Source organism: Gordonia alkaliphila (assembly GCF_023017165.1).
In the GTDB taxonomy this organism is placed as follows: Bacteria; Actinomycetota; Actinomycetes; order Mycobacteriales; family Mycobacteriaceae; genus Gordonia; species Gordonia alkaliphila.
On record NZ_JALKBW010000002.1, the window covers coordinates 1 to 50,309 of the forward strand.

At 64.9% G+C, this 50,309-nt stretch carries 78 protein-coding genes and 2 pseudogenes (1 of these 80 running past the window's edge); 16 read left to right on the forward strand and 64 right to left on the reverse strand.

Annotated elements, in window-relative coordinates; all coding sequences use genetic code 11:
• Positions 1–234, reverse strand: a 234-nt coding sequence (locus MUG78_RS16695; RefSeq protein WP_246997203.1) for a hypothetical protein, incomplete at its 3' end; no start/stop codon positions are given.
• A gap of 244 nt (positions 235–478) precedes the next feature.
• On the opposite strand from MUG78_RS16695, the gene MUG78_RS16700 reads away from it, so the two are divergent.
• The 3 genes from MUG78_RS16700 to MUG78_RS16710 all read left to right on the forward strand — a co-directional run bounded on the left by MUG78_RS16700 (position 479) and on the right by MUG78_RS16710 (position 2,846).
• On the forward strand, positions 479–1,432 hold the full coding sequence (locus MUG78_RS16700; protein ID WP_246997205.1) for a nucleotidyl transferase AbiEii/AbiGii toxin family protein: 954 nt from the start codon (positions 479–481) through the stop codon (positions 1,430–1,432).
• Between the two features lie 757 nt (positions 1,433–2,189).
• Positions 2,190–2,387, forward strand: coding sequence for a hypothetical protein (locus MUG78_RS16705; RefSeq protein ID WP_246997207.1), 198 nt, complete (start codon positions 2,190–2,192; stop codon positions 2,385–2,387).
• Between the two features lie 39 nt (positions 2,388–2,426).
• Positions 2,427–2,846, forward strand: a complete 420-nt coding sequence (locus MUG78_RS16710; protein WP_246997209.1) for a hypothetical protein — start codon at positions 2,427–2,429, stop codon at positions 2,844–2,846.
• 307 nt (positions 2,847–3,153) lie between these two features.
• Here the strand turns inward: MUG78_RS16710 and MUG78_RS16715 are convergent.
• Positions 3,154–3,378 (reverse strand): annotated as a pseudogene (locus MUG78_RS16715) (transposase); the annotation flags it as partial.
• Between the two features lie 371 nt (positions 3,379–3,749).
• Here MUG78_RS16715 and MUG78_RS16725 point away from each other — a divergent pair.
• Entirely contained in the window at positions 3,750–3,992 is a 243-nt protein-coding gene (locus tag MUG78_RS16725; RefSeq protein WP_246997212.1) for a hypothetical protein, read from the forward strand.
• Positions 3,993–4,630: 638 nt separating this feature from the next.
• Here the strand turns inward: MUG78_RS16725 and MUG78_RS16730 are convergent.
• From MUG78_RS16730 to MUG78_RS16745, 4 genes are all read right to left on the reverse strand, one after another.
• Entirely contained in the window at positions 4,631–4,915 is a 285-nt protein-coding gene (locus MUG78_RS16730) for a hypothetical protein (protein WP_246997214.1), read from the reverse strand.
• 78 nt (positions 4,916–4,993) lie between these two features.
• Positions 4,994–5,257: a hypothetical protein gene (locus MUG78_RS16735; protein WP_246997216.1), complete on the reverse strand. Its 264-nt coding sequence runs from the start codon at positions 5,255–5,257 to the stop codon at positions 4,994–4,996.
• 90 nt (positions 5,258–5,347) lie between these two features.
• Positions 5,348–5,695, reverse strand: a complete 348-nt coding sequence (locus MUG78_RS16740; protein WP_246997218.1) for a hypothetical protein — start codon at positions 5,693–5,695, stop codon at positions 5,348–5,350.
• 66 nt (positions 5,696–5,761) lie between these two features.
• Positions 5,762–6,079 (reverse strand): hypothetical protein, encoded by a 318-nt coding sequence (locus tag MUG78_RS16745; protein WP_246997220.1) that lies wholly within the window; start codon positions 6,077–6,079, stop codon positions 5,762–5,764.
• A 252-nt stretch (positions 6,080–6,331) separates the two neighbouring features.
• Between MUG78_RS16745 and MUG78_RS16750 the strand changes: the two genes are divergently transcribed.
• Positions 6,332–6,646 carry a hypothetical protein gene (locus tag MUG78_RS16750; protein WP_246997222.1) on the forward strand — a complete coding sequence of 105 codons (315 nt, stop codon included), beginning with the start codon at positions 6,332–6,334 and terminating at the stop codon, positions 6,644–6,646.
• Positions 6,647–6,729: 83 nt separating this feature from the next.
• On the opposite strand, the gene MUG78_RS16755 is transcribed toward MUG78_RS16750, so the two are convergent.
• The 5 genes and pseudogenes from MUG78_RS16755 to MUG78_RS16775 all read right to left on the reverse strand — a co-directional run bounded on the left by MUG78_RS16755 (position 6,730) and on the right by MUG78_RS16775 (position 8,910).
• Positions 6,730–6,990: a hypothetical protein gene (locus MUG78_RS16755; RefSeq protein WP_246997224.1), complete on the reverse strand. Its 261-nt coding sequence runs from the start codon at positions 6,988–6,990 to the stop codon at positions 6,730–6,732.
• A 37-nt stretch (positions 6,991–7,027) separates the two neighbouring features.
• A pseudogene (locus MUG78_RS16760) lies at positions 7,028–8,085 on the reverse strand (IS630 family transposase).
• Between the two features lie 50 nt (positions 8,086–8,135).
• A complete protein-coding gene (locus MUG78_RS16765) occupies positions 8,136–8,477 on the reverse strand; it encodes a hypothetical protein (RefSeq protein WP_246997226.1) in 342 nt (113 codons plus the stop codon).
• Positions 8,478–8,541: 64 nt separating this feature from the next.
• Complete coding sequence (locus MUG78_RS16770) at positions 8,542–8,718, reverse strand: hypothetical protein (protein ID WP_246997228.1); 177 nt, start codon at positions 8,716–8,718, stop codon at positions 8,542–8,544.
• 51 nt (positions 8,719–8,769) lie between these two features.
• On the reverse strand, positions 8,770–8,910 hold the full coding sequence (locus MUG78_RS16775) for a hypothetical protein (RefSeq protein ID WP_246997230.1): 141 nt from the start codon (positions 8,908–8,910) through the stop codon (positions 8,770–8,772).
• A gap of 199 nt (positions 8,911–9,109) precedes the next feature.
• On the opposite strand from MUG78_RS16775, the gene MUG78_RS16780 reads away from it, so the two are divergent.
• On the forward strand, positions 9,110–10,030 hold the full coding sequence (locus MUG78_RS16780) for a helix-turn-helix domain-containing protein (RefSeq protein ID WP_246997232.1): 921 nt from the start codon (positions 9,110–9,112) through the stop codon (positions 10,028–10,030).
• 94 nt (positions 10,031–10,124) lie between these two features.
• Entirely contained in the window at positions 10,125–10,295 is a 171-nt protein-coding gene (locus MUG78_RS16785) for a hypothetical protein (RefSeq protein ID WP_246997234.1), read from the forward strand.
• 191 nt (positions 10,296–10,486) lie between these two features.
• Here MUG78_RS16785 and MUG78_RS16790 read toward each other — a convergent pair whose 3' ends face one another.
• Positions 10,487–11,146, reverse strand: a complete 660-nt coding sequence (locus MUG78_RS16790) for a hypothetical protein (RefSeq protein ID WP_246997236.1) — start codon at positions 11,144–11,146, stop codon at positions 10,487–10,489.
• Positions 11,147–11,501: 355 nt separating this feature from the next.
• Between MUG78_RS16790 and MUG78_RS16795 the strand changes: the two genes are divergently transcribed.
• Positions 11,502–11,741: a hypothetical protein gene (locus tag MUG78_RS16795; protein WP_246997238.1), complete on the forward strand. Its 240-nt coding sequence runs from the start codon at positions 11,502–11,504 to the stop codon at positions 11,739–11,741.
• Between the two features lie 136 nt (positions 11,742–11,877).
• On the opposite strand, the gene MUG78_RS16800 is transcribed toward MUG78_RS16795, so the two are convergent.
• The 10 genes from MUG78_RS16800 to MUG78_RS16845 form a co-directional block, all read right to left on the reverse strand.
• A complete protein-coding gene (locus MUG78_RS16800) occupies positions 11,878–12,231 on the reverse strand; it encodes a hypothetical protein (protein ID WP_246997240.1) in 354 nt (117 codons plus the stop codon).
• A 67-nt stretch (positions 12,232–12,298) separates the two neighbouring features.
• Positions 12,299–12,550 carry a hypothetical protein gene (locus MUG78_RS16805; RefSeq protein WP_246997242.1) on the reverse strand — a complete coding sequence of 84 codons (252 nt, stop codon included), beginning with the start codon at positions 12,548–12,550 and terminating at the stop codon, positions 12,299–12,301.
• Between the two features lie 44 nt (positions 12,551–12,594).
• A complete protein-coding gene (locus MUG78_RS16810; protein WP_246997244.1) occupies positions 12,595–12,843 on the reverse strand; it encodes a hypothetical protein in 249 nt (82 codons plus the stop codon).
• 24 nt (positions 12,844–12,867) lie between these two features.
• Positions 12,868–13,296: a hypothetical protein gene (locus tag MUG78_RS16815; protein ID WP_246997245.1), complete on the reverse strand. Its 429-nt coding sequence runs from the start codon at positions 13,294–13,296 to the stop codon at positions 12,868–12,870.
• Positions 13,297–13,517: 221 nt separating this feature from the next.
• Positions 13,518–13,781 carry a hypothetical protein gene (locus MUG78_RS16820; RefSeq protein ID WP_246997248.1) on the reverse strand — a complete coding sequence of 88 codons (264 nt, stop codon included), beginning with the start codon at positions 13,779–13,781 and terminating at the stop codon, positions 13,518–13,520.
• Positions 13,782–14,017: 236 nt separating this feature from the next.
• On the reverse strand, positions 14,018–14,410 hold the full coding sequence (locus tag MUG78_RS16825; RefSeq protein ID WP_246997250.1) for a hypothetical protein: 393 nt from the start codon (positions 14,408–14,410) through the stop codon (positions 14,018–14,020).
• A gap of 53 nt (positions 14,411–14,463) precedes the next feature.
• Positions 14,464–14,751 carry a hypothetical protein gene (locus MUG78_RS16830; protein WP_246997252.1) on the reverse strand — a complete coding sequence of 96 codons (288 nt, stop codon included), beginning with the start codon at positions 14,749–14,751 and terminating at the stop codon, positions 14,464–14,466.
• 140 nt (positions 14,752–14,891) lie between these two features.
• Positions 14,892–15,188, reverse strand: a complete 297-nt coding sequence (locus MUG78_RS16835; protein ID WP_246997254.1) for a hypothetical protein — start codon at positions 15,186–15,188, stop codon at positions 14,892–14,894.
• 105 nt (positions 15,189–15,293) lie between these two features.
• Entirely contained in the window at positions 15,294–15,665 is a 372-nt protein-coding gene (locus MUG78_RS16840; RefSeq protein ID WP_246997256.1) for a hypothetical protein, read from the reverse strand.
• A 187-nt stretch (positions 15,666–15,852) separates the two neighbouring features.
• Positions 15,853–16,380, reverse strand: a complete 528-nt coding sequence (locus MUG78_RS16845; RefSeq protein ID WP_246997258.1) for a DUF6036 family nucleotidyltransferase — start codon at positions 16,378–16,380, stop codon at positions 15,853–15,855.
• A 182-nt stretch (positions 16,381–16,562) separates the two neighbouring features.
• Here MUG78_RS16845 and MUG78_RS16850 point away from each other — a divergent pair, with 182 nt between their 5' ends.
• Positions 16,563–16,799 carry a hypothetical protein gene (locus tag MUG78_RS16850; RefSeq protein WP_246997260.1) on the forward strand — a complete coding sequence of 79 codons (237 nt, stop codon included), beginning with the start codon at positions 16,563–16,565 and terminating at the stop codon, positions 16,797–16,799.
• Positions 16,800–17,016: 217 nt separating this feature from the next.
• Here MUG78_RS16850 and MUG78_RS16855 read toward each other — a convergent pair whose 3' ends face one another.
• The 7 genes from MUG78_RS16855 to MUG78_RS16880 form a co-directional block, all read right to left on the reverse strand.
• Positions 17,017–17,313 (reverse strand): hypothetical protein, encoded by a 297-nt coding sequence (locus tag MUG78_RS16855; protein WP_246997262.1) that lies wholly within the window; start codon positions 17,311–17,313, stop codon positions 17,017–17,019.
• 64 nt (positions 17,314–17,377) lie between these two features.
• A complete protein-coding gene (locus MUG78_RS16860) occupies positions 17,378–17,764 on the reverse strand; it encodes a hypothetical protein (protein ID WP_246997264.1) in 387 nt (128 codons plus the stop codon).
• An 87-nt stretch (positions 17,765–17,851) separates the two neighbouring features.
• Positions 17,852–17,980 (reverse strand): hypothetical protein, encoded by a 129-nt coding sequence (locus tag MUG78_RS18180; RefSeq protein ID WP_281500421.1) that lies wholly within the window; start codon positions 17,978–17,980, stop codon positions 17,852–17,854.
• 37 nt (positions 17,981–18,017) lie between these two features.
• Positions 18,018–18,293: a hypothetical protein gene (locus MUG78_RS16865; protein ID WP_246997266.1), complete on the reverse strand. Its 276-nt coding sequence runs from the start codon at positions 18,291–18,293 to the stop codon at positions 18,018–18,020.
• 59 nt (positions 18,294–18,352) lie between these two features.
• On the reverse strand, positions 18,353–18,652 hold the full coding sequence (locus MUG78_RS16870) for a hypothetical protein (protein WP_246997267.1): 300 nt from the start codon (positions 18,650–18,652) through the stop codon (positions 18,353–18,355).
• Positions 18,653–18,735: 83 nt separating this feature from the next.
• Positions 18,736–19,086 (reverse strand): hypothetical protein, encoded by a 351-nt coding sequence (locus tag MUG78_RS16875; RefSeq protein WP_246997270.1) that lies wholly within the window; start codon positions 19,084–19,086, stop codon positions 18,736–18,738.
• A gap of 99 nt (positions 19,087–19,185) precedes the next feature.
• On the reverse strand, positions 19,186–20,079 hold the full coding sequence (locus MUG78_RS16880; protein ID WP_246997272.1) for a putative endonuclease domain-containing protein: 894 nt from the start codon (positions 20,077–20,079) through the stop codon (positions 19,186–19,188).
• A gap of 656 nt (positions 20,080–20,735) precedes the next feature.
• On the opposite strand from MUG78_RS16880, the gene MUG78_RS16885 reads away from it, so the two are divergent.
• Positions 20,736–21,557, forward strand: a complete 822-nt coding sequence (locus tag MUG78_RS16885; RefSeq protein WP_246997274.1) for a helix-turn-helix domain-containing protein — start codon at positions 20,736–20,738, stop codon at positions 21,555–21,557.
• Positions 21,558–21,777: 220 nt separating this feature from the next.
• Here the strand turns inward: MUG78_RS16885 and MUG78_RS16890 are convergent, their stop codons facing one another.
• The 10 genes from MUG78_RS16890 to MUG78_RS16930 form a co-directional block, all read right to left on the reverse strand.
• A complete protein-coding gene (locus MUG78_RS16890; protein WP_246997276.1) occupies positions 21,778–22,080 on the reverse strand; it encodes a hypothetical protein in 303 nt (100 codons plus the stop codon).
• 158 nt (positions 22,081–22,238) lie between these two features.
• The gene (locus MUG78_RS16895; RefSeq protein ID WP_246997278.1) at positions 22,239–22,427 is read right to left on the reverse strand and encodes a hypothetical protein; all 189 of its coding nucleotides are present in this window, start codon (positions 22,425–22,427) and stop codon (positions 22,239–22,241) included.
• Positions 22,428–22,460: 33 nt separating this feature from the next.
• Entirely contained in the window at positions 22,461–22,709 is a 249-nt protein-coding gene (locus MUG78_RS16900) for a hypothetical protein (RefSeq protein ID WP_246997280.1), read from the reverse strand.
• Positions 22,710–22,736: 27 nt separating this feature from the next.
• Complete coding sequence (locus MUG78_RS16905) at positions 22,737–22,982, reverse strand: hypothetical protein (protein ID WP_246997282.1); 246 nt, start codon at positions 22,980–22,982, stop codon at positions 22,737–22,739.
• A gap of 1 nt (position 22,983) precedes the next feature.
• Positions 22,984–23,592 (reverse strand): GNAT family N-acetyltransferase, encoded by a 609-nt coding sequence (locus MUG78_RS16910; protein ID WP_246997283.1) that lies wholly within the window; start codon positions 23,590–23,592, stop codon positions 22,984–22,986.
• The gene (locus tag MUG78_RS16915; RefSeq protein WP_246997285.1) at positions 23,589–23,978 is read right to left on the reverse strand and encodes a hypothetical protein; all 390 of its coding nucleotides are present in this window, start codon (positions 23,976–23,978) and stop codon (positions 23,589–23,591) included. The genes MUG78_RS16910 and MUG78_RS16915 overlap by 4 nt, the downstream gene beginning before the upstream one ends.
• A 45-nt stretch (positions 23,979–24,023) precedes the next feature.
• Entirely contained in the window at positions 24,024–24,872 is an 849-nt protein-coding gene (locus MUG78_RS16920; RefSeq protein WP_246997288.1) for an alpha/beta fold hydrolase, read from the reverse strand.
• A 124-nt stretch (positions 24,873–24,996) separates the two neighbouring features.
• The gene (locus tag MUG78_RS18500; RefSeq protein WP_443669989.1) at positions 24,997–25,200 is read right to left on the reverse strand and encodes a hypothetical protein; all 204 of its coding nucleotides are present in this window, start codon (positions 25,198–25,200) and stop codon (positions 24,997–24,999) included.
• 47 nt (positions 25,201–25,247) lie between these two features.
• Positions 25,248–25,487: a hypothetical protein gene (locus MUG78_RS16925; protein WP_246997290.1), complete on the reverse strand. Its 240-nt coding sequence runs from the start codon at positions 25,485–25,487 to the stop codon at positions 25,248–25,250.
• A 17-nt stretch (positions 25,488–25,504) separates the two neighbouring features.
• Complete coding sequence (locus MUG78_RS16930) at positions 25,505–25,888, reverse strand: hypothetical protein (protein ID WP_246997292.1); 384 nt, start codon at positions 25,886–25,888, stop codon at positions 25,505–25,507.
• A gap of 216 nt (positions 25,889–26,104) precedes the next feature.
• Here MUG78_RS16930 and MUG78_RS16935 point away from each other — a divergent pair, with 216 nt between their 5' ends.
• A complete protein-coding gene (locus MUG78_RS16935; RefSeq protein WP_246997294.1) occupies positions 26,105–26,383 on the forward strand; it encodes a hypothetical protein in 279 nt (92 codons plus the stop codon).
• Positions 26,384–26,727: 344 nt separating this feature from the next.
• On the opposite strand, the gene MUG78_RS16940 is transcribed toward MUG78_RS16935, so the two are convergent.
• From MUG78_RS16940 to MUG78_RS16960, 5 genes are all read right to left on the reverse strand, one after another.
• Positions 26,728–26,934: a hypothetical protein gene (locus MUG78_RS16940; RefSeq protein WP_246997296.1), complete on the reverse strand. Its 207-nt coding sequence runs from the start codon at positions 26,932–26,934 to the stop codon at positions 26,728–26,730.
• Positions 26,924–27,301 (reverse strand): hypothetical protein, encoded by a 378-nt coding sequence (locus tag MUG78_RS16945; protein ID WP_246997298.1) that lies wholly within the window; start codon positions 27,299–27,301, stop codon positions 26,924–26,926. The genes MUG78_RS16940 and MUG78_RS16945 overlap by 11 nt, the downstream gene beginning before the upstream one ends.
• Before the next feature lie 131 nt (positions 27,302–27,432).
• A complete protein-coding gene (locus MUG78_RS16950; RefSeq protein ID WP_246997300.1) occupies positions 27,433–27,717 on the reverse strand; it encodes a hypothetical protein in 285 nt (94 codons plus the stop codon).
• Positions 27,718–28,304: 587 nt separating this feature from the next.
• Entirely contained in the window at positions 28,305–28,553 is a 249-nt protein-coding gene (locus MUG78_RS16955; protein WP_246997302.1) for a hypothetical protein, read from the reverse strand.
• Positions 28,554–28,664: 111 nt separating this feature from the next.
• Complete coding sequence (locus MUG78_RS16960; protein WP_246997304.1) at positions 28,665–29,048, reverse strand: hypothetical protein; 384 nt, start codon at positions 29,046–29,048, stop codon at positions 28,665–28,667.
• Between the two features lie 270 nt (positions 29,049–29,318).
• Between MUG78_RS16960 and MUG78_RS16965 the strand changes: the two genes are divergently transcribed.
• Entirely contained in the window at positions 29,319–29,660 is a 342-nt protein-coding gene (locus MUG78_RS16965; RefSeq protein WP_246997306.1) for a hypothetical protein, read from the forward strand.
• Positions 29,661–29,710: 50 nt separating this feature from the next.
• Here MUG78_RS16965 and MUG78_RS16970 read toward each other — a convergent pair whose 3' ends face one another.
• Both MUG78_RS16970 and MUG78_RS18390 read right to left on the reverse strand, forming a co-directional pair.
• Complete coding sequence (locus tag MUG78_RS16970; protein WP_246997308.1) at positions 29,711–30,034, reverse strand: hypothetical protein; 324 nt, start codon at positions 30,032–30,034, stop codon at positions 29,711–29,713.
• Positions 30,035–30,083: 49 nt separating this feature from the next.
• Positions 30,084–31,235, reverse strand: a complete 1,152-nt coding sequence (locus MUG78_RS18390; protein WP_246997310.1) for a basic secretory protein-like protein — start codon at positions 31,233–31,235, stop codon at positions 30,084–30,086.
• 168 nt (positions 31,236–31,403) lie between these two features.
• On the opposite strand from MUG78_RS18390, the gene MUG78_RS16980 reads away from it, so the two are divergent.
• Positions 31,404–31,769 carry a hypothetical protein gene (locus MUG78_RS16980; protein ID WP_246997312.1) on the forward strand — a complete coding sequence of 122 codons (366 nt, stop codon included), beginning with the start codon at positions 31,404–31,406 and terminating at the stop codon, positions 31,767–31,769.
• On the opposite strand, the gene MUG78_RS16985 is transcribed toward MUG78_RS16980, so the two are convergent.
• The 5 genes from MUG78_RS16985 to MUG78_RS17005 all read right to left on the reverse strand — a co-directional run bounded on the left by MUG78_RS16985 (position 31,766) and on the right by MUG78_RS17005 (position 35,522).
• Entirely contained in the window at positions 31,766–32,170 is a 405-nt protein-coding gene (locus MUG78_RS16985) for a hypothetical protein (protein WP_246997314.1), read from the reverse strand. The two genes, MUG78_RS16980 and MUG78_RS16985, sit on opposite strands and share 4 nt — an antisense overlap.
• A 256-nt stretch (positions 32,171–32,426) precedes the next feature.
• The gene (locus tag MUG78_RS16990; RefSeq protein ID WP_246997316.1) at positions 32,427–32,627 is read right to left on the reverse strand and encodes a hypothetical protein; all 201 of its coding nucleotides are present in this window, start codon (positions 32,625–32,627) and stop codon (positions 32,427–32,429) included.
• Between the two features lie 22 nt (positions 32,628–32,649).
• Entirely contained in the window at positions 32,650–33,456 is an 807-nt protein-coding gene (locus MUG78_RS16995) for a hypothetical protein (protein ID WP_246997318.1), read from the reverse strand.
• Between the two features lie 195 nt (positions 33,457–33,651).
• Positions 33,652–34,140 (reverse strand): WhiB family transcriptional regulator, encoded by a 489-nt coding sequence (locus tag MUG78_RS18470; RefSeq protein WP_372493297.1) that lies wholly within the window; start codon positions 34,138–34,140, stop codon positions 33,652–33,654.
• Between the two features lie 152 nt (positions 34,141–34,292).
• A complete protein-coding gene (locus MUG78_RS17005; protein ID WP_246997320.1) occupies positions 34,293–35,522 on the reverse strand; it encodes a helix-turn-helix domain-containing protein in 1,230 nt (409 codons plus the stop codon).
• A 173-nt stretch (positions 35,523–35,695) separates the two neighbouring features.
• Here MUG78_RS17005 and MUG78_RS17010 point away from each other — a divergent pair, with 173 nt between their 5' ends.
• Entirely contained in the window at positions 35,696–36,208 is a 513-nt protein-coding gene (locus MUG78_RS17010) for a hypothetical protein (protein WP_246997322.1), read from the forward strand.
• Between the two features lie 51 nt (positions 36,209–36,259).
• On the opposite strand, the gene MUG78_RS17015 is transcribed toward MUG78_RS17010, so the two are convergent.
• From MUG78_RS17015 to MUG78_RS17060, 10 genes are all read right to left on the reverse strand, one after another.
• Positions 36,260–36,580, reverse strand: a complete 321-nt coding sequence (locus MUG78_RS17015; RefSeq protein ID WP_246997324.1) for a hypothetical protein — start codon at positions 36,578–36,580, stop codon at positions 36,260–36,262.
• A 68-nt stretch (positions 36,581–36,648) separates the two neighbouring features.
• On the reverse strand, positions 36,649–37,221 hold the full coding sequence (locus MUG78_RS17020) for a hypothetical protein (RefSeq protein WP_246997325.1): 573 nt from the start codon (positions 37,219–37,221) through the stop codon (positions 36,649–36,651).
• Between the two features lie 34 nt (positions 37,222–37,255).
• Positions 37,256–39,907 (reverse strand): hypothetical protein, encoded by a 2,652-nt coding sequence (locus MUG78_RS17025; protein ID WP_246997327.1) that lies wholly within the window; start codon positions 39,905–39,907, stop codon positions 37,256–37,258.
• Positions 39,908–39,917: 10 nt separating this feature from the next.
• On the reverse strand, positions 39,918–40,073 hold the full coding sequence (locus MUG78_RS17030; protein WP_246997329.1) for a hypothetical protein: 156 nt from the start codon (positions 40,071–40,073) through the stop codon (positions 39,918–39,920).
• 92 nt (positions 40,074–40,165) lie between these two features.
• The gene (locus tag MUG78_RS17035; RefSeq protein ID WP_246997331.1) at positions 40,166–41,191 is read right to left on the reverse strand and encodes a transglycosylase SLT domain-containing protein; all 1,026 of its coding nucleotides are present in this window, start codon (positions 41,189–41,191) and stop codon (positions 40,166–40,168) included.
• 195 nt (positions 41,192–41,386) lie between these two features.
• Positions 41,387–42,085, reverse strand: coding sequence for a chymotrypsin family serine protease (locus tag MUG78_RS17040; protein ID WP_246997333.1), 699 nt, complete (start codon positions 42,083–42,085; stop codon positions 41,387–41,389).
• Positions 42,086–42,191: 106 nt separating this feature from the next.
• Complete coding sequence (locus tag MUG78_RS17045) at positions 42,192–45,374, reverse strand: hypothetical protein (RefSeq protein WP_246997335.1); 3,183 nt, start codon at positions 45,372–45,374, stop codon at positions 42,192–42,194.
• Positions 45,375–45,377: 3 nt separating this feature from the next.
• A complete protein-coding gene (locus tag MUG78_RS17050) occupies positions 45,378–47,120 on the reverse strand; it encodes a hypothetical protein (RefSeq protein ID WP_246997337.1) in 1,743 nt (580 codons plus the stop codon).
• 110 nt (positions 47,121–47,230) lie between these two features.
• On the reverse strand, positions 47,231–47,545 hold the full coding sequence (locus MUG78_RS17055; protein WP_246997339.1) for a hypothetical protein: 315 nt from the start codon (positions 47,543–47,545) through the stop codon (positions 47,231–47,233).
• 102 nt (positions 47,546–47,647) lie between these two features.
• Positions 47,648–47,899 carry a hypothetical protein gene (locus MUG78_RS17060; protein WP_246997341.1) on the reverse strand — a complete coding sequence of 84 codons (252 nt, stop codon included), beginning with the start codon at positions 47,897–47,899 and terminating at the stop codon, positions 47,648–47,650.
• 54 nt (positions 47,900–47,953) lie between these two features.
• On the opposite strand from MUG78_RS17060, the gene MUG78_RS17065 reads away from it, so the two are divergent.
• On the forward strand, positions 47,954–48,445 hold the full coding sequence (locus tag MUG78_RS17065; RefSeq protein WP_246997343.1) for a hypothetical protein: 492 nt from the start codon (positions 47,954–47,956) through the stop codon (positions 48,443–48,445).
• 119 nt (positions 48,446–48,564) lie between these two features.
• Positions 48,565–48,909, forward strand: coding sequence for a hypothetical protein (locus MUG78_RS17070; protein WP_246997345.1), 345 nt, complete (start codon positions 48,565–48,567; stop codon positions 48,907–48,909).
• A gap of 314 nt (positions 48,910–49,223) precedes the next feature.
• Here the strand turns inward: MUG78_RS17070 and MUG78_RS17075 are convergent, their stop codons facing one another.
• The 3 genes from MUG78_RS17075 to MUG78_RS17085 all read right to left on the reverse strand — a co-directional run.
• Positions 49,224–49,439, reverse strand: a complete 216-nt coding sequence (locus MUG78_RS17075) for a hypothetical protein (protein ID WP_246997347.1) — start codon at positions 49,437–49,439, stop codon at positions 49,224–49,226.
• Positions 49,440–49,444: 5 nt separating this feature from the next.
• Positions 49,445–49,696 (reverse strand): glutaredoxin-like protein NrdH, encoded by a 252-nt coding sequence (gene nrdH, locus MUG78_RS17080; protein ID WP_246997349.1) that lies wholly within the window; start codon positions 49,694–49,696, stop codon positions 49,445–49,447.
• A 106-nt stretch (positions 49,697–49,802) separates the two neighbouring features.
• A protein-coding gene (locus tag MUG78_RS17085) for a hypothetical protein (protein ID WP_246997352.1) crosses the window boundary here: on the reverse strand, positions 49,803–50,309 show its 3' portion. Its footprint extends 171 nt past the window's final position; only the last 507 of its 678 coding nucleotides appear in the window; the start codon falls outside the window, past its right edge; its stop codon occupies positions 49,803–49,805.

A 50,309-nucleotide genomic window follows, 5' to 3' on the forward strand; every position in this document is an offset into this window, starting at 1 on the left:
AAGCGCCTCCGTGGTGGTTGGGTTGAGCGGCCCGCTGAACATCGCCCTGCGGGCGATTCTGGCCCGAAAACACCACCCCCATTCCGGGTTCACTAACCAGCCCTGCCGGACTCCTGTTATCGGCACCGCAAGCGGCCCCAATAACACCAAACAGCCCGGCGCAAGCGCCGGCAATAAGACCCGAATAATTCGCACACAATGCGGTAACACGCACGCCGAATAGGGGTTATTCATGCCTCTAATAATACCCCATGAAAGGACCCATAAGAACTCTAAAAAGCCCGATTGGGATGCCAATGCCCTAGCCCATTCCCCCTGCCGGCACCCGTCGCCCCCGAGTGCTTCACCAGTTTTCCGCGGAAAACGCCATCCATCAACCCGCCCTCGCCTACGCTGCGCCCGCCCGCCCGTCCGTTCCCGCAGGAGACGTGCGTGGCGACCACACCAATCCACTCGGCCAGCCGGTAAACTCGCAGCCATGGAAGCGGGCGGCGTGTATCGACTACGCCCATCGTGGCGGCCCCGTTTCGCACCAGACACCTTCGTACCCGCCGACCTCCAAACCCTCACCGGCCCCACCACGGGCCACTTCGATCCACCCGTTGAGCTGCATTGGCAACCCGGCCTACTCGATTTCGCCGACCCCGCCGACATACGCCGCTTCTACAGCGGCGCACTGACCAAGGCCACCCGGATCGACGAGTTCACCACCTGGATCAATCACCACGACCTCACCCGCCAATGGCCCGCGCTTGCCCTGCCCCACCGAGTCCGCGCAGCATGGGAAACGCTGCACCCCCATCTGCGAGGAGACCGCCGACCCGTGAACGCCCGCACTCTGATCCAAGACGCCGTACTCACCGCTATCGCCGACCTCGGGTTCGCATTGGCTGGCGGATCTGCACTCATCGACTACGACGTAGTTGACCGCGACACCGAAGACATCGACGCCTTCTACAACCATCTCGACGCCGCCGCTTTCACCGCGGCCGCAGCCGCAGTGACAGCCGCCTGCCACACCCACGGATGGACTGCCGAACTCGTCCACGACCAGGACCTCGACAAACAAATGCGGGTTACCGTCCCCAGCGGCGATACCGTTGTCGTCCAGATGGTGTATCACCAACGATCCACACCACCAGAAGCGCGCCCCGGCGGTGGACTCCGACTGATCTTCGATGACGTCGTAGCCGGCAAGGCGGTCGCTCTCGCAGACTCTGCGCGTGGCCGCGACTTCCATGACCTGGCGATGATCCTCGATACCGCCGGATGGACCCTGGCCCGCGTCGAAGACTCCATGCGGGGCCTCGGTTACCCGGACATGATCGGGGCACTCCACGAACGCCTCCACCAGTTTCGAACCGGGGCATTCGACACCGAAATCACCGCGGCAGGCCTCGATCCAGAGTTCTGCCACCGCATAATCGGCTAACCACACTTTCCCCTGAACAGCCAAGCGCACTGGCCGGAATTATCCGGCCCACCCACCGACTACTTTTGGGACGTTTGATGGCCCGCAATTTCGCCGAAAGCCCGAATAGGAATGCGGTGCCTGCCAACCGGCGACAGCTCACGTTAGAAGATCCTGAATCGGAATCTCTAGGTACCGCGCTGCGCCGACAGCTCCCTGCGCATTTCGTGCTCCCCTTCTCCTGAGACCTGGGATCCAGGCATGATTGAGCACCACCCCACTTGTGATCAGCTCCCCGCCAGGGGCGGCGAACCCCTTTTACCCGCCCCGTCGGACTATCTCCACGATCTGGTTCGACCAAGCGTGCTGTCGACCACGGTATGCACCTTCATACGTGCCGCCCGGTGTATACGTGGAAGCGTAGGGAATTCTCCCCTGCACCCCCGTCTCATCGATCATGTCGACTTCGATAAGGCCCGAATACTTCCCCATTCTGACCCGCACCACATCACCGACTTTGATGGTGTCCATCTACTCTCTTTCCCCGAGCGGTTTGCGCCCGCAGCCTGTCCACGCGCACTCGTCAGAGGTTGGCATACCCGGCGAAGGTATCTCAGCACGCCGACACCGCTCTGAGCGCGCCACAGTCCTGCGCGGTCACCACTGTCGGGGTCCATGTACATACTGGTTGCGTCCGAGCTGATACTGCCCCGCCGCGGACCAACCGGTCCTCGACTCGCCCGCGGACCACTCCGCAGACCAGAAGGAGTTTCCCTCCATGCCCGCAATGACCGTCACCTGGACGATGGACTTCGACGCTGACACCCCCCTCGCAGCGGCTCACGACGCACTGCGAACCCTCCACGACACCTACGCCGGCAACCTTGAATCACCCAACACATTCGAGGTCACGACACCCGAGGGGAAGACGTACACCGTCGACCTCGGATACAACGACGTCACCCCCAACTTCTAGCTGTACACCGACACCACAACAATCCGAACGGAGATACCCATGAATCTTCCCGCCACTTCTCACGAATCGCTCCATAGCGCGATTCGTGAGGCTCAACTCGCGCTGGATCCCAGCAGCAACTACTGCCTGCTCGATCTGCTCCCCGAGCCGCTGCGACGCGCCCACTTCCGGTCTGTTTTCATCAGCGCCGATTGGTCAGCTGGCGTGGAGGAGTACGACGGCGGACTCCAAACCGCCTACCGCCGCGAAGGCACCAACCAGATCGAGGATGATATCCTCACGCACTTGGCGCTCACACTGCCGGCACTCCTGGAAATCGATCCCGACTACTTCACACCGCGCCCCACGCGCGAGTACTTCGAGACCACGTTCTTCACCCACCCCGACGGACACACCCGCCGGCTGATCATCTTCGACAGGTCCGGCACAACCGTGCGTTCGATCGGACTGCCGCAGTAACGGGCACCGCCTTGGGAGACCGGCCAGGGACCAGTAGGAACGTGGTTGGCTCCCAGGTGGGGTTCCCGGTGCCCAAACAGACACGCCGCTGGTGGTCTATTCGGCGGTCCTGGCCGTTCTCGGTACCGGAGCCACCATCGCGCGCGCCGTCGATGGTCGTGGCGGTGCCCATCATGGGCCAGGACGGTTCTGGACTTCCGTAACTTCTCCGAACCCCACAACCGTTGTCGCCTTCAGTTCGTAGTCCCACACGGCCACCCCCGACCGGCTCCGGGGCCCGTCAAAGGGATTAGGGGCTCTTCGTATTTCAGAGTGCGTTGACCCTTTCGGCGAGCTGACCGGAGTGCAGTAGGGACCGCAAGATGTAGTGGTCGAGGTTGCGGAAGCCTTGGGCGATTCCGCGGAGGTGTTCGAGGCGTCCGTTGATGGCTTCGACGGGTCCGTTGGAGACGCCGGTGTCGAAGTAGGCGAGGATGTCGGCGCGCCTGTTCCATAAGCTTCGTCCGAGTTGAGCGAGCTCGGTCAGGCCGGCTCGGTCGGTGGTGCCCCGATCGAGGTGCTGCGGCAGTACATCGAGCAGCAGAGCCGCCCGACTTAGAACATGATCAACCCCTGGACGGGGCCGATCGTGTGCGCTTTCACCTCCGCCGTGAACGACGGAGCACTAGCGCACCCTTCGGTAGCTGGTCATATTCTTATCTCCGTCTCTCCTGATAGGCGGGTAATCGACAACCGGGCACACTCGCGCGCCCTCCGCAGAGGCTGCCAGAACCCCCCGACAAGCCTCGCTCCGCGAATCCACTGTGCCGAGCTCGTTGCGGGGCGCACCCGATTTGTTCGGGAGGCATGCGAAACTAGCGACCATCCGATTTCCCACACCCCGAACACACAAGGAAGACAGCGATGACACACACTTTCACGGTCGGCGACCTCGTAGAACTGGCCTCGGAATCCGGCCGAAACCCCAGTCTCTTCCGCGTCCTTGAGATCGACGACGATCAGATTCTGCTGGGCCAGCTGTCACCTGACTCCGATGCGTACATCGGAGCTCCCACCGCCATCGATCTCCACGATGCCGAAGACCTCTCCGATCTGATCCCCGCTACCGACGCGCGGATCGCGATGTATCCCCTCGCACGCCGGTAGGAAGCAGCAGACCACCTGCGGCTGCCTTCCGGGGCCCCGGCCCCCCCTGCTCCTCATCATGCTCAACCTAGCCCCCCGGCGTAGATGCCGGAGCCGAACCCGCGCAGTCTTCTAGTCTTGGGCGTCAGCCTCGTGGTTGCCGGTGCACCCGCAGACTGTTTGTCGGAAACGTGAGTGACACGCACAGTCGTCCGGACACAGGCAGCCGATCCGGTCATACTGTGCATTTCTCACTACGTAATGCTCGTCGCTCATTAATTCATCTCCATCATTTCACCCCAGCGACGCTGCTGTGAACGTGGCCAGAGCCGACTCTGCGTCTGCGAACCGCTCATTAACCCGCCACTTTGCGGTGTCGTAGTCGCTTGCTTCGAATACCCATCCGGGACCGGAGTCCCGGGTGACCGTCACCACCAGCGCACGTCCTCCGGGGATCCGATGCCAACGGCTCGCCCGGGTCGCTTCGGCTGTGAAGTGTTCCCCGAGGGATTCCTCGCCGGTGGACCATCCTGGCGCGCCGGTAAGACCAGGCCACGGACTGAACCGCCACGGGACACCGGCCACGTAACCGGAGGCTGAGTCCTCACCCAGTCCGCACCGCGGTGTCCGCTAGGCGGAAATCGTCGACCGTCGAGTGGTTAGCAGCACAGACTGTCCGGCCCCCGCCCCAACTTTCGCTCCACATCATCGGCAATGTCGCCCGTCACGCCGGCTGCCAGCACGTAGACCCTCGACGACAGCTCGTCTTCCGAGAAATGGATACAGAGCAACCCAGAATCTCGGTCCTCGGGATCCGGCGACCGTACCCACTGCGCCGATTCGATGCAGCTCTGCTCCACCGCCGCGAATTCTTCTCGCGACACCTGCCAGAACGCCGAGAACGCATCCATCTCCGCATTGTCTTCTACCGAAATTCCGTACATCAATTATCCCTCAGTTCCAGTTTGCTCGTCGGAGGCCCCGATGATCGCGGGAATCCCCCGAGGGGTTCATGGCGCTTCCTACTCCCGCGCCGCCGCTGTGAACGTGGCCAGAGCCGACTCTGCGTCTGCGAACCGCTCGTTGACCGGCCATTTTCTGGTGTCGTAGTCGCTTGCTTCGAATACCCATCCGGAATCGGAGTCCCGGGTGACCGTCACCACCAGCGCACGTCCACCGGGGATCCGCTGCCAACGGCTCGCCCGGGTCGCTTCGGCTGCGAAGTGTTCCCCGAGGGGTTCCTCTCCGGTGAACCATTCGGTGGTGTACTCGTTGCTCTCTGCCATGCTGCTACCGCCTCACTATCGTGTTGTCAGTGCCGGTCTGGTCGGGCCGACACCACGTCTTCCCTGATCGGATGATTCCTACTGACCCCTTCAGCTGAGTCTCTCCACGGCCTCGTCCACCCAGGCAGTCGGGAACTCGATCACGACCTGATCCCGGATTCGGGTCACCGACATCGGCACCGGACCGGGGCTCTGCGCAGTGCTGGGCATCGCGCGACGCGTGTCCTCCCACAGTGCATGCAAGTCGGTCGCGTCCGGCGTCGAGGAGAAGGGCAGTCCGCGACTGACTCGGATCGCCTGCTCATTCTCGGCATAGTCCAGAACATCGAGTGCGAGTTCGGCCGGCTGGGATTCAATCTCGCGCGCTACGCCCGCCAGATTGACGTCCGGGTGGGCGGGATAGACCGCGACCGCGTGGTAGAGCTCCGACGGCGCCATGGGTACCTCTTCTCCTCGTGACTTCCAGGCGCCGTCAGGTTTGCATACGTCCCGGACAGGCTGCTGTTAGTCCGCGGCGGTGACGATGAGGTGCTCGATTCGCACGAGCTCTTCCACCGGCTCGGGCCCGCCGTCCCATTCGACGACCAGCGTCAGGAAGCGGTGGTCATCGGAATCGACCGCCACGATCGTCCCCGTGCACTGCGCGTTCACCCCCGGCGCCTCGTCGCTGAGCGGCGTGTAGTCGTCGTTGGGGGTGCACACCAGATCCTCGATCCGGGCCAGCGCGGACTCCGGCTGGCCGTCCCAGCAGATATTCAGTGTTCGCAGGTGTCGGTCATCGGTCGGGACGCTGGTGATGACGCCTCTCGGCCGTGGATTCACAGTGGGTTTCCTTCGCTCATGGGCCGCGCCCGCGCGGCGGCCGAACGCCCGCCTGTCGCGGGCCTTCGCGGCAGAGTCCCACACCTTCCCGACAGCCCCGTCTATCTGTCGACTGGGGCTCTCCCCGGGCAGTGCGCGCCCCGTGGCTGCGCTCGCGTGGCTGTCCGCTGGTTGGGATACGCTGCGCTCCACAGATTCATCGGCCCCGGCCGCCGGGTGCCGTTGACCCCTCCCATCGGAAGGCCCCATTCCATGACCACACTCGATGACGTTGCGTTTCCTCTTGAGGTTTGTGTGGACTGCTACTCAGAGCTCGGCGGGGTGCTGGAGAACCCCGATCCGGCGTGGGATCGGAGTGCCTTCGACCGGGCCCGCGAGGGGTACGGAGATATCACGTACGGGCACTTCGCCGAGCAGGTACATCCCGGCGAGGAGTGCGACGAAGACACCGAGTGCGGCCAGATCACGTACTCGAAGTCACCCTGCGAGCTGTGCGGAAGTTCCCTGCACGGTGCCCGCGAGGTTGTGACTGGCTGGAAGTCTGAGCGTCGCGAGATCTTTTGTTGAGGCAGTAACCGAGCCAAAAGGGGGCCGCCGCATGTGAATGCGGCGGCCCCACTTTTCCGGTCGGGATTTGGCTTGATGTCCGGCTACTTCTGTTTTTCGATGTGGTCGTTGATTACGGCGAACGCTGCGGTCTTGCTGGCGCGGAGTCCGTCGGCCTCACCGTCGGCGATCGTCTCGCAGTCGAACTCGACGTACCATGTACGCCGGTTGGGCATGCTCGCACTGTAGCCGACCGTGTGTGTCCGCGCGCGCGCACTGATCTCGATGACGTAGTCGCCGTAGACGCCACTGATGTCGCCGGGATCCGTTCCCAGCCATTCGATGTCACTGTTCTTGACGCTCATTGTCTGTGCCGTTCCCTCTCTCTAGTGTCGCGTGTCTTTAATTAGTTTTCGGTTGGGCTTTCTTCAGAATGTCCTCGGCGTTCTTGGTCCAGACGAAGGGGTGTTTGCGGTCGTTCCAGCCGTTGATGAAGGCTCGGATCTTTGCATTGAGGTCTTTGACTGAGGTGAAGACGCCTCGGCGGATGGCTTGTCGGTCGATGATGCCGAACCAGACTTCGACGAGGTTGAGCCACGATCCCGAGGTCGGGGTGAAGTGGACGTGGATGTTCGGATGCTGTTCGAGCCAGTTGCGGACTTCGGCTTTCTTGTGGGTGGCGTAGTTGTCCATGACCAGGTGTAGTTCCTGGTCGGGTAGGTGCGGTCGATCTGCCGCAGGAAGGACAGGAACTCCTGGTGGCGGTGTCGGGGCTTGACCGCTGCGGTCACCTGCCCGGTCGCGATCTCCAACGCCGCGAACAGTGTGGTGGTGCCGTGGCGCTTGTAGTCATGGGTGCGGCGTTCGATCTGCCCGGGCTGCATCGGCAGCATCGGCGCAGTGCGGTCCAGGGCTTGGATCTGCGATTTCTCGTCCACACACAACACGATCGCGTTCTCCGGCGGCTCCAGGTACAAGCCGACGACATCGGTGACCTTGGCGACCAGTTCCGGGTCGGTGGAGAACTTGAATGTTCCCGACCTCCACGGCGCAACCCCGTACTCGCGCCAGGCCCGGGCGACCGTCGCGTTCCCGATGCCGAGATGCCCGGCCAACAACCGCGACGACCAGTGCGTGACCCCGTACTTCTTCGGCGGCGGCATCAACGTCGCCGACACGATATCGGCGTGATCGAGATGCCGTGGCCGACCGGGCCTTTCGGCGTCGAGGAGCCCCGCGAGTCCGTCCTGGAGATACCGGGAACGCCACTTGATGACCGTCGGTATCGAGGTTCCCACAACCTCACTGATCCGAGAATTAGCCATTCCGTCGGCAGCGAGCGTGACGATCCGCGCCCGACGCACCAGACCGGCCGGCGTTGTAGTCGATCGCAACAACTGATCGAGCTCATCCGCATCGCCATCACGCAGTTCCAGGGCCGGTGCAGGAGAATTCGCCATAGCCAATTATCTCAACCCAGGAACCATAAACTAATTAACGACACGCGACACTAGTTGTTTAGCAAGTCGGTCAGCGGGTAGTCCTGGGTGGGGTATTTTTCACCGAGGAAGTACTGGGGGATTACCGAATAGTGCTCACCGCGGGCGACTGCATTGACGAATCGAAGTGGGGATTCACTCTCGTCGTACATTGCGCAGACGCCATCGATCTCGGGCGGATGAATGTGGCTTCCGTGGCTTTCCGCTTCGTCGACATCGGATTGATCCATCAGGAGATAGATTTTCTCGTTCACGAGGTACTCGACGCCGCATGCGTGTTCCAGGAGGGTTCGGACGCGACCCCATGCCTCGTCAGTAGGTTCTCCCCCGCTATCGAAGAGTTGATCAGTCATCGTTCCGTCCTAGTCATAGGATCTCCAGGAGCTCGGGTGTGAGGCCCCTGCGGTCGGGCTAGTGTCACAGATCCTCCGGCTTGCCACATTCGGTGCACTTGCCCGTTCTGGGGTCGATCGAGCAGACGAGGCCAGAATCCAGGCACTCCGAACTCGACTCGCCGGAAGTGAGGTACGGCAGTTGCACGGGACCGTATTCCGCCTCGTATTCGGCGTCGGTCATGTACTTATGCTGGCTCATAGTTTCCTCTCTATCCCTATAGGCACTTCTGTTCGGCGGACATTCCTACTCTCAGCTCACTTCGATGTGATCAATGAGCCCGGCGTCTCGCCAGTCTGCGATCACGTGGTCGACCGACGCGCCGATATTGAAGTCCTGAACAACCGTGCGCAGCGCTTCGCGCAATTCGGTTTCCGTTCGCTGTTTCGCCATAGGGCCCCTCGTGTCATACTCGGGCCCCGAGTCCCGGGTGCCCGCCGTGAAGTGCTCACTGTGGCACAGGTCCCCGACACATACCCGGCGTGCTTCCAACCCACCCCAGGCACGTCTCGCCCCACGGGACATTGCCTCGCATGGTGTTACACTTCGGGGGTCCTGTCGCCCAACACCCCCCATTTGGAGCCTGATCGCAATGTCCAATCTGCTGGAGCTGATCACCGCGCACCCGACGGTGACGGCGACCTCGCTCGCCGATTTCGCGAAGACCATCGGTGTGAGCCGCGCCAGCGTGTATCGCTGGGAATCGACGATGCCGGCGCCGGCGACCCTGCGCAGGATCGCCACCACACTCGATGAGCCCTACGCCGTCGTCCTCGCCGCGGCTCTACGCAGCAGCGGGTACACCGCCAGCGACAACGACCTCCTGGCCGGGCTGACCGTCCACGTCCTCACGCACGGCTTCACCTGGCCAGCCCCGGTCGCCGCATACGCCGACGAAGCAGAAGCGCAACGGCTCGTGGCCGACGCCGACTTGGCTTACAACGGCGAGTACCGGACGAACCCCATCCTCATCGCCGCCGCAGCCCCCCGTCCCCCGCACCGCTACTACGCCCGGTTCGATCGCGGCGCCGACAAGAACGTCCACGATCTCTCCAGCAGAGTGCGCTCACACTCGGCCCCCGTCGGCCCCGAGGCGTTTCCCCCACTGTCCGATCAAGACCTGGCCGCCACCGGAGCGATCAGCGCCCCTTTCATCGTGGCCAAGAACGGCTACGTCCTGCGCATCGAATGCGAGGCGTTCGACGAAGCGATCGCGCGCACCGTTGTCGCCCGGACGGCCGAGCTCCTCGCAGATCGGATCCCCCCGGCTGGCACGGACTTCCTGACCGTTACCGATCTCCCCGCCATCGATCGTCCGTTGCCCACCGGCATTGAGGCCACCGACGACTTCCGCGGTCTCGCGCTCTCGCTGGATCTCGACACCGTGCTCAGCATCGAGGAGATCGCCCAAGGTGCCCGGGCCTACCGAGCTGCCCGGGCGGCCAACGCAGCTACCGCCCGCGTGATCTCTCAGTTCGACGCTATTGCCGAGGCCGCCGAGCACACGAGGTGACCCGCCTGCGTCCGGACCAAATCGTAAAGTCGCCCACAGCAGTCGACTCGCACATTCAGTCGGCGCACCGCCCCCAGAGGATTGGAGACCCCTGATGAAGACCCGCGACGACTACCGCTACCTTGCCGCCAAGCAGGCTTTCGACTGGAAGGGCGCGAAGTACGCCGACCATATCGAGGCGCACACCGATGAGCTTGTCGCAAAGGGCTACGACGTGGCCCACCAATCGCTCGGAGAAGCGCTGGCAGGAAACGACGGCGATTAGCTCTAGCTTTTCCGGGGCCTGAACGTGATGGAAAGCCCCGGACCTGCGTCTCGGTTCCCTGCTGATGGGCCATGCGGCGCCCCGCGAAGACTGGCTCATCGCCCTCACCCGCGTACCGCGATGCCCGCGGGGGCGGTTCAGCACGAAGAGTGCTGAACCGCCCCCGCGGCTTCGTCAGGACCGTCCCGTGGTCACGCGTAGAGATTGACCACCGGATTGCTCGATCCGGCCGGCAGTCCCATCCGGTGCGCTCCCAGCACCTCCAGCAGCTCTCGCTCCTGGGTGGTCGAGGCGCCGATCGTCTGCCCCGTCTCGGGATCGACGCGATCGTTGCCGTCGACGCGGTAGCCGGTCAACGCCCATCGCCGCCCCTCCCCGCTACGGCCACTCCAGGCGACGCCGCCGTACAGGCCCAGGAAGACGCCGAGCCGGTACGCCGCCAGCGCGTTGGGTTGGGTCGAAATCTTCCAGAAGCCGCGGGTCGACCGCCACAGCTGAGGGTCGCCGGTCCGGAAGTTCGCGCCCATGTAGTCGCGATCGAACAGTCCATCGGCTGCGCGGGACGCCGATTCCGTGGATTCACCCAGCCGGATCGCGGCGACTCGCAGGTCCGGGGCGGCGGCCGAGGCGAGGGCCCGCAGTGCGCGATAGTCGGTGGCCGATTCACTCAGTGCCGCACGAGCCGTGCCCCTTTCGAATTCGGTGTCGGCGGAGTGTTCTTCGGCGAGCAGGTTGATGATCGTGTCGAGATCGAATCCGGTGCGGTCGGAGAGCCCGGTGAGAGTGTCGAAAGTTGCGTCATCGACCCGGATCCGCCTCGTTCCGGGATTGTCTTCGTGCGTAGTAGCCATTGTGGGCCGCTCCTTCGTGTCGTGATTGCTGTGGGCCTGGTGCAGGTGCTCCGTGCCTCGACCGTCCGTCGTGGAAGGTGCCACCACCATAGCATGGACCTAGTTCCCGCCGCCACCATGGCATTGGCTCCCGGCAATAGCCTGAGCCATGTTCCACCGCGCATGACGTCCCCGCTCGCTCGCCCACCAGACTCACCTGAAGCCCCGCTTGGTTTGTGCCGCGGGGCTACGCGGCAATCGCGTCTCGCGCAGGAACCTGCGCCACCCCCGACCGCGGAAGCCACCACTGGCTGTCCGAGGCCACCTCTGCGGTGGGATCGCACCACCCACCCACGCCCACACCCAGGAGAGATCGATGACATCTTCGAGCACCGTCACCTACCGCAACGACGACGGCACTACCCACACCAAGACGTTCGACACCCCGGCAGAAGCTGCCGAAGCCGTCTACGACGACTTCCGGGACGGACTGTCGGCCAACGGCCAGTCCGGCCCGGAAGTCTCGTTGGCGACGTTCGTCGCCAACGACGAGATTCGGGCTGACGTTCTCTACGACCTCCGGGACGGATACGGCTTCGATATCACGATCGACTAAACGCACGTGTCCCCGCCGACTCATGGAGCCTCGGCGGGGACACTGCCGCTTTTCACCCGATAAAGGGTTCAGGCTGCTCCACAACCCCCTGCAACACTCGACCCGCCCGCAGCGAATCATCCATTGCAGATCCCTGCTACAGGCTCATCGCCTGATGTTCGAAAGAGCTCTTTCCTCCGTAAATGAGGTACACGCCTTCCGCGTTCGTGCTGATTCGTTCAAAGCGATCACGAACGCCGGGATCGGCACTATCGAATCCCTGATCATTGGCCCAGTCCGCAAGGGACATCGCAGTGAGGACTTCCCAGGAATCGAGAGTGAGGGCCCGCACGATGGCGTCCCGCGCCGTCCCTAGATCCGCCGGCACCATCATGTTCAGCGGAGCTCGATGGTGGCGTGAAGACAGCACCACGGCCCGCAGCCCCCCGCTTTCGGGACCAACTTGTACGTGAATATCGTTGGCGACAATGAGGCCATCAATCGTGGTCATTGTGTCACCTGCCCTTCTATCGCAGTGAGGCGGCCACCATTCTGGCCGCGAAGGAAACGTGCGCCCCTCACACGTCCGGCCCCCGGAAGAGCTCGATCAGTTCGCGCACTTCTTCTGCGTTCTGCCGCATGTACTCGGCAAACGGCTCACCCGGATCAGTGAACCCCTCCTCGTTGTAGGTCGTCCACATGGCACCTTCAACATCGACACCAATGGTGTCCGTCACCCCTTGATAGGTGATCGTAAAATCATCCCATGCGCCAACAAAATGGTATTGAATGCCCGGTATCCCGTACCAGTTCTTCGCACTACTACTCACGCCACCCTCCTCTTCTAGGGTCACATCGCCAGGAACCTTTTCAGTCAGCGGCCGTAGAGCCACTCATCGTGGTTGTCGCCGCCCCATCCGCGCCCTTGCTTCCAGCCGCGGCGAACCGCCTCCGAATACAGGTCGTTGAACTCGCTGTATTCAATGTCCGCGCGGATTCGAGCTGTTGTCGGGTTCTTGAGCCGCCCGGAACGTTCCCACGCTTCTTCGGCACTGTTTCCGAACACCAGGTACCGGCGGTTCTCGTGCGCTCCACCGCGTACGACGTATGCGTTTCCGATCATGTCGTTCCTTTCAGGAGCCTCCCGTCAGACCCATTCGACCTGGTCGTACTTGTTCAGCGGGTCGATCCCGTACTCCTTGGTCACGTGTTCACGCAGAACGCCCCGCAGCAGCGCATCTACCGGGTACGCGGTGAGAGCATCCAAGCGACGCGAGTTGTACAGGTCGGCACTGAAAGGCTCCCCTTCCAGGCCCAGCTCGTAGAGTTCGAACTCGTAGTCCATGTTGTCCACGCGCAGCTGACGTTGCGCTTCCGCGGTCCAGAGAACCCGGCAGGATCCACCGTCGATGTACAGTCCGTCGAGCGTCTCCCCTTCCAGGAGGTCCTTCTTCAATTCGGGTACCACGCTGGTAAGGAACTCCTGCCACACACGCGGGGAGAGCGTGATTCCACGCCTCCGCACATCGTCACTGGCGCCGAGCTCGTCGAGCAGGGATACGGGCACTTTCACCATCATTCATCCTTCGTTGGCAATTGGTGCCCTCACGATAGAGTTCGGCCCCGACACCCCCTACCGGTCATCAGCGGAGGACTGGCCGCCACCCCCCGGGGCGGATCGCAACACGACTCCCGATCTGGGCCCCGAAGCCAGATCTCAGCGGACTTGACCAAAACACTGACAAGGGGCGCCCGAGAATCCTCAGACGCCCCCTACCTCACCGGCTCGACTGCCCGCTAGCGGACCGAAAACTCCCAGGTCTCGCCCGTGACTTCGCCGCGCGATTTCATCTGCGCCCACATCGACTGGACGAGTGGATGTTCGGGGTGGTCAAGCTGAAGCCGGTGTAGGCGAGCGGCGCATTCGGCGGCACCGGATGCGCGCAACTCCTGCGCGAGTTCCGGCTCAGTATCGGGCGACTCGTCAAGCAGCTTTTCGATATCGAACGCCTTGCAGTAGTTTTCGGTCACGCCAACACACACAGAGACCTCGATCGCCATGTTTTCACACCCTTCCGATAGTCGGCGTCCCCCGGATGGAACGCACCGTGCCGTGTCTACCATCTTTCCCTGCCGGCAACGGGGTTACCGGGGCTGCAGCACGTGCACGCACTGTGCGGGCCACTACCGCCGGTGTGGACTCGCTGAAAAGCAATGCAGCCCCACCACCTCAAAGCAGAGGGGTGGGGCGGCATGTGAAGCACCTCGCGGTTCACGCGAGGCGGACAGGATGAGCCCTACGCGTTCGCGCTGACGAAGAACGCCAGGTCGTTCAGGTCCGGAGCACCGTTCCTCCACCACACCTGCCTGCCGGCTTCGGCCAGGAGGCGCGCGTCGGCGTCCTCGCTGATCGGCCCCTCAAGGAGCTTGACGATGCGGCCAGTCTTGCCGCCGACGGCGATCTCGTAGGCGATCAGCCAGCGCTCCGCGCCCCTGCCGAGCGCATCGGTGGACACCGACGTGACCAGCCACCGCCCGCCGTCGTTACCGTGACCGGTAGCGGCGGTGGTCCAGTCCGCTTCGTACAGAAACCCCGGCGCGTTCTTCTGGCTGGCGGTGCGGGGCGTTGTGGGCACGAGCCCATGCTCGGCGAGCTCAGCTGCCAATGCTTCCCAGGTGGTGTCTTGCATACATATTCCTTCCATAGGGGGCGAACTATTCGGGGCGCGTGTGCCGGGTCCGGTTAGACCGGGTGCCTGACGAGGTCGAGTGCGAGGAGCAGGATCAAGAGGACGCCGACGAAGGACACCATCGCGTGGATTCCGACAACCATTCCGGCGCCAAGGAGGAGCACGGTAGCGAGGTAGGTGCCGTAGAAGACCACCAGGAGTGCCCGCTTGGGTGGGGTCCCGAACCGAGAGAGAGTTCGGCGGAATGTCTCTGAGCCGGTCGAGAGCAAAACGATCAGGTACATCAGCGCCCAGAGCGTCAGGCAGACGATCACGGCGATCGTGAGGGGCAGGTGAGACACGGCGCCTATCTCCTTTCGTCGACACGGTTACTGAATCACCGTAGACACCGCCCCCGACACTGCCTGGACTCTTTTCTCTGTGGGGCATGCAGCCCGGCTCGCACCGGTTCCGCCCCGCCGGCCAGAGCGCTGTGTCGGGGCTACGCCGCCAAGGACCTCGCAACCGTGTACCAGTTGATTCGGTCGTAGTCGTTGGCCGCCAGTTCGGCACGCAGAGCTCGGAAGTCGACGCCGGTCTTGATTCGGTTGGTCACAAAGGCGGCCAGACCTGCGATGTCCCCGGACTCAGCGAAGTCCCTGGCTCGGAACGCGACGCGCTCACCGTCGAGGAAATCTCCGTCGTTGGCGATCGTCACGGCAATTTGGTCGGTCACCCACATCCCGCGGTCGGTGTGCTCTCCCTTGTACGCGGAATCCTCAGCAGTGTTCATGGCCATTTCCCCAATTCTGTTCGTTCGTTCGTGTTTCTAGGTCTGCGCCGGAGGCGCCATCGCCGTCGACGACGACCCGTACGACAACATCGTTCTAGGTCGAGATAGCCGCTAATCGACCAGAGGCTGCAGCGCGGAGATAAACCCGCGGAGTGTGTCGGGCATGTTGCCGGGGTCCGTCGACGCGGCCGCGGCCCTGGACATCATCTTGTCGAGGGGTTCCGCGTAGGCGATGCCGACAGCTTCGGTCAGCGGGTCCTCGATGTCGGTGTCGTCGGCCCAGCACCTCTCGATGACGCTGATTCCTTCTGAGAGTGTGTCCAGCATGAGCGCGATGTCGTTGTCGGTGTTGATCCTCAGATCGGGTCCGTTGAGGAGACCTTCGACGTGGTCCAGGAATTCTTCGATCGCTCCGCGGTGCGGGTCGCCGTCGACGATCCGAAGTCGCGCGGCGGCCAGGAACTTCTCTTTGTCGGCGTACATGGACTCGACTGTCCTTTCGAGGCGGGGTAGCCCGGCGACTGCGCCTGGCTCGGTGATTTCGTGTAGAAGCACACGCTAGCTGGCGGCCCGGACAGCGCCCGGCGTTTCCCGCCCATCCCCCCCGAGATCGGGGTATCGATAAAGCACACCATCGAGGATGGTGTTTAATGTACCGGGCCTTCCGCGACTAGACCCCTGTTAGGGAATCCACGAAGGCTTTTCGGCGCGGATTAGCGTCAAGTTCTTCGTCAGGGAAGTACCGCTCGAATGCCTCAACAGCACTTTCTCGTTCCGTCCAGCCCAAGTGATTCATCAACTTCAGCGCATCGTCGCGATCTCGCACCGTTCGTGCGGCCAGTATCTTCATCGCGAGAAGGTGTTCCGCCGGAGTAACCATGACACGCAGATTTGGATCATCAAAGATAATCATTGTCGGTACCGCCACACGGGAGAAGTACACACTCGCCTGATTGTTCATCCAGGATCGGGGCAGGTTCCGTTTCGCAGCGACCGAATGAATTGCCTCAATCATCGGGCCATCGGGTTCGAACAATGCGTCGGCGTCACCGGTGGTGAGGTCAGATCCATACGCCAGAACCATCGCCGCACCGCCAGCCAAGTGCACATTGCCGATGATGTGCCGCGCACGCAGTTCCGTGGCAAGGTCAGAGAACAACCCCATTAGCTCATCTGCAGTGAGACGTTCTTCACTCACAGGATTCCCGTTCCTTACACATTTGTGAGTTCACGCTCCTCAATATAGATTCCGCGGCCCATGAACGCTGCTGGGGTGCGCGCATATGCCCACCGGCGCGCTTGCGGATAGTCCGCCATGTGCCATCCGAAAGGAAGGACTCGGCTGGGTTCGTAGCACCATGACGGGGGTGCGAGTTGGTGGTGGAACGCTACGTGTTCGGCAGCGGCTGCCAAGAATGCGTCGAACCGCTGATCTCCCGTGCCAGCAGGCTCATCGGCGATGAGGGCAGCCACGTCGGCGTCTTCATCGCCGATACCCCGAAAGAATTCGAAACACCAGGTGAGCCGATTTCTATACATTGGTTCTGCCCGGATTCTTTCAGCGATTTCCGAGAGACTGAACTGCGCAGCCACTGCCACCTCCTCGTTCCGGTCTAGGCTACCAGGCGAGGACTTTTCAGCTTCCCGTCTCATTGAGACGGGGCTTCGCCGATTCTGAGCATTCTCCTTTGCCCTGGAGTGCGGCTGCGCCGAGCGCAACATCTGGGAACCCTCTGACGGCTTTTCAGGCGCGGGACGGATTACCCGTCTATCGCCTGTGTTCGAAAGTATCGCTGCCCCGGGGCAGCAGGTCAGCCCATCCGCCGGCTGTTCTTCAGTATTCGCCGGGGAACAGCACGGTGGTGGTGGCGCGGTCGGCTTCGGTGATCACCCACAGCTTGATCGTTTCGCCGCCGCGGAAGTCGGGGAGGGTGTATGCCGACAGCAGTTGGTTGCCGTCGATCAGTGCTTGGTCGTTGCTGGCGGCGTCTTCGGCGCCGACCGAGCCCCAGTCGCCGCGGGCATGCCGCTGCAGGAGCTCGATGATGGGTTCCTGTTCCTCGCCGAAGGTATCGGCGACCCTTCGGGTCAGGTACACGGCGCCGAGGTCGAATTTCTGGTCATTGCTCATCTTGAATCCTCGTTGTTGGTGGTTGGCTGTGGTCAGCCGTCCGCGGGGTGGCCCCGCCTTGTGACTATCCCTTGACGACCCACGCCCATTCGGGGGGAACGTCGTCGTCTCCGTCTGCGCCACTGAAGGACACGATCACGCAACCGAGGGTGATGGGGCCATCGTCGATGTGTTCGAGGTTCTCTTCGACGAAGTGCGGCGTTGTGTGCTCCGAGGCATGCATCGATGTCAGGTGGTAGCCGTCGATGACGAGCGGGTCGGTGAACCGAGTCGCTGGGCCCCAGTACCAGAGCTCGTCGTCGCCGAGGTACCCCTCGGGGTCGCTCACCGAGTACGGAACCTTGGTTGCCTCAGCGAATTCGTAGCCGCTGGGAACCTTCCGGCATTCGACGAGTTCGGGCATGTCGGATTGGACGAAATGTTCGTGGACCGCGTCGGCCAGCGCGGTCACCGTCGGATAGGTACTCATGGTCGGGGCTCCTCAGTTGAGTCCAGGGAGGGGTGGGGCTGATTCCAGGCATGTCGGGCAGTTGACGTCTTACCAGTCCTCGACCCACCCGTTCAGGAAGAACTGGCCATCGCCAGCGTCGGGGGCCCATTCGGGGAGCGCCGGAGGGCACTCGTTGGGGATGTCGACTTTGTGCGTGATGGTTTCCACTGACTGCATTCTGGGCTCCTTGGGTTCCGACTGCGCGGTTCGGGGGTCAGCGGTTGCCGAGTCCGGCGTCGAAGCCGCCGGCGGGCGCAGCGGCCAGGATGTCTCGGATGGGGATGTCCACGTCGCAGACGCCGTCGTTGATGCGCAGACTGCGATCGCGAATGTCTGCTTCGGGTCCGGTTAAGCTTCGTGCGACGCCAGCGATCATCTCCGACTGGCTGTCCTTCTTAAACCGCACGTTCGTTCCGCCGGCGGCCGCGTCGACGATGGCCCCGAGAGTGATGACGTCTTCTGTGGTGAGCGCCTCATGGTTGCTGGTCATAGCTCTTTCCTCACTTCCTACTTGGTGAATGTATTCGTTGGTGCCAGTGCAGGGCCCAGCTAGGAGTCCCCCGCACAGAACATGAACCCCAGAGATCCGAGGTCGAACAGTCCGTCGTCGGCGGCGACGATCACCTGGTCATCGTCACTGGAACCGGGGGAGGCAAAGAACGTTGCCTCATCACCTACCAAGACCCCCAGCTGCGTCCCGCTCTCCTGCTCGACTTCGCGGAACATCTTCTCGAGTGTCGAGCGCGTGACGACCGGCGTCAGCCACCCGTTCCAACGTTCCCCGAACCGTTCTGCCGTCCAGATCAGTCCCTCGTAATGGTCGAGCCTGAACGCGCTACTCTCTGCCATCGCCTCTGTGTTCCTTCCTCGATTGCCGCCGCGAGTCCCCGCGATCACCCACGGGCCAGGCGAATCGGCCAGGCCCGAGTTCGCTATCCGAACTGGACCGTGCCCCACAGTCCAATCTGCAGCAGGCAGTCGGCGTCGATGGCGTCATACTCGGCCGACCCCATCGCGTTGTCTCGGTCGACGCTGGAGATCCGCTCCTGCACCGTCCCGGCATACCCGGCGTTGGAGTACGTCGCGGTCCCGGCGCCCACAGCAGCCAGCCCCCGTTCGATGACTTCCAGGTCCGCCACCACCGTCGGCCCGCCTTCGATGCAGGTGATCTGGACCGCGTCCGGGCCGGTGGTGACGCACTCGGCCATCCAGTACCGCGACGCGGCCAGCGCCGTCGCGAGCAGATCCTGCAGAAACTCGGCCCGTTCGTCCGTGCGTGCCATCGAAATTCTCCTTCAACCTGTTCCAGCACCTCACTCGGCGGGCGCATTGCCGAGAACGTAGCAAGCAGCCCCGACGCCCGACCCTGCGCACGCCAGCGCTTATGCGGAAGGCACCGCGGTCGCCCTCTTGGCGTCCCGCGCCTGCGTGAGCGTCACGGTGCGCGCGGTCGGGTCGTGTTCGGCGACGATAGTCGCGATCTCGCACAGCACCCTCGGATCCCAGGTGCGTGTGCCGGCCGGAATGTTCCGGGCCCCCGGAACATCCGGCAGCCGAACTGCCGACTTCCCTTCAGGGAGCTGCCGTAACCGCACCATCTCGACATATCCGGCTGCCCGCACCGCGGCGGTCTTTTCGGTGTCCCGCCGAATCTGCTCGGCATCAAGATGCCAGTACCAGCCGTCGTACTCGACGGCGAGGGCCGCACCACTGGCGGTGGTCAGCACCATGTCCAGAGGGCCGTACCGGCCCCCGACCGGCACGTTCATCTCCACGCTCACCGCAGACCCATACAGATGACGCAGGCTCCGGGCGATCGCCATCTCAGCCTCGGACTGATACCGCCGCCACCGACACCGCGGGCACCCCGACCGCCGAGACCGGATCCACTGCGCGCACGTGTTCCACCCCGTTCCGCACTCCCCACACACGAACTCGGCGACCACGTTCTTCGTGACCCGGATGTGCTCGGGACGCAGCGGGAACATGCGATCCTGCGCCAAGTACTGCATCGAGTGCGGGTCGTCGGCGAGCGTCACGATCCGCCGGCGCCCATTCAACGCAGCCCCGAGGCACACCAAGCAGCCAACGTGGCAGACCGTACGGATAGGGGCAAGGAAGAATCCCCCGGAGACATCGCATTGCCAGCTCACGACCGTGTCCTCGGAGGTGAGGAACCCCGACGCCGCACCGTTCACCGCCGAATCCCACGAGACACCCGACTCCTCCTCCACGATATCGAGGAAATCGCCCAGGTTGGCGTGCTGAGACCCCACGCCGCAGCCTTGCGGCGAGAAGCTATAGGACGGCCATGCAGGAGCCGCCGCACGGCACAACGTCCCATCCCACCCCTTCCTGGTGAGGACGGCCCCATCCGGCCCAATCCACCACCGCCATGGCGCGTACACGCGGCCCTCAAGGGCGGCCCGATCGAGAGACACACTCTCCCCCAGAGCCAGTGGATCGAGCCATTCCCGGGTGATCTGCATACCCCGAGACGCTATCGCCCGCCACCGACACAATCGCAGATTCCGGAACCCGCTTCCCGGCCCCTAGCTTCGCACTGCGACCATCGCCGCCACGGCCCCGCACTAGCCAGCCCCGCAGACCCCACACGACCTCGGACCCGATCCTCCTGGCCCCCGACATCCAGCCCCGCCTCGCGCCCGCCATCCGGCCCGCCCGGGGGCACAGCGCAGATCGGTCGAGGACCGCCGCGCAGTGCGTCGGGTAGCCGGAGTCCGGTGCCTGCATCGCGAGCTGCGCAGGAAAATGAGTCTGGTCGTTACACTGGTACTTCCAATGCTGTAGCAAGGTACTAGCAACGTATTTGCATAGTACCGCTAGTGCGTTAATTGACCCTGCTTAATAAGGGTCGTTTGCGGCTCTTGAAAGATTGTGACCGCGGGCTGGCCCGGGCATACTTCAGGTCATGGATGAGACATCGACCGCCACCCCCACCAGCAGACCAGGCAACGAGGACCCCGCTGACCAGTGGGACACCCTCAACGCCATGCTGGTCCGATCCAAGTCCGCCGCTCGGGGCTACGTCCCTGTCCCCAACATTTTCGTGCAGAAGCCGAGGGGCGAGGTCGCCCCGGACGATGACCGGGGGAGTCTGCTCGCACAGCTGGTCAAGCGCAGCGATCTGCGCGGACTCCACACATATCTGCTCGCCAACGCTCTGATCACCAGCGGCGATGGGCCCGACGGATGGAGCACCAGCTACCCCCTGCAGACGTGGGCTCGTGCGGTCGGAGTCACCGAGTCGGCCAGTGGCGCATCGGTGGGCTCGGCGATGTCGAAGGTTTTCAAGCGACTGCAGGGACACGACCTGATCCGCAGGACCCGGCACGGTAAGGACAGGTCCGTCCGAATCACTCTGCTACGTCCCGACGGAAGCGGAGATGCCTACAGCCGCAACTCGCGAGCCGAAAGCGATCGCTACTTCAAAGTGCCGATCGCACTCTGGGACCGAGACGCCAACTGGCTCGGGAAGCTCAGCCTGCCTGCGCTGGCAATGCTGCTGGTCTTGCTCCACGAGAAGCCCGGCTGGGTAGAGCTTCCGGCCGAACGCTTCCCGCAGTGGTACGGCTGGTCTGCTGACACCACCTCCCGCGGACTGGAGGCGCTGGAAGCGCACGGGATCGTCGAAATGCACGGCCACTACCGGGCGGCGCCGTTAGCTCCGGACGGCCGTACCTGGGTCAACGCCTACCGGCTCACCGGCGACTTCTCCCGAGACTCGTCCTAGTGCGGTCCTCGCACTGGGCAATCCCCGACCAGAAAGGAAAGGAGGAACCACCATGACGCGCAAGAAGAAGACCCCGGCGGACTGGGCCGCGCTCGCAATGCTCATCCAGCTCGCCCGGGTCATCATCACCATCATCCGCATGTTCATCAACTAGCTGACACCTGCGGACGGGGAGGGTGTCGGAGGTTGCAGCTCCGCGCCCTCCCTTCAAGGGTAACGCCTAAGTCCGCCGGCCGTCACCAGCTTCGCCCCGCGCGGGGCGCGGTACGGCGGCTGCCACCCGGCGGCCGCCGACCGCGGCGACGGCCTGCTCCGGCGTCCGTCCGGCTTCCCACATGTCGTCGAATCCGTCGAGAGAGAAGCCGTCGATCGCTTCGTCTCCGTCGACATCCACGCCCAGCAGCTGCTCCACCCGATCGATCCACCGCGCGAAGTCGTCCAGCTCGCACGCCTGCGACTCGGCCGCCCATCCCGCCAAGTGGTCATTGCCGGACTCCGCCAGAATCTGCCGCTCGTAGCTCATGCAGGCCAGGGTAGAAGCAGCCCCCGACAGTCCGCCCCCAATGCCCGTCGGCCGCCGTCCCACGCCGCGCACCGACTTACTGAACCCCAACGACGACAACGCCAGAGGTTGCTGGGAGCCAGGCTTCCACCACCTCCGGGGTCCTCGGCGGCGGGGCGCTATTCGGCGAGTTGCTCGACTTCGGCGCCGAAGCTGGCGGCGTACTGCTGCGCCTGGTCGTGCTCGTCGGCGGCGAATGCCCGGACGGCGTCGGGGCGCCCCTTTGGTCGCACGATGCAGACCAGTTCATCGAGCCGGCGGCGTTGCCGCCTACCGCTGGTGGGCCGCGGCCCAGTCTCGTCGACCATCAGCAACTCCTCCTGCTCCTGCCCGGTACGTCACTATCCGCCCGAGCCGGCCCCGGCGACTTGTTCCAGGATGATGATCTCGTCGTCGGCGTAGTCCCAGCCGACCGGGTCCCCGCCCAGGCTCCGCAGGTTCCAGCGTCCCTCGCGACGCGCACCGTTGTACCGTGCGACCTCGCTCATGGTGGTCCACTGGTCCCAGTCGTCGTCCTTGAGCGCCACGATGTACGCCCATTTCCCGTCGACGGCGGTGGCCGGGTCGATGATCGTTTCCAGTGGCTGCATGGTGGATCTGCTTTCTGCTCGGTCTCGCTAGAGTGCGGCGAGTTCGTATTCGTACAGGCTCACCGGCACCAGCGCGCCGGTATCGGTCGCCACCAGGTCGTAGAGCGCTTCTCCGGTGAGTCCGGGATCGTATCCGGGGTGCTGAGCGACGCTAGTCGCCACCGCGGTGATCGTCATTGACATCGTGCAGATGCCCAGGCGCTGGTAGGTGTCGTTGTCGCGGGCATCGTCGGTCAGTTCGACCTGCTCGCCTACCGAGAATTGGGGGCTCACGTCAGTTGCTCTCCTTCGTGTGGGTGGCCGCGAACGCGGTGTCGCTGCTATCGAGCGGGCGCCGGTAGATGAGCCGGAGCCCGTAGCTGGTCGAGGCCTGCCCGACCTCGTGGTAGCCGAGGGATTCGAACAGTCCGCGGCTGGCGGTGTTGTCCGGATGGATGGTTGCCAGGACCTCCTGCTTTCCGCGACTGGCCGCGGTCCGCTCCAACTCGGCGACGAGGCTCCGGCTGAGATTGGCGCGTCTGAACCCGCCCCTGGCAATCACGAGTTTCAGATTGACCGACGCGGCCAACGCGCTGCGGTCGGACGTGAGGTACTTCCGGACGCTCTCGTCGCTGGTGCGCGCGTCGTACAGGATGGCCACTGCCACCAGCAGCCTGTTCTTGCGCCATCCCAGCACGCGGTGCTCCGGCGCGGCGAGGCAGCGGGCGAACATGGTCGCGCTGTTCTCGCGCAGCACCGGCGAGCCCTTGAGGATGCTCAGCGTCTCTGCCTGCAGGTCCAGAAGTTCACCGAGGTCGGCGGGGCCGAGATCGACCAGCTCGAAGCCGTGGCCGCTATCAGGGTGGGTGCGGACGCCTGCCGGCGCCGGGAAGTCTGCGGTCACTGTTTCCCCCTCCCAGGGGCTTCCGCGGGGTTGTTCGTCGTCTCGCGGACAATCCCGCCGACGATTCGGCGGCCGTCGGCCGCAGCGCGGAGTGCGCGGACCTCGGCGACCAATGCCACTACCCGCAGGTCGCTGTCGTCGGTGTGCCAGTCCTGGCTGGCCATGTAGTGATCTAGTGCAGGCAGGTCGTTGATGCCCGCCTTCTTGCTCTGTCGATTAGCAACTGGGCAGACGTATCTGGTGGGCTGACCGCTGGAGAGTCGTTCGATCTCCAGGTCGGCGCCGCAGATGCGGCACGGCGGTACCGGGATGGGCGTGTACTGCTCCACCAGCTCGTCAAGGATTTCCGCCGCCAAGGGCTCGGTAGTGGCCTGCTGTGCGTCCACGTGCATGTTCTCCGTTCCGGGGGCGGGCAGTGGCGAGCTTGGTGTTCACAGTCGCATGTCGCCCCGACAGCGGTCGGGGTTGATCAGCCCAGATAGGGCGCCCACTAGGGATTCGGGGTGGGTTCCGGGCACGTTGTGGCCTGCTTCTGGCAGGACCTGCAGGTCGCAGGAAGGGAGTGCGTCGGAGATGGCGCGGGCGTGGCCGAGCGGGGTCACGCGGTCTCGGCCGCCAGCGACGACGACCGTGGGAATGGCTCGTAGGCGTCCCAGATGTGGGCGGGCGTTCATCGCTCGGATCGAGGCGATGAGTTCGGCGAGTACGGCCGGGGAGGGCCGCCGGCAGTGGGGGCCTGTGCGCGTGCCGACGGCGGGCGCCAGGAGTCGGCGAGCGCAGTCCCACCCGGAGTCGAATACTCCTGGGAAGCGCTCTGCCATCGCGGGCAGTCGGTCGACGACGCGTTCGGGGAGGAGGCGGGCTGCCCCGTGGTCGAAGAGTCCGCCGGCGGTGGCTGACACCAGGCCCACACCCTGGATTCGGGTGCGCTCTGCGCCCCCTCTCGCCAGGTAGGTCAGTGCGGTCATTGCACCCAGGGAGTGTCCGATCAGGAGGATCGGCCCGGGCGGGACGGCGGTGACCAGGAGTTCGTCCAGGTCCGCGGCCAGGGTCGCCAGGGTGTGGGAGTGGCGGGGCCCGTCGGCGGAGCGTCCGTGGCCGCGGTGGTCGTAGGCGAGGATCCGAGTCTGAGGACTGCTGGCCAGCAGGTGTCGGCGGACTCGTGTCCAGCTTGCAGCGGCCATGCCGAGTCCGTGAATCAGGACTGCGGTCATGGCCGCGTCGTCGGGGCCGGTGAGGCTGACGTCCAATGCGGTTCCGTCGGAAACGGTCACGGTCATTCTCATGGCGCACCTCGCATTGTGGTCTAGAAACTAGATCTCACGGTACGAACCCCCGGCGCGATAAGCTCCTAAGACATGCCGACAGTTTTACTGCGCAATTCTTTTCCGGTGACGCCTCGTCTTACGGCCACACGATCGTGAAGCCTTGCGGGACCGCCTTCTTCTCGTCACACGATCGGCAGGCCAGGACTATCTCATCTCCTTCTTCGGAGAATTCGTCGTTGGACACGTGGATCGTCTTGGTGTTCTCATCGATTTCGGCGCGCCAGGTCCGAACGTAACCGGTTTCGACCAGGCTAAATTTGTGGGGGTCGCAATCAGGCATTACTCGCGGTCCTTCTTCTTGTTAGGTGGGAGGTTCGGCAGCGGCGTTTAGCGGAGAGGCCACTGTCCGCTGACGGGATCGAGTACCTGTCGTTCCCCGCCGTCGACTGTGACTTCGATTCGCAGGGCTCCGGGGTGCTCGGCAGAGGGTTCGATCGACAGGATCGTCGCAGTCCCCCCGTAGTTGTGGCTCCAGTCGTTGAACAAGGCGTTCGGTGGCGCCACCTGGTCACCGACGACGAGTTCATCGACGGTCACTGTCCCATGGTCCACGTACTCGTACAGCATGCGGGATTCTCCTCGTCTCAGTTCGGCAGGAACAGGCCTTGTTGGGCCAGGTCGTCCCGGGGCGCCGCCAGGTGCCCACCGTTTTCCGAGCTCTGAACGCACGTCTCCCCGCCGATCACTCCGTCGGGCCAGTACTCGATGATCATGTCGACCGCCGGCCACTGCGCACGCACCGCTGCAGCAATATCTTCCTGCGCATTGAGCAGCGAGGCGTTGCCGCGCACGTCTGTGATCAGCGCGTAGACGCGCCCGTTGGCGACTTCCCAGATCTCGATGGGGTATCGCTGTCGCCGGCCGTTCGGGCCGCCGATGGGCACGCTCAGATCGGTGGCCGCCACCAGCAGCGGACGCGGTACCCCTGCCGGGGCCCGGTTCGGGTCGATCAGGGTGTCTCCAGCCATCTGCGTTACGCCTTTCCGTCGAACACGCCTCCCCGTTTGGAGGTTGTGCCCGTCATGCTCGCAGGAGGCCCCGACAACACGGGACACCGGGCATGCCGCCCCCCGCCCCCCACGTCGCACGCACGGGGGGCGTGCAGCCTTATCGGGTCTAGTGGGGCTGTCTGGGACTGCAGCTAGCCTTCTCTCCACCACCCCCGGATGAAGAGGATTTCCACCATGGCCAAGCAGATCCGCCGCAATCAAGTGGAGGCGATCGCCGCCGCACTGTCCAAGCACTACAGCACTGACGGAGGAGGGTCGGGGCTCGGCGGCCCGAAGGTGTTTCCTGGCGAACACGAAGAGTCTTCGAGCGCATGGATCATCTCGTGGGAGGAATGCCCCGATTACGAATGGGTCTACAACCTCGATCTGTTCAGCGATCTCTGCGATCAGCATGCCCCCGGCTTCTTCGCCGAACCCATCAATCACTTCGCTATGGCGTTCTACCCCAGCTAGCTGATCCGCCGATCTCCTTATCTGCGTTGACGACGAAATTGCGTCCCCCGGATTTCTGTGCAGAAATCCGGGGGACGCTGTGTTTGGTAGCTGCCCTAAGCCACTCAGTCACCGACTAATGCCGGAGGCTTCGGCGCCGCGCGAGCTGGTGACGCCCATGTCCGAGGGTCGGGGCTGCAGGGGCCGGAGTTACCTCGTCCGCCACGGGCAGCGCGGCGACCGTGTCACCCGGCGCCAGCGATGACCCCAATTGCCCATTAAAGGTCGTTGTCCCCCAGCTCCGGTCCGCCGAGGTCGGGTGCGCCGGCGGCCGGGACAGCCGCCTGAATGGTCGCCGGGCACACTCAGTCCGACGATGTCGTTGGTGACCAGCCGTGGGTGGTCACTCCGGGGATCGGTGTGTTGAAGGCCCCCACGGTCAGCGAGGCGAGGATGCCGTCGATCCCGGCGATGTTGCCGAAGTTGCTGAAATCGAAGCTCGGCAGCGGCCACGTCGCTCTTCGCCGGCGAGTGCGGAATCGACGTTGTGCTGGTCGCAGCTCACTGGTCACCGCCGTCGGCGGGCGTCCACACGACAACGCCCGGCAGCTCCGGCTCGAACGACTGATTGGATGCCGCGGAGAACCATGCTTCGCCGATCTTCTGCTCGGCAACGCCATGCGCTTCCGAGATATCGACCGCCCCAGAGGGCAGCGCGTCGAGTCCAGCCTCGTCGGTGATCATGCGGGCTTGCTGCCATGTCGCGGCGACATGCGCGGCCCGCTGGGCGCCCTCCTGGGCGAGTACGCCAGAGCCCACCTTGCCGAAGTCGATCTGCTCGTCGTCTGCGGTCCAGCCGCACAGACACGACAGGATTTCGCTGCAGTCGTCCACTCGGCGTGCGGCGTGCGCGGCGAGGTGCCGGGTGAGGGTGATCATCGGGTCTCCTGGTCGTGTTCTTCTTGGTCGGCGGCGATCTGGTCCCGGCGGACCTCGTAGGACGTCCGCCGAATAGTTCAGTGTCACGCAACTCTTCTTCCGCCCCCGTCGAGGGCGCTACCCCCTGGTTCTCAGGAGCCGATGACATGCACCCAGGTGTCAGGGTCTTGATACTTTTCCCATCCGCCGCGGGCCTCGCCGCAATCACCCGATGCCGGTCGCGACTCTCCCGTTTTCCAACTCAGCGCGGCGGCAGTCTTGGTATCGTCTTTGAAATTGTAGAACGATTCTTCGTCCTCCATCCCGTCTGCGTAGTCGAGGACAAGCTCCCCGGACTTCTCGACCCCGAACACGCGCGTGGCAGCCGGGAAGTCCCGGAGAACGAGATGTTCGTATAGTTCCTTCTTCTGGCCCATGAATTCCCTATCAGTCAGCGTACTTACCGATCACCTTGATCTGTATTCATTATTGCAGACCGTCACCACTCCCACGCTTATTCCGGGGTTCGCCACGCCGATCTCGTCCTGGACATAGCGACGGGCCGTGAGACCGTTTTTTGTCGCTTCCCTACTCTCCCCAGGGAGTGCCGTATCGGATCATCCGGCACGCGTGTGACTGAGCGTGTTTCCATCCGCATCTTCAGGGTTATCCCCCAATTGCTGCATGCGGTTGGCGAATCCCCTCCGGTCGTGGTCACCTTGGTGCCCAGTCGAAGAGATAAGGAGGTGAGCAACCCAATGAGCTATGACCTGAAGGAGTGCAAGAAGTGCGGCAAGACGTTCCTCTTGCCCGCGGGGGAAGACCTTGTGCCCGAAGTGCGACGACGACGGGCATCCCGATGAGCCGGAAATGTTCCGGTCCCCGGCCGATCGTGAGCCCGAGTTCTAGCCGGCAGTTGGCATGACGCACAGACGCCCGCCCCCAGACAAGCGGGGCGGGCGTCTCTGCGTGGGGGCGTTCTGTTCTTGCATGCCCGGGCGCACCCGACGGAAATGAGTGCAGGTTAGGGCTGGTACCAGTCGCTGTCGTCGTCGGTGATTTGGCCTGCGTGGATCACCTTGGGAAAGTCGCCACTGTCGAAGGTGCGCTCGTCGTAGCGGTCGATGCCGGCGACGCCCGCCGCTTGGTCGAGTGCCTCTTCAGGTGTCAGCGACCGCGCCCCCGGCGCCAGCGTGCCGTCGGCAATGAGTGCTTCGATCAGGGCTTCGGGTCGGTAGTTTTCCGCCCGCCACGTATATCCGACGATTCTCATCTTCATAGCCTTTCGTGTGTGCAAGGTCTGCGGCCAGGGTCAGTGTCGCATTAGTCGCCGACACTGGAGCCGCGCGGAGGATCTGGCGCCAGCCGGGGGCTCCCTTAGCGGTTAGGGTTCGCGCGTGTAGGGGTCGGGGAAGGCGCGTTTGTTGTATCCGGCGGGGTCTCCTTCACCGTCCCATGCGGCGACGGCAAGCACCGCTACCGCCAGTGCGGTACTCATCGTGCGAGGGCGCCCTTCCGGGGTGTTCCCGTGCCCGAAATAGCACCAGGCCGCGTCGGCGACGCGGTGTGGTCCGGGCGCATCAATCGGAGAGAGCATGACCCGCCAGTTGAACGCCATTGCGATGACGTCAATGCAGTGGGTTCCATTTGCCGCCATTTTGAGGCACCAGCCGCCGTCGATGCGCGTCACGTTGAGTGTGGCTGCGAGATCGCCGGGAATCATCTCCAGCAATGTGTCCGCGAGTTCCTGGTCGCGCTCTTCGTTCACAGGCCCGGTTTCCTTTCGTGGGCGCCCACTGACGAGACGCAACAGTTCGGTTCAAGAGTACTATTCTCGACTGCTTCGGGCGCGTGTCGGGAGCCGGTGATAGCGTCGCGCGCCATGAACACTATATTGAATGATTCGTCCATTGCCGAGTTCGATGGCGATGATGTGCGCCGAACCGCCCGCACTTTCGAGTATTCGTTGCATCGTCGCGGCGACGGGTCGGTTCTGATCGTGATTGAGGAGCCGAATGGCCGCCATTATCGGGCGGCGGTGGCTCGCGGCACGGCCGGCGGGTGGGAGCGCGATGAGGAGGTCGCCGACGGTGTGTGCCTGTCCGACGACTACGCAGATTCGGTGGCCGCCGGCTTCGAGGCGGCATTCGGCCCGGGGGCGGGCGTGCTGGGGGTGGCCGCTGTCGTCGTGTACGGCACCGCCGACGATGACAGCGATCCCGGATATCTGCGCGTGGAGGTCACCACCGCCACCGAACCCGCGGACACGATCGAGGCGTGGTTTTCTCGGTGCGGTCAGCCAGTGCTTGACCTCTGGGAGTCCCTCACCGACCCCGCCGGACAGCGGTACTTGTACGCCGCCGCGCAGCCGGGTCGGTAGCAGCCCGGCTGGCGTGTGGCTGCGGTGGCTGCGCGCGGCCGCCTGGCTGGCTAGTCGGGCTCGGCGCCGAGGATGGCGATCTCGTCGGAGTTCGCTTCGGCCCATGCGCCAACATCCTCGGGGAACAGGTCCGCATTCTCGCTGTCCCCGGCGTACGCGCGGGACTCTGCGCATGCCGACAGGAACGCCAAGAGTGTCCGGAATGCTTCTTCTTCGTCCGGTTCGGCGCCGACACCGGAACGGATATCCCCAGCAGTGTGCGACCAGTCGGCGGTTGTGATGGTGTATCGGTACAGCTGGCGGCGGCCCTGCGTGAAGTCGACGCCCAGGCATTCTACGGTGATGGTGGCGTCGCCAATGGTTTCGGTGAACATGCCCGGAACAGTATCGGCCGGCCCCGACATGAGCCGGGCTCCATCGCGATCATCCTGGCTGTTTCAGGGAGAGCATGCCCGGAGACCCGGTCCCCTGAGCCCCGGCTTCGGTGACGAAGTCGATCCACACCTGTTCCATGCTGGTGGCACCGAATTTGGTGTAGATCAGCGCATCTGAGTAGGAGCCGCGGGAGGCAGCTTGGTGCACTTCGGTGACGAGGCCCGGCTTTTGTTCGTTCATCCAGTAGAAGAACTCGGCGGTTGGCTGGTATCCGCCCTCCCATTTGTCGGTGGAGGTTTGAAGTAGGAGCGGATTGGTGCGATTGGCGGCAGGGTCGCCGTCGGCGAAGTAGCGAACGTAGTCGGCCAGGCCTTCGGTAACCCAACTCGGAGCGACGCCGGCTTCGCCGTTCGCGGCTTTGTCTGCACCTGGATAGTTTTGAACGGCGTGGGTGACTTCGTGCTCGATTATGCCGCTCAGTTGGGCGGGCCTGAGTTCCGCATTGTGACGGCCAATCGTGATGACCGCGTTGCCGTCGGCGTCGGTGCCGCACATGGCCTCTGCGCGCCTGCCCTGCGCGTCCGGAGCGATGTCACGGAACTGGACCAACACCTTCCGGCCTTTGCTGAGTTCGCCGGTGGGGTCCAGGGCTCGTAGCGATTTGTCGTACGACGTTCGAACGAGGTTGATCAGCTGTTCGCCGTTCATGTATCCCGCCATTCCGGTGGGATCGAGGATCACATCGGCGCCCCCGGTGGGCTGCCCGTTGATGCCTTGGTACCAGTCCAGGCTGGCGATGAACCGGGTGCGGGCAGCATCGACCTCCCTCATCGCCCCCCGCAGCCGAATCTGGGCCGCGTCGTAGGCGGACTGGTCGTACGGGGACACGTGCGCCAGCGCCATCGCCGCGTCCTGCTGTTCCTTGATCAGCCCCGCGTGTAGCCGGTTGTAGTCGTCGATGGTTTTGCGGAGCCCGGCGGTCTGGTCTTTCAGTTCCCCGGTCTGCCGGTGGATGTCGGAGGACTGGCCGGACAGAACAGTCACCAGTGAATCGACAGCCGACGCGGTCTTCCCGGAGAAGACTTCCGCGCCGAGCCGCCGTACGTCATTCACCGCACCTAGCGCCGCATCCGCGAGGTTCACATCCAGGTTGACGTGACCGACAGGGATTGCGCGAGGAATGTACGGGAGTGGGCCCACACCGCTCATTCTAGGGATTGGGGGGCGGGTTCTCTCTCTCATTTTTGCCCGCTAGTGGCAGGTTCGGGCGTGCGGCGCCTCGCGACGGACGGTAAGTGCGTGAGAGCGCGCGAGAATTGCGGCGATTCCCTTTACCCTTGAGCCGTCCACCAGGAGGTCAGTCCCGCAATGAGTGTCGTCATCCACGTTCCTTCCGTGTCGACGTATGTGCGCCAGATCAGCGACGCCGGGAACGCTGTCGCCACTCTCGGGGACACGTTGATCACCGAACTTGCCCCCCGCTTGGAAGCACTGCCCAGTTCCGTGACCGACTACGACCCGGCGGTACGCGTTGCTGTGCAGAACGCAGCTGGACAGTTGGCCATCAAAGCAGTGCGGCTCGGCGATTGGTCCCGCAACGTCGCCTCCCGCTTTCACGGCTGCGACGAAGGGCTAGGCACCTACCTGTCGAAGGCTCAGGCGATCACCGCGGCGGGCGCTGACGGCATGCTGCGTTTGGCCGACGGCGCCGTCAGCGACTTGAACCCCCGCTAGAAGCGCACCGGGAAGTAGCCGTCAGGGCACTCGCTGAGGCTTTGCCAACGGATACCGCCCGCATGCGGGGATTTTGCGCCGCGGCAGTTCCGCTGTGTGCAGCAGGAGAAAGTCCCTGAACGGGACTGCGCACGCAGCATTTGGCCGGGACAGTTGAGCTGGTACTGCTGGTCTTCTCGGTGCACCCGCTTGTCGTAGTCGGCGGCCGCGGCGAGACACAGCTGGCGGGTATGGAACACGACGACGCCCAGCCCGTACAGGTTGCGATCGAAGACCACGGTCTTTTGCCGGCGGGTGATCACCTGTCGGCACGCCGGGCACACCGACGGATCGGAGTACCGCTCCATCTCGTGGGCCGACTCTGCCGCGATCTGGTCGATGACCGCGTGCTGGCACGGCATCAGCTCCCGAGGAGGCCCCGACTTCAGGGGCGCGCCGCGTCCAGTCAACGCCGAACGCCTGCAGCCGATTCCCGCGCCACCGACCCAGCTGCGTGAGCCTCTCATGGTGACTCATGGCGCCACCTCGCCGCTTTCGGTGGGGGCGTTCCTGTCGGCCGTGGTCGGGAGCGCGGTCCACCCATGGCGACCGGCGGCGCGGGACCGGAGTGGCTCCTCTGGCGTGGGGTCGGGGGCCGCTGAAATGGCGGCGGGCCGGTCATGCTGGCGTTTCGGTCCCGGCCTCGTCGGTGGCGAAGGCGGCTTCCCAGTCCCCGTCGTTGCGGTGCGTGGCGCACTGGTGACACAGGCTCGGATAGTCGAACTCTTCGTTGGCGCGGTCGAAGGCTTCGGCCGGGTTCTCTGCTTCGACTTCGACCGACCAGTCCGTCGGGTTGGCGAAGGTGACGGTGTATTTCAACGGTGTGTTCTCGCGGGCCAGGTCACGGCGTGGGCTCGGCGTCGAGTGCGGCGAGTAGGCGTTGGGCAAGCCAGCTTTGGCACTGGGGGCTGTGCTGGCCGAGGGTGTCGATGTGGCAGGTGCAGTTCGGGGAGCCGGCCAGCGCTTGCATGCGCGATTTCAGTGCGGCGCACTCCTGCGCCGCACGGGAGTGGTCGTCCTTCCGTGCCGCGTTCTCGGACTGCAGCGCTTCGACAGTGTCCGCGAGCTTGGTCAGGAGGGTGCTGTCTTGGCGGCCGGGTCCGCGGTAGAGCGCGAGTCTGCGCGCGTCGTCGATCATCTCGACGGTGTCGGGGTGGGGCGTTGCCGGGGCCTGGGCTGGCTGTCTCCCGGCTTGTCGGGGTTCGGCGGTACGCGGGTGGCCGAGCAGGTCTTCCAGTGCGGCCACGAGGTCCGCGGTGAGTGGCTCGGGGTTGAGTGCCAGCGTCAGATCGTCGGGGTCGGTGAGTGCGCGGTGACCGCGTTCAAGGGTGTCGGTGACGAAGGCGGAGGCCTTCTCGCGCTCGGCGGCCGGTTCGTTGTTCTGTCTCCGCTGGCGTGACTCGGCGGCGGCTGCGGCGGCCAGGAGCGCGGCTGCGCGATCGCGCAGCACCCGAGGCGGTACGGGGAGCTCTCGGCCGGGGGGGTACACCTGACCGGGTTCTGTTCCTGTCAGGTCTACGCGGATGCCGTAGTCGTCGAAGAACATCTGGCCGTCGCCGTCGTCTGCGCAGTCGGCTTCGGGCAGTTTCACCGCGGTGTAGCCTGCGGCGGCGATGGTGTCGAATGCGGCAGTCAGTTTGTCAGTCACAGGGATCGGTTCCTTCGTGGTGGCCACTCTGGCGATGTTGTGCCGAGTGTGGCAGCGTCCGCCGACAGCGTGCCGAGGGAAGGGCTGCCTGGGGCCGCGGTGCGCTAGTCAGCGGGTTGTGGCGGCACGGTATTCGGTGTTCATGGTTTTCCTGGCGACCTGGTGGGGCGGGTTGGTCGAGCGGGAGGCCTCGCCTTATCCGGCGGGCTTGAGGAGCAGGAGCCGGGGCCGAGGACTGGTCTCATTCAACGCGGCTGTGAAGTCGAGGTCCAGCGTGAGTTCGTCGTCGGCGCTGGCTTCGCTGAGTGCGTCGAGTACGGGGTCGGCCAGGTCGGCGGCGGACGGCTCCAGGTCGTCGGGGAGCGCCTCGGCGACGGTCAGGGGCAGTGCGGTCGGTAGGGGGCGGCCCATCAGGATTGCGGCGCGTTCTTGGGGGGTGGTGCCGCCCCAGACGCCGTGCATTTCGCCGGCGGACAGGGCCGCGTTGAGGCACTTTTCTCGCACATCGCAGCGGCGGCAGATCTTTTTGGCCGGGCGCGCGGAGGCCCCTTTTTCGGGGAAGAAGGCTTCCGGGTCGACTTGTCTGCAGAGCCCGAGGGCCGCCCAGTCGTCGACCTGTTCGGGCAATTCGTAGACGTAGGTGAGGTTGGCGCTGAGGTCGGGTGTGGCGAGGTGCGAAGTCACGGGGATACTCCTTGCTTTCTTCTTGCCGGTACCCCTCACGCTAATTCTGTGTCGTTTCTTTTGTCAATACTTTTCGTTTTCTTCTTTCCCTACTAGCAGGCTTCTAGGTGCCCCGGCCCTCGCTGAATGCCGATTCGCCGTCCCCCATAGGGTCAGCGGGCGGGCCGCGTCTCGATCCGGGTGCGGCGCAGCCTCTGAGCGATCTCCGGGTGACGCTGCGCCAGGAGTTGAACATCGAGCGCTCCTGCCTCGGTGACGACTTCCGCGGCAATCGTCGGGTAGTCCCGCACAAGCCGGTCTTCGTGGATCCCGTCCGGGGTCAGCGAGATGATCTTGACCCCGCGCTCGTCGAGGATCGCTGTGCGGTCGCCGGCCAGCGCCCGGAGCTGGTTGGCGATCTGATCGCGCTCGGTCTGCAGCTGCTCGATGTGGGCGGTCAGGTACTGGTGACGGGCCGCCCATTCCGCAGCCGCGCCATCGACGTCCACGACCGCCTCCCCCGCACCCAGCGCCGTGCCGTGCAGCAGATCGAGGGCTTCGGCGGTGACTTGCAGTCCGTCCAGTTCGGGGAGCGTGCGGTCGGTGATGTGTCGCCAGAGGTCTTCACCGGCAGCGATGATGCGTTCCTGCATGTCGGTGTCGGCGGCGACCGTATGGTGGCGGCTTTCGCCGCGGCGATCGATCCAGGCGACGATGGCCGCGGGGGCCCCGGTGACGATCATCGCGCCCTGCAGCTGTACGTACAGCGGGTCGGCGGCGGTGGCGGCCGGCAGTGTTCGCGGGGGCCGGCGGAGGGTGCCGGGCAGTGCATGGACGATCAGTCCGGTCTGCGCGGTGACGGCCGAGTGCTGGTACTGCAGCCACCGGTGGCGGGTGGAGATGACGGCGCCGACGGGCGCGATTCGGACCTCGGCCGCGGTTTCGATGTCCGCGAGGAGATAGGGCAGCTGTCGCCGGTCCCACTTGTTGCCCTCGGGCGTTTCGGGTGTCGCGGAGGTTTTTGCCAGCCAGATCGACATGGGTGAGAGTGCGCCGCTTACCCCGAGTACGCCGGCAAGCTCCGCGCAGTCGATGCCGGCGCTGCGCTGTGCCACCCATTCCGGGGTGCCGGGCTCTACCGGGTCGAGGAGTTCGCAGTGCGGCGCCCACTCGGCGGGCAGCTGGTGCGCCGCGACGTCGATTCCCGTTGGCGCGAGGTCGGCTTCGTCGACGTGCAGGAGTTTCGCGATCTCGGGGATGGCGGTAGTGCGTAGGCGGGTGTGGCCGTGTTCCCAGTTCGCAAGGGTGCGGCGGTGGATGCCGAGTTGGTCAGCGAGCCAGCCCCGGGTGCGGCCTGCCGCCCGCAAGGCATGCTCCAGTTGAGGCCAAGTAGTGGAAGTCATAGCCCCGATCTTATGGGCAACCTCCGACATGCTCAATCATTGCTCATTGCGTGTCAGGGAAACACGTTAGCCCAGCGCTTGACGCTACCGACTGGATGTCTGCAGCCCCAGTAGCGAGCACTTTCAGATTGCCCATTGAGCAATTTTGCTGGTTTTTGTCACCCGGAGACTGTATGGTCGCCGGTATGAACGAGCCTGTTGCCGCTACCGAGGTGGAGATCATGGCGTGCTACGCGGCGTTCTCCGCCAAGCAGCAGGCGGATCTCGCTGGCTGCGTCGACGCCTTCGACATGCTGTACGACGCGGTGCTTGCCTGGCCCGCCGACCGCGATGTGACACCACTGATCCAGCGGGGCGACGAACTGTCCTCGGGGCTGTGGGCACAGCTCCACCGACACAACATCGTGCCGAGCACCCACTGTGGTCACCCTGTCTCGCCCGCGGTCGTCGCGACCGCGCTGCAGGCCCTGTCGATGGAAGCCGCACTCGAAGTCGTCGCCTTCGTCCCGGGCCATGACGCAGCGGCCGTCCGCGAGCGACTGCTGACCATGTCGGGAGAAACCGTGCGGGCCTGGACCGCTGACTTCCTCGACTCAACCGCCAGTCACGAGGCCCGCGCACGGCTGATTCGCCGACAGCTCGACGAGGTCGTTGCCGCCGCACGCGGCGCCGCGGAAGTGCAGTAGCCCACTAGAGGTCCGCCAGCGCTCTTGCGCCAGCCGAAAGTCGGGACAGTTCTAGTCCAAGACGCCGTCGGCCATGTACTCGGCGACGGCGACGGAGTAGTTATCGAAGGCTTCGATGATCAGCATGTTGATGTATGAGTCCAGGCTGGTCGCAGCCAGATGTACATCGTCGTCAGCGAAGTCGTCGAGCAGAGCTTGGTCGAAGGTGATCTCCACGATCCGGCCGTTCATCACGCCCAGACCGAACTGCACCGGGTCTTCGATGTCGGAGGAGTCCGACACGAACACAGCCACGTTGTCACGCACCGACAGCAGGTTCTGCTGCAAGTTCGCGTACTTGCGCGCGACGGGCAACAGCGGCTCGTCCATCATCGTCCTCCCTTCATACGAATCCAGCACTGCTCTTCCCCATCATGCTAGACATCCCCCCCGACAGCCTCTTACTGGCCAGCAGGAGGCCCGTCGCCGCCGACCGGCGACTTCTTCATCCCGTAGGTGCCCGATGGTGCCAGCGACGGAACCTCCTGCTGAGGTTTCGCCGGCGCCTCACCTCCCTGCGCACCCAGCAGCAACGCCGCAGATCCCTCCAGGAAGTGCCCCTTCGGGACCGGGTTCTTCGACGGCGCAGACTCTTTCGCCTTGTCCGTGAGGCCCCCAAGCCCCTTGGCCGCTTTCGCGGCGTCCGCGCCAGAGGTGATCTTCGCGACGCCATCGGCGCCGACCTGCGTCACGGCCAACGCCTGATCCCGGTACTGCCCCAGCTGCTGGGCCATCGTGTCTACGCGCCCACCGAGCGCGGTGTACATCGCGCCCAGAGTTTGGGCTTGTCCGCCCAGTGCTGCTTTCACTCGCTGCAGGTCCCCGGCCATCTCGATGTCGACGACGTCGATCGGGGCGGTCGCAGCCTCGATCGCCCCCGGCAGCTTCTGCCCGCGGTCAATGCAGGTGTCGGCGACCTCCCCGACCCCCGTGATGTGTTGGTTCAGTTCCCCGACGTTGAACGAGACGACCATCGTTTGTACCTTCCCTTCGCTGTGCCGCTGCCGGTCACAGTGCGTTGCTCATGCGGGACATCTCCGCCACGTAGTACCGGGCGTCGTCGACTGCCTGCGCCTCCACTGCAGCCAATGCCGAGTACATCAGGTAGGCCCGCCAGTAGTAGGGGTACCGCGGGTCACGGTCGGCGGGCGTCGCCCAGCGGCTGGCGATGACGCGCGCATAGTTCATGTCCAGACCGTCGTGGAATTCCTCCGGCAGGGCCGCCATCTCCGACATCAGCGCCAAAGAGATGCGGTCGAGTGCGACCTTGGGGCCGAAGGCTTCCCGGCCGGCGGCCAGCGCCGACATCACACCCGATTCGACGATCGCGTCCTTCTGGTCGCGGGTCTGCACGGCGGACTCTTCGGTGGTCATCATCGACACTCCACCCACGTAGGTGCCGATCTGGCAGTGCGGGGAGTCGGAGTAGGCGCGGAGCTTCTTGATCGGGTCGGTGTGCCCGGCCCAGTCGCGGAAGAAGTCGGCGTCCTTGTCGGCCAGCACCGACAGCGGGGTGATCGCGGCGGGCAGTTCCACCTGCGGGGGGATGAAGCCCAGTCCGTCCACGGACGCATACACGTAGGTGAAAGCGCCAGCGTTCTCGAAGATACCGATGGCCACCGGCTGCGCCTGTTCGACCGATTCCTGGCTTGCTGCGATCGCCGCGAGATGCGCGTGTGCTTGAGCCTTTGGGTTCGGCAGCAGAGACAGGAAGGCGGCGGCACCGGTCATCGGGAACGCGGCCGCGGCCGCGGCGCCGATGGTGTCGATACCGCGCGGCACGATGGGGGCGTGGGCGGCCGGCGCGTCGGGGACCGTTGCCACCGGCCCCATCTGGTGCGACGCCTGCCCGGGCTGCGGGGCCGCCGCGGGTGCCGGCGCTGGTGCTGGTGCGGGGGGTGCCATCGGGGACATGCCTGCCATCGGCGGCATGCCGCCCATCGGCATCATGGGCGCACCCATCGGGCTGCCCATCGGCGTCATAGGTGCACCCATGGCCGGCGCCGGTGACCCCAGCGGGGGCATGCCGGCACTGGGGTGCGGGGCGATCGGTGCAGCGCCCGCACCCGGCGCCTGGGCGGCCGGGGCCGCGGTCGAGGTCAGGTCGGTGCCCAGCCCGGCACCAGCGACGACGCGAGCGGCGGCGTCGGGGGCATCGACAGGCAGTGGACTGTCCACCGGCAGCACCGGTTCGGCGAACGACAGGTGCGCGCCGATGGCGTCACTGGTTACCACCGGGCTGTCGCCACCGGTGTCGCCCGCGCCGCCGCCGGCGGCGGGCTGGTCGACGGGGTCGCCGGCCACGACCGGCTCATCCGGGGTGGCCTGCGCCACCGCCGGCGTTTGCCCGGACGGTTCCGCCGCTTGCGGTTCGGGGAAGCCGCCGTCGCCGCCCACCGAGGGCCGCTCGGAGCCGCCCGGGGTTGCCGGGGCTCCTCCGGGGGCGCCGGCGGGCGCGGACGGTTCCACCTTCTCCGAGACCCCCGAGGCGGGGGTGTTCTCGGTGCCGCCGGTATCGAACAGGTCTTCGCGGGCACCGTCGAGTCCGATGGACTGCACACGCGTGATCTCCCCGTCGGAGCCCTCATCGTGCACGATCCCCAGTCGCGTCTTGCCCGTCGCGATGTCGTCGATCTTGCGGCCCAGGTCCGCCAGCGGGCCACCGCCGCCCTTGCTGCTGTCGCCGAGGAGCTTGCCGATGCCGCCGAGCGCAGGCGAACCGCTACCGCCGCCGGCGAGCGGTCCTGGCCCGCCCATCGCGCCAGCTCCGCCCGCGAGCGGGCCGGCCCCGAGTGCGCTCGCGCCACCGATACCGCCCATGGGGCTGGCGCCGAGGCCACCCATCATCGGGTTGCCCATGCCCATCGGCGAACCCATGGCGCCGTACGGCGATCCCATTCCGGTCATCCCGGTGCCGCCGCCCAGGGCACTCATCCCGGCGCTGGCCATCGCCATGATCGCCGGCATGAACGCCATGATCATCGGGAGCGCGGTCTGCGCCAGCGCAGCCGTCTGTGACGGGTCGCCGAGAATGCTCGACAGCGCACCCAAGGCCCCCGAGCCACCAGTCTGCGAACCCAGAACACTGCCCGGGGCGATCGGCGTGCTGCCACCGAGGGGCTCACTGCCACTCATCCGGGAAGATTCACCGGGGGCACGGCCAGCATTGTGGTCAGCGGCCAACGCCGTCTGCGCCTCATCGAACTGCCCGCGGACCACCCCCATCGCGTCCCGGCCCTGACCACGCAACTTCATACGTTCAGCTGCGAGCCGACCCGGCGGCCAGTTCCCGGCCAGCGCCTGGGCCTGCAGGGCCGCGTCCGTCGATTGGACGGTCGTGAGAATGCCGGTCTGCGCGGCCTGCCCGGCCCGCACATTCGCCCCAGCCTGGGTATAGGTGCGGCCGTGGTTGATCGCTCTCGCACCGGTGTTACGCAGATCGCCCGATCGGCCCATGAACTGCCCGGTCACCACTTCACCGGTGGCGCCAGTCATCGACTGCACGACCTGGTTTCCGGCGCCGAACAGCTGGTCGGCTTGGCCGTTGACCATCGCGGCCAGCGAGGCCTCGTCGGCGGCCAACGCATCCCACTGGCCGGCGTCTTGGTCGATCCAGTTCCCGGTGAGGAACGGGTCAGCGAAAGGAGGATCAGGGGCCATCGGGGCGCTCCTACTCGTTGGTGACGGCCACGCCGTCGATGGAATCAGTGTGGGTGTCGTAGCTGTCCTGGGCGTCGAGCAGCCCGTTGATGGCTGCCGCGATCTGCTCGGCCATCACGTCACCCGGGGGGCGGTCGGTGAACACGGCAGGGTTGACGAACACCATCGGTCGGCCTTCGAAAAGGCGCGCGGACACGTACGGCTGGTTCCAGCCGTCTGGTCCTGTATTGAGGTTGCTGTCCACGCCGTCTCCCCCGGTCAGTAGCCCACGTAGGATCCGCCGGAGCGGACCGCATTGAAATCACCCAGCGTGGTGCCGTCCTTCACGCCACCGCCATACCTGTGGCTGATGTAGTTGACCGACGCAGCGACGCTGGCGACCGGGTCGTAGATGTTCGTCGAGGTCCCCTGAACGTGATAGGCAGCGAAAGTACTGGGAATGGTCTGGGCCAACCCGCGCGAGGACTTCGCCGGCAACCCATCGCCTTGCCGCTCCCCGACAGCATTGCTGTCGTAGCCGTTACCGGCGTCCGGGTTTCGCGTGGACTCGTGCTCGATAACGTTACGCATCGTCGGCAGCCAGCGGGCCTGCGCCTCACGATCGGTGATCCCGTTCGCTTCCAGCGCTTTGAGGATGACCGCGTCGGTCTCCTCTTTCGACAGGACCCCGGCACCGGTCTTCTGGATGACGACCTCATCGACAGACAAGGCCCCCTTATTCGAGACCTCCCCGAACGAGGCGACATTCGAACCCCCGCCCGGGGCGCCGCCCTCTCCACCGCCGCCGCCACTCTCCACGGCCGCCAACAGGGCCGCGAGTTGCGACCGCGACATTTCGATGGTGCCCGGCGGATACTGAGAAACCGACCCGGCACCCATCCCCAGCGTCTGTTGCGCTGCCGGCGCCAACTGGTTGGCCCAGTTCGCACCCTGCTGCTGCATCTGCGGCGACATCATCTGCCGGATCTGCTGCTGGTACTGCTGCTGACTCAGCGGCGAGGACCCTGAATTCTGCGACGACGGAACCGTGGACTGCCGATTCAGCTGACTCGTGCCAGCGGCATCGATGTTCCGTTGCCCCTTGACCGCTTTCGCAGCACCGTCAGCGACCCGGTCCGTCCGATCCTTCGCACGCCGCCCGTCATCCCGATTCTCTTTCGACGCACCATCAAACCGCGGATCCGGGGCACCACCGCGCGCCGGCGCAATCTTGTCCTCAACCGCCGACCGAGCCGCGCGAACAGCAGCGTCGACCGCGCCCATGTCGACACGAAGGTCCACCATTGCGCCTCGCACCCCTCTCTACCGGCTGAATCTCGCCCCAATCATAGAGGTGCTCCCAGACACTTCTCTATCGCAGAATAGGGTCCAAACGGACCAACTTTTGCGTCCGCATGCAGCAAAGAAGTACGAAACCCGGTCCAGCGGCCACCATGGACCACTGAACCGGGTTCGAAGGACACGCCCCGACTGCGCCTATCAGATCTGGCCGAGAGACATTCCCACCGGCAAAGACCCATCCAACAGCTGGACGACAGTCCGATCAGGGGATCCCTTTTCGGTTCCGACGAGCGTTCCGACCGCGACCACGGCGCCGTCAGCCTCCACCGCGAACACCGCGCCCCCCGAATCTCCATCGAGACCCGACACATGAAACACGCCCTGGGAGTCTTCCAGCGCTAGCCCGAAGAACTCGCCGCATTGCAGACCGGTCGTACTGCCGACTGCACACAGGTCGGGTCGAGTGCGCTCGAGTTCTTCGACCGACATGATCCGAGTCGGAGCGCCAAACCCTGGCACACGATCGCTCACCGCGACGGACTGATTGAGCTTCACCGCAGCATGGTCGAATTCTGCGACATAGCCGTCAGAGATCCGCAGATCAGAAATAGCCACCTTGCCCAACGCCCGTGACGCATTACCCAGGAACGCGACATCACCTGCGTCCGCGCAATGTCCGGCGGTGAAAGCGTAGTTTGCCGATCCGTCGTTAACGATCCATCCGATCGAACAGGCACCGCCGCTCTTCTGTGCCCACCACTGTGCGCCAGGCATGGCCACCAAACTGTTGCTGAGATCCACTCCGGCGACCATTCCCCCGGAGGCGTGTGCGGGCGCGGAAACCGATGCGAACAACGCCATCACACTAATGGCGACCGCAGCAATCAGGTTCTTCATGTCCCGCCCCTCTCAGCAGATCCCCGTAAGGCTTGCCCTTAATGTATATCCACGCACTATGAATATGCAATACGTGCCGTTAGCTAACGACCGGACCGGTCGTTAGCTAGAGCGCTGCGGGCGGACGAGACCCGCCACCACGACCGGAATCGCGCCGCTCCGCAGCGCGGTCCACACTCCGATCCCCACCATCCTTGTCCTGCCCGTCGGGCTTATCGGGCTTGTCGCCGCCATCGCCACTGCGAGGGGGGTCGCCACCATCGTCGCCGCCGGCCAGGTGGAACAACCCCTGGTGAGGCCCGCTCATCGACATCTTCGATAGTGGGATCTCCTTACCGTCGGTGGTGTAGACCCGGCCGTCCCCGGTGTAGACGCCTTGCGCCTTGTCGCCGATGATGACGTCGCCCGGCTGGAGCTTCGCCGGGGATGGCACACGTTGTCCGATGTCGCTGTTCTCGGGCGGCAGATCGAATCCGGCGCGCTGGGCTGCTTCTCGGACGCTGGGGTGCTGCTGCCCGTCGGTGCTCATCATTTGTTTGAGCAGGTCCGCGTGCTTGGCGCTGGGCAAGCTCACTTCATGCTCGCCCACCTTGACCTTGTGGCTACCGCGTTCGTCGGTATCGGCGGCGGCGGTGTCCACCTTGTCGGCGGCACCGGGGCTCGGTGCCGTCGTGGCCGGCACGGCGGCTTTCGGCGGAACCGCGGGCGCTGGCTTGCTGGCCGCAGGCGCTTCTGCCTTATTAGGCTGGTCGGCTGCCTTGGGGACTGCTGCTGCCGGAGCTGCCGGCTTGGCGGCCAGATCCGGCTTCTTCACTGCTGCCGGCTGAGCCTTCGGTGCGTACGGCGACTGAGTCAACGGCGACTGCGGGTACTGCTGCTGCCGGAATTGCTGGAACGGATTCATGCCGCCACCGAACGCATTCGGGGTCATCATCTGACCGAACTGCCGAGCCAGGTCATTGGCCGCATTCGCGGCCTGATTGTTCGCAGTCTGCGCCGGCTGACTGGCCAGGATGTCCTTGATCGTCTCCTGCAGGCCAGGCTTCGTACTCGTCGGCGCAGACGGAGACGGAGCCGACGGCGAGACCGGGGAAATCGGAGACGGAGAGGCGGGAACGCCGATCGACGGAGAGGTCGGCGCGTCACCACGGTTACGCTCACGCGCGGGATTACCGGCTCCCAGGGACGACTGATCGGTGGTCTGGATACTCAGGGCCCAGCCGTTAGTGAGTGGTCGGGTCTTCGACTGCGTGTCGTTAACCGCCTCCTGAGTGCGGGTCAGTAGCCCCGAGACGTCGCCGAGGCTGCCCTGGAGCTCGTTCGCGGAGAAGAGCCCGAAGAACTCCATCGGGTTCCAGCTCATCCCCTGGTTGGACTTGGCGATCGTTTCGCGGGCCTGCCCGTTCTGCTGGGATATCTGCCCCCACAGGTTCGACGCTTCGATTCCGGCTGCGCTTTGCAGATTAGTCAGCGACGGCAGGATGGAGGTGGCCAGTTCGTCGATGTTCTTCATCGCCGCGTCCAGGCCTGCTTTGAAGACTTGGTCGACCATCGGCTCGTTCTGCGCGCGTGCCTTGATCGCTGTCAGTTCCGACAGGAGTGCGTCGACGTCGGCGACGACGGTATTCGACAGGTTCTGGAAGTCTCGGGTGGCTTTGTCAATGCCGCCGTCGCCGATCTTCATCGATGGGTAGGCGTCAAGGCGCCAGAGTCCGTTGTCTTGGCCGCCGATATCTGCCGAGCTCTCGATCCCGAAAGCTGCGAGCATCGTCTCGCTGACCAGCTGGTCCGCGGTGCGGATTGCCGGGTCGCGGTTGCCGTCCGCGCACAGTGGGTACCACTGGGTCTCGGGGAACCAGGGCTTGGCGTCGATGTCGGGGGTGTTGGCGCCGCCCCACCATCCGCTCTTCATGTTCTCGACCAGCGACTTCCACATGCCGCGTTCTTCGGGGTCGAAGACCCAGAAGGCTGCGGAGGTGACTGCGCCGATAACCCAGCCGGCCACCGGAATGCTCACCGCGCCCATGCGGGCGGCGTTGAGTACGCCGAGTCGGCCGCCAGTCTTGGCGACTTCCTTCAGCGCAGCCTTGGATGCGGGGTTGGTTGCTGCGTGCCGCAGGGTCGAGGTGTTCGGTCGCAGGAATCGGTTCATCGCCCGCGACGACGGCGCCACGGTGGCGCGGACGATCTTGTTGTCAGCCGCTTTGAGGCTCTTGGCCTTTTCCACGGCGCTGACGCCATGGTGGCGGGCCCAGTCGGAGACCTTCGCGGTGCCGGCGCGGAGGGCTCCGCGTTCAGGGAGCGCGACGGCGTCGGCGAGCAGTTTGCGGGCTTCGGCGGGCTTGAGCGCCACCGAACCGAGGTGCTTCATCGCCTCGTCGGCGAATTTCTTCGCTTCGGCCGGGGTGTGGTTCATGCCGACGAAAGCCTGCTCCAGGCCTTCGCGGACACCGCGGGAGGCCTGCGCATTGAGCTCCTGCACGGCTGCGCGGGGCGCCTGGTCGAAGGCGTCGGTGAGCATGGCGCGCTGCGCCGCCGGCATGTTCTGGACCTGGCCCTCCAGGCCTTCCTGGACGACTGCCTTCAGTGGGCCGCTGTCGGTGGCTACGTTGCCCAACGCCGCCGAATCCAGGTGGCCGACAGTATCGGTCAGCGAGTCGACTCCCGATACGGGGGCACTGCTCGCCGCGCCGGCAGGCTGGCCGACGACGGAGGTGCTGTTGACGTCGGCCGGACTCACCACCGATCCCGGCGACGAGCGAAGCGCCTCACTGGCCTGTTGCCAGTCCTTGGCGAACTTCTGCCCTATCGCCTCGCCCGCTTCGTAGACCGCGCCCTGTCCCGCCGATCCGGCCAGGACCCCGGACATCGCATTCGAGGCCATCGTCGGAGCCAGGTGCGCGAGCCCGTCGGCTCCGCGCGCGGACGTGGCGACGGCACGGCCGGCGGAGTCGCTCCAGGGCTTCATCTGGCCGACGTCGAACCGCTTTCCGCTGTCGGCGGCCGCGAGCGGGTTCATTCGGGTGGTGGCAGCGTCGGCGAGCTCACGGAACTCGCGAACCTCGTCTCGGCTGCCCCCGAGCCCTGGGATTCGTCCTCGGGCCATGTACGTTGCGGCCATCGTCCCGCCGATGGTTGCGGCGATCCGCTCACCATCGAGCCAGTCAGGTCCGGCGTAGTCCGCGCCGGGGACAGGATTCTGGATCCGCGGCGCCTGGGTGCCGGCAGCGACACCGGTGAGGTTTTCGAGCGGATTGGCGGGCGGGGTATTGAAGTCAGGATTGACCATTGGTTACGCCTTCATGGTCTGGTCGGAGTGGACGGACTTGTTGGATGGGTCGTTGACGACCGGGGTCGTGGTGATGACCGGGTGACCGATGTGGTTCGCGATGTCAGCCTCGGGGCCCTTGAGTCCGGTTTCGCGTTTGGCCGCGCCACCGCCGCCGCCACCCCCGCCGGGGGCGCCACCCATCGGCATCATCGGCATCATCGGCATGCCAGCGCCGCCGCGGCCGTTCTGAGCGCTGTTGGCGTCCGAGATCGGCGTAGTCGTCGTTCCTGTCGGCCGGGTCCCGGGGCTGGACAGGTTCTGCGAAGGCGGCTGCTTGGTTCCGCTGCCAGATCCACCGTTCTGTCCACTACCGGACAGGGGCGGCATGCCCCCGCTGCCGGACAGGCTCGACGAGGACGGGGTCGTGGAGATCGCAGAGGACGGGGTAGCGCGAGCGAGGAGCGAGTTGAAGTCATCGTCAGACATCACGCCCGGACCACCAGCCGATACCGGACCAGCCGGAGCGAGCCCACCCGGGGCCATACCGCGAGCCATGGGGTTCATGCCCGCCATCGGAGTCATCGCCGGATTGCTCACCGGCTGCCCCATGGACTGAATCTTCGACATGATGTCGTCGGCGGACTTCGTGGAAGCTGAGGATGGCTCGGTCGACGGAGACGACCCCGGCGAACTCGACGACGGACTACCAGAGGTCGGACCCGACGACGATTGCGCTCCCGACCCGGACGAACTGCCACTACCGCCCGGACCTGCGCTCGACCCCCCCGGAGCCTGCGGAGCCCCCCCGGCTGGCGGCACACCCCCCGGAAGCCGAATGATTCGATCTCGCGGAGACGCGGGGGTGTCCTTGTAGTTGTCGAAGGCTTTCTCACAGCCGGTGATGACGCGTTGGCATTCGCCGCGATACTGCTGCTGCATCCGTTCCTTGACCAGCATGAGCGCTTTGAAACGGGCACCGGCGCGCATTTGGGTGGCGGTATCTGCGCCGGGGCGGGTGACTTCGACTTGGGTTTGGTTGATCGCTGATTGCAGAGCGCCGAATGCGGTGTTGTAGCTGGTGGTGCGGGCTGCGAAGATCGCGATCTCGCGGCGGAAGTCCAGTTCGTGGGCGTCGAACTTTTGGGCGGTCCCGCGGAATTCGCCGAGTTTGGTGTGCGCGGCGGTGGCGACTTGTCCTTGGAAGGAGGCTGGCACGCCCAGCTTGTTGAGGCTGTTGGTGATGGCGTTGGAGTTGCGGTTTCCGATCAGCGTGCTGTTGGCGTCCAGTGCGTCTTGGGTGGAGACGTCGGTGTTCTTCCAGTGTGGGAGGTCTTCTCCCCAGGGGATGACGCCGGGGCCGCCGTCGCCGGCGTGGTATTTGAAGGTGCCGTCGGGTTGGCGGGTCGCTAGGTCGCCGGCGTTGAATCCTTTAGCGATGGGCTGTTCTTCGCCGTCGGCGCGGAGGATGTACTGGGCGCCGTCGGGGCGGGTGAGGACGGGGGTGAGGTATTCGTGGACTTGGCCGCCGGGTGCCTGGCTCGGGAGTTGTTTGGTCAGCATGAACACGGGGTTGCCGGAGCTGTCGTAGACCTGGGCGAGTCCGGGGTCGGCGCCGGGGTTGAGGAGGTAGACGGAGCGTTGTTGGCCTTCGTCGAGTCCTGGCCAGTTGCTGACGTCGACTTTGTCGACTTGGTCGACGGTGGGCATTTTGCCGTGTTCCAGTCCGTGGCGGACTCCCTTGTGGAGGAGGTCGTAGTCGGTCATCGAGTGGCCTGCCTTCCTGGGCGTGGGATCGGGCTGGTTGTACGAGTGTGGGCTGGCAGCGGCGGTTTGCTACTGCCAGCCCACTGGTCGTTGGGGATGTTGCGGCGGGGTCAGACGATGGTGCTGACCAGTGCCGCGGTGCCGGCGGCGTCGGCGGCGGCGTGACCCAGCGCTTGGGTCTTGACGAAGGCGCCGAGGACTTCGATGGCACCGAAGGCCATGAGCGACTTGGCGGTCATGTCGGCGGTGGCGGCGGCCATCTGAACAGTGGCGGTGGCCGAGCCGGGGTCGGACGACGGCGGCATGACTGCTGAGGTGATCAGCGCCGAGGCTGCTTGTCCGGCTTGCATGGCCACGCCGGCGGCGTCGACTGCGGCGCTGGCGGCGACGACGCCGCCGATGCCGAGCATTCCTACCTGTTGCATGGTTCCCTCCTCGTTGTTGCCCTCGCGGTGCGCGCGAGGGGCGTATGTCTCATCCTACGGCAGCGGGTTGGGCAACTCGGGGCTGAAAATGGGTCATTTTCTCTAGCGGGGGAAGGCTCCCAGGGGGGAGGTGAGCGGATCGAATCCGGTGGCCGGGTTCGACAGGATCCCGGGAGCTCCGGTGTGGGTGTTCTTCAGGAGGATTCCTTCGATGCGGTCCAGGCTTCGCTGCGTGTCGGTGAAGGAGTCCGGGGAGCCGGTGGAGAGGTAGTGCGCGGCGCGGGCGATGAACTCGTGGACCAGGTCGGCGGGGACTCCGCGGACGGGAATGTCGGGGGTGAGGCTGATCGTCATGTGGAATCGCTTCCTCTGTTCGGCGGGCTTGTTGGGTGGTGCTATTAGGATCGTATGGCGGGATGGGTTCTGTTTTCCATGAAGACGCGCCCCACGATTTCGAGGAGTTGGATTGTTATGCGATTGGCCGGTCGGGTCTTTGGCGTGGAGTGTGCAGTCTCGTTGCTTGTCCTCATCGCGATGGCGGTATTGGGTCGTTTCGGAATGTTTGGTGTGGCGAACTTTTTGGCGGAGTATGGGTTCCTCTCCCCTGGTGCCAATGGGGGAATCCCTATCCCGACGACGACGTTGACGGTTCGCGCCTCGAATGTGTTTGTGTGGCTGGGGTTCATGGGAATGGTGGGGGCGTTCTTCTTCATCATGATTGTGAGTTTCGAGTCGTACACGGCTGCCGAGTCCGGGGATGGTCCCGATGATGGTCGGGGTGCGGTGAAGGAGAAGCCCGCGCAGGCCGAGCGTGGTGCGAGCCCGGGGCGCCCGGACCGGCCGGGCGGTTCGGGCGGGGCGCGGCCGGGCGGTCCGGGCGGGGCGCGGCCGGCAAGCTAGGTTCCTAGTTGGTTCGTTAAGGGCCGGTTTTGGGGGCGCGGGAGTTCTCGCGCCGTGGTTACAGTGAGGCCCGAACCGCTCCTGCAGCGCCGATCACACCCGAAGGAGGTGACGTCCTAGTGACCGATGAGCTGAAGATCAACAGCCTCAACGAGGTCCGTGACCTGGCAGCCAAGCTCGCCGGTTGTGATGCATTGATCGGCAGGCTGGTTGGCAACTTGGAGGCGTACAAGGCACTGGGGGCGTCGCTGGCTCACCGCAATAGCGACGGGGGCGGGGCGGTTCCGGTTCCGCTACTCAGCGGGCAGCTACAGGCGTTCACCACCCAGGTGGACAACGTGCAGTCGCAGCTGACCGGTGTGTTCCAGCCGCGGGTCGCGGGATGGGCAACCATCCTCACCGACACGGCGAACAAGCACCAGCAGGCAGACGAACAGGGACAACGAAATCTTCCCTCCACGTAACGGAGGGACGAGTAGCAACCGCTATCTCACCACGTAGTACACACCAGTGTTCAGCCGGGCGAAGAATTCTTCGCCCGGCTGAATGCTTTCTCGACCCAGTACCATTTCTCGGGAGCCTTGCGGCCATCGCCGCTGGACCTATTCCTACCCGCGGACGAGAAACGGTGACCGGAGACTCGTCTGAGCATTCTCAGGTGAGCGTCGCCGCGCCCGAATGCCTGCATGTCACCGACTTCTGGTGACGTGCGCCGACAACTCCGTGCACCGACTAGAGTCCGGTGTTGATGCTGGCCCGTGGACCCGTTATCACCGGACTAGTTGTGGCCGAGTTTGTCGAGTGCGTCGATGAGAATTCGCACGAGCTGATCACGAGTCCCTGTCAGAACAATGTCGGGATCCCAATGGCCGATCGCGACCGCGTGAAGCTGCTTGGCCGGGTCGATCCCCAACTCCGCGATGTCGCCGACGTAGTCCGGGTCGCCCGGCTGGTAGGTGCTGACCGTCGCGTCGGTGATGTCATGAATGCCCATGCTGGCTAGGACGCGATCTTCTGCCGGGCCAGGGCCTTGATCCGTTCGGGCCGGAATCCGGCCCAGGACTCGGTGCCGGCGACAACGACGGGCACGGTGCTGAACCCCAACTCCGCCAACGTGTCGCGGGCGACGGCGTCTTCGGCGAGGTTGACGACTTGGTAGTCGAGTCCGAGTTTTTTCAGTGCCCGGTACGTCGAGTCGCACTGGACGCAGTGCGGCCTGGAGAACACGGTGATCTCGGCTTGCTTCTTCATGGCGGGCGCCTTTCTGGTTGTTCTGCGGTGGTGCCGATAGTGGTGAGACTAGGTGGTGGCCCCGACAGCCATGTCCCGCCGCAAGACGCCTTCGGCCGGGCCTCTTTTACGGCGCGGCGAGGTCGACCGGGTTGCGGCGGCAGACCTCGACCAGGACCGCGGTCTGCCAGGGCATGAGAACCAGACCCAGCGGCGGGATCATCAACGAGACGGCGGTGGCCACCAGCGCCAGCACGGCCACGGCCACGTGGCGGGGCTGCTGGAGCAGACGCGCCGACGCCGCCAACGCCCGCGGCAGCGAGGTGTTGGCGGCGCAGTAGTACGGCGCGAAGAGTGCGAGCACGGCGATGGCGATGATGATCAGCCCGGGCACTGCCGCGGTACGGACTCCGAAGCCGATGGCGAGGTAGATGACGAGGAACTGGGTGAATCCGATGAGCATGCTGGTCAGCGCGAACCGGATCGTGACGGTATTGATCAGGACCGGGCTCCCGGCGGGTTCGATCAGGTATCGGGCCAGGACTGCGGCGCCGAGGTAGACGACGACACCGCCAGCGGTCAGCAGTACCCATTGCGCGGCGACGGGCATGGCGAACCGGGAGGCCAGCAGGGC

Bases quoted from the DNA above. Each gene is read 5' to 3' on its own strand.
- MUG78_RS16735 (WP_246997216.1), bottom strand. From the start codon at position 5,257: ATGGCAGAGAGCAACGAGTACACCACCGAATGGTTCACCGGAGAGGAA.
- MUG78_RS16800 (WP_246997240.1), bottom strand. From the start codon at position 12,231: ATGACCACGATTGATGGCCTCATTGTCGCCAACGATATTCACGTACAA.
- MUG78_RS16875 (WP_246997270.1), bottom strand. From the start codon at position 19,086: ATGGCACGCACGGACGAACGGGCCGAGTTTCTGCAGGATCTGCTCGCG.
- MUG78_RS16775 (WP_246997230.1), bottom strand. From the start codon at position 8,910: ATGGCGAAACAGCGAACGGAAACCGAATTGCGCGAAGCGCTGCGCACG.
- MUG78_RS17065 (WP_246997343.1), top strand. From the start codon at position 47,954: ATGGCGGGATGGGTTCTGTTTTCCATGAAGACGCGCCCCACGATTTCG.
- MUG78_RS16730 (WP_246997214.1), bottom strand. From the start codon at position 4,915: ATGTACGGAATTTCGGTAGAAGACAATGCGGAGATGGATGCGTTCTCG.
- MUG78_RS17010 (WP_246997322.1), top strand. From the start codon at position 35,696: ATGGTCGCCGGTATGAACGAGCCTGTTGCCGCTACCGAGGTGGAGATC.
- MUG78_RS16835 (WP_246997254.1), bottom strand. From the start codon at position 15,188: ATGGCCATGAACACTGCTGAGGATTCCGCGTACAAGGGAGAGCACACC.
- MUG78_RS16865 (WP_246997266.1), bottom strand. From the start codon at position 18,293: ATGACCAGCAACCATGAGGCGCTCACCACAGAAGACGTCATCACTCTC.
- nrdH (WP_246997349.1), bottom strand. From the start codon at position 49,696: ATGAAGAAGCAAGCCGAGATCACCGTGTTCTCCAGGCCGCACTGCGTC.
- MUG78_RS16885 (WP_246997274.1), top strand. From the start codon at position 20,736: ATGGATGAGACATCGACCGCCACCCCCACCAGCAGACCAGGCAACGAG.
- MUG78_RS16820 (WP_246997248.1), bottom strand. From the start codon at position 13,781: ATGGCGATCGAGGTCTCTGTGTGTGTTGGCGTGACCGAAAACTACTGC.
- MUG78_RS17020 (WP_246997325.1), bottom strand. From the start codon at position 37,221: ATGGTCGTCTCGTTCAACGTCGGGGAACTGAACCAACACATCACGGGG.
- MUG78_RS16740 (WP_246997218.1), bottom strand. From the start codon at position 5,695: ATGGCGCCGTCGGAGCTCTACCACGCGGTCGCGGTCTATCCCGCCCAC.
- MUG78_RS16700 (WP_246997205.1), top strand. From the start codon at position 479: ATGGAAGCGGGCGGCGTGTATCGACTACGCCCATCGTGGCGGCCCCGT.
- MUG78_RS16955 (WP_246997302.1), bottom strand. From the start codon at position 28,553: ATGAGAATCGTCGGATATACGTGGCGGGCGGAAAACTACCGACCCGAA.
- MUG78_RS16790 (WP_246997236.1), bottom strand. From the start codon at position 11,146: ATGGCTACTACGCACGAAGACAATCCCGGAACGAGGCGGATCCGGGTC.
- MUG78_RS16945 (WP_246997298.1), bottom strand. From the start codon at position 27,301: ATGATCACCCTCACCCGGCACCTCGCCGCGCACGCCGCACGCCGAGTG.
- MUG78_RS17055 (WP_246997339.1), bottom strand. From the start codon at position 47,545: ATGCAACAGGTAGGAATGCTCGGCATCGGCGGCGTCGTCGCCGCCAGC.
- MUG78_RS16710 (WP_246997209.1), top strand. From the start codon at position 2,427: ATGAATCTTCCCGCCACTTCTCACGAATCGCTCCATAGCGCGATTCGT.
- MUG78_RS16780 (WP_246997232.1), top strand. From the start codon at position 9,110: ATGTCCAATCTGCTGGAGCTGATCACCGCGCACCCGACGGTGACGGCG.
- MUG78_RS16825 (WP_246997250.1), bottom strand. From the start codon at position 14,410: ATGCAAGACACCACCTGGGAAGCATTGGCAGCTGAGCTCGCCGAGCAT.
- MUG78_RS17005 (WP_246997320.1), bottom strand. From the start codon at position 35,522: ATGACTTCCACTACTTGGCCTCAACTGGAGCATGCCTTGCGGGCGGCA.
- MUG78_RS16930 (WP_246997292.1), bottom strand. From the start codon at position 25,888: ATGGCTGGAGACACCCTGATCGACCCGAACCGGGCCCCGGCAGGGGTA.
- MUG78_RS16870 (WP_246997267.1), bottom strand. From the start codon at position 18,652: ATGGCAGAGAGTAGCGCGTTCAGGCTCGACCATTACGAGGGACTGATC.
- MUG78_RS17060 (WP_246997341.1), bottom strand. From the start codon at position 47,899: ATGACGATCAGCCTCACCCCCGACATTCCCGTCCGCGGAGTCCCCGCC.
- MUG78_RS16970 (WP_246997308.1), bottom strand. From the start codon at position 30,034: ATGTTCACCGAAACCATTGGCGACGCCACCATCACCGTAGAATGCCTG.
- MUG78_RS16890 (WP_246997276.1), bottom strand. From the start codon at position 22,080: ATGAGCTACGAGCGGCAGATTCTGGCGGAGTCCGGCAATGACCACTTG.
- MUG78_RS16840 (WP_246997256.1), bottom strand. From the start codon at position 15,665: ATGTACGCCGACAAAGAGAAGTTCCTGGCCGCCGCGCGACTTCGGATC.
- MUG78_RS17015 (WP_246997324.1), bottom strand. From the start codon at position 36,580: ATGATGGACGAGCCGCTGTTGCCCGTCGCGCGCAAGTACGCGAACTTG.
- MUG78_RS16920 (WP_246997288.1), bottom strand. From the start codon at position 24,872: ATGACCGTGACCGTTTCCGACGGAACCGCATTGGACGTCAGCCTCACC.
- MUG78_RS16815 (WP_246997245.1), bottom strand. From the start codon at position 13,296: ATGGTGAAAGTGCCCGTATCCCTGCTCGACGAGCTCGGCGCCAGTGAC.
- MUG78_RS16750 (WP_246997222.1), top strand. From the start codon at position 6,332: ATGACCACACTCGATGACGTTGCGTTTCCTCTTGAGGTTTGTGTGGAC.
- MUG78_RS16935 (WP_246997294.1), top strand. From the start codon at position 26,105: ATGGCCAAGCAGATCCGCCGCAATCAAGTGGAGGCGATCGCCGCCGCA.
- MUG78_RS17040 (WP_246997333.1), bottom strand. From the start codon at position 42,085: ATGAAGAACCTGATTGCTGCGGTCGCCATTAGTGTGATGGCGTTGTTC.
- MUG78_RS16980 (WP_246997312.1), top strand. From the start codon at position 31,404: ATGAGTGTCGTCATCCACGTTCCTTCCGTGTCGACGTATGTGCGCCAG.
- MUG78_RS16755 (WP_246997224.1), bottom strand. From the start codon at position 6,990: ATGAGCGTCAAGAACAGTGACATCGAATGGCTGGGAACGGATCCCGGC.
- MUG78_RS18180 (WP_281500421.1), bottom strand. From the start codon at position 17,980: ATGCAGTCAGTGGAAACCATCACGCACAAAGTCGACATCCCCAACGAG.
- MUG78_RS16895 (WP_246997278.1), bottom strand. From the start codon at position 22,427: ATGGTCGACGAGACTGGGCCGCGGCCCACCAGCGGTAGGCGGCAACGC.
- MUG78_RS16810 (WP_246997244.1), bottom strand. From the start codon at position 12,843: ATGATCGGAAACGCATACGTCGTACGCGGTGGAGCGCACGAGAACCGC.
- MUG78_RS16985 (WP_246997314.1), bottom strand. From the start codon at position 32,170: ATGCCGTGCCAGCACGCGGTCATCGACCAGATCGCGGCAGAGTCGGCC.
- MUG78_RS16855 (WP_246997262.1), bottom strand. From the start codon at position 17,313: ATGAGCAATGACCAGAAATTCGACCTCGGCGCCGTGTACCTGACCCGA.
- MUG78_RS16725 (WP_246997212.1), top strand. From the start codon at position 3,750: ATGACACACACTTTCACGGTCGGCGACCTCGTAGAACTGGCCTCGGAA.
- MUG78_RS16795 (WP_246997238.1), top strand. From the start codon at position 11,502: ATGACATCTTCGAGCACCGTCACCTACCGCAACGACGACGGCACTACC.
- MUG78_RS17030 (WP_246997329.1), bottom strand. From the start codon at position 40,073: ATGGTGTTCGTCAACCCTGCCGTGTTCACCGACCGCCCCCCGGGTGAC.
- MUG78_RS17075 (WP_246997347.1), bottom strand. From the start codon at position 49,439: ATGGGCATTCATGACATCACCGACGCGACGGTCAGCACCTACCAGCCG.
- MUG78_RS17045 (WP_246997335.1), bottom strand. From the start codon at position 45,374: ATGGTCAATCCTGACTTCAATACCCCGCCCGCCAATCCGCTCGAAAAC.
- MUG78_RS18500 (WP_443669989.1), bottom strand. From the start codon at position 25,200: ATGCCTGATTGCGACCCCCACAAATTTAGCCTGGTCGAAACCGGTTAC.
- MUG78_RS16705 (WP_246997207.1), top strand. From the start codon at position 2,190: ATGCCCGCAATGACCGTCACCTGGACGATGGACTTCGACGCTGACACC.
- MUG78_RS16925 (WP_246997290.1), bottom strand. From the start codon at position 25,487: ATGCTGTACGAGTACGTGGACCATGGGACAGTGACCGTCGATGAACTC.
- MUG78_RS17025 (WP_246997327.1), bottom strand. From the start codon at position 39,907: ATGGCCCCTGATCCTCCTTTCGCTGACCCGTTCCTCACCGGGAACTGG.
- MUG78_RS16785 (WP_246997234.1), top strand. From the start codon at position 10,125: ATGAAGACCCGCGACGACTACCGCTACCTTGCCGCCAAGCAGGCTTTC.
- MUG78_RS17050 (WP_246997337.1), bottom strand. From the start codon at position 47,120: ATGACCGACTACGACCTCCTCCACAAGGGAGTCCGCCACGGACTGGAA.
- MUG78_RS16770 (WP_246997228.1), bottom strand. From the start codon at position 8,718: ATGAGCCAGCATAAGTACATGACCGACGCCGAATACGAGGCGGAATAC.
- MUG78_RS17035 (WP_246997331.1), bottom strand. From the start codon at position 41,191: ATGGTGGACCTTCGTGTCGACATGGGCGCGGTCGACGCTGCTGTTCGC.
- MUG78_RS16900 (WP_246997280.1), bottom strand. From the start codon at position 22,709: ATGCAGCCACTGGAAACGATCATCGACCCGGCCACCGCCGTCGACGGG.
- MUG78_RS16950 (WP_246997300.1), bottom strand. From the start codon at position 27,717: ATGGGCCAGAAGAAGGAACTATACGAACATCTCGTTCTCCGGGACTTC.
- MUG78_RS16765 (WP_246997226.1), bottom strand. From the start codon at position 8,477: ATGACTGATCAACTCTTCGATAGCGGGGGAGAACCTACTGACGAGGCA.